The following is a 57671-nucleotide window of genomic DNA, read 5'->3' as shown; positions in this document are numbered from 1 at the left end:
AACGGGCGGCGGCGCCTCGGATGCGGCCGCGCCCGCGGGCGGCGGCGGCGCGCAGGCGATGCCGATCAAGTAGCCCGCAATGGTGAAGCGTTGGAGCAAGGCGTGATGCGTTCCGTAACGGGGCGCGAAGGGACGGTGCCGAAATGAAGAAGCTCGTTGTCGCAGTCATGGTCGCGGTGGTCGCGGGTATCGCCGGCTGGTTCGTCTGGCGTCCCGTGCAGGCCGCGCCGGATGTCACCTTTGCCTCGATCGACGGCCGGAAGGTCTCGCTGCAGGATCTGCGCGGCAAGGTGGTGCTGGTCAAGTTCTGGGCCACCGACTGCGTGACCTGCGTCAAACAGATGCCCGACACCATCGCCGACTACAACCGCTATTCCGCGCAGGGCTTCCAGACGGTGGCCGTGGCCATGCAGTACGATCCGCCGAACTACGTCCTGAACTACGCCCAGACCCGCAAGCTTCCTTTTACGGTGGCGCTGGACACGCAGGGCAAGGCGGCACAGGCTTTCGGCGACGTCCGCCTGACCCCCACCGCTTTCCTGATCGACAAGCAGGGCAGGATCATCAAGCGCTACCTGGGCGAGTACGATCCCAAGGAATTCCACGCGCAGATCGAAAAAGCGCTGGCCGCGGGCTAAGCCGCGCCACACCCCACCGCCCCGCCGCCGCGCGGGGCTGGCTATATATAAAAAGCCGTTCCCGCACATGGCAGACCCGACCGCATCCCCCACCTCGCCCGAGATCGCCGGCAGCCCGGCCGGACGGGTTTTCGTGTTCCGCGGCAGCGAACTGCTGGTGCGGGACGACCTGTCGCTGCCGGGCGAAGAGGTGCGCAGCCATGAATGGGCCGTGAAGGTCGAATGGCAGGCCGTCGGCCACCATCTGGGACAAGCCTGTATCAGCGCGGCGCTGGCGCGCGACGCGGCGCCGCCGCCGGGATACACCTTCAAGCGGCTGCGCGAGATGTTCCCCCTGCTGGGCGAAGAGGCCTCGGCGGTGGCCGGCCGCGCCTTCCAGATCGCGGAATGGGCGCGCACGCACCGCTATTGCGGCCACTGCGGCACGCCCACGGTCCGCGTGTCGCACGAATTCTGCATGAGATGCCCGAACTGCGGCCTGTCGGCGTATCCGCGCATTTCCCCCGCCATGATGGTGTTGATCCGCAAGGGCGACAGCATCCTGCTGGCGCGCAACGCCAATTTCGTGGCCGGCCGCTACAGTGCCCTGGCCGGCTTCGTCGAAGCCGGCGAATCGCTGGAAGCCACCGTGCACCGCGAAGTCGAGGAAGAAGTCGGCCTGCGCGTGCGCGACCTGAAATACTTCAAGAGCCAGTCCTGGCCCTTTCCGCATTCCCTGATGCTGGCTTTCACCGCGGAATACGACGGCGGCGACATCCGGGTGGACGGCCATGAAATCGTCGATGCCCAGTGGTACGGGCCGGGCGATCGCCTGCCCGATATCCCGCCGCTGGATTCCGTCGCGGGCTCGCTGATCCGGGCTCATCTGCCCCCTGGCGCGATACCTTATAAGCGCTAGAAATATATAAAACAAAATATATTCGTTTGAGTTACTAGGCCGCCCCGGCATGATGCCTGCGCCGTTCGCGTCGAACGGTCCATCGTTTTCCGTGGAGCCGTACCTTGATCAAGCGCCTGCTCGCAACGTCGATCGCCGCCACCCTGCTGCTGGGGCCGGGCGCCGCATCGGCCCAGCAAACCCTGCTGAATTCCTCGTATGACATTGCCCGTGAGCTGTTCACGGCGATCAATCCCAAGTTCATCGCCCACTGGAAGCAAACGACCGGCGAAACCGTGACGGTGGAACAGTCCTTCGGCGGCACCTCGCGCCAGGCACAGGCGATCCTGCAGGGCCTGAAGGCGGACACGGTGACGTTCAACCAGGTGCCCGACGTGGACATCCTGGCCAAGCGGGGGCTGGTCGCGAAGGACTGGCAGAAGAAATTCCCGGGCAACAGCTCGCCCTACTACAGCACCATCGCCTTCCTGGTGCGCAAGGGCAACCCCAAGAACATCAAGACCTGGGATGACCTGGTGCGCGACGACGTCAAGGTCGTCTTCCCCAACCCCAAGACGTCCGGCAACGCGCGCTATACCTACCTGGCGGCCTGGCTGTACGCGCAGCAGAAATTCAATGGCGACCAGGCCAAGACCCGTGCCTTCGTCGGCAAGCTGCTGCACAACGTGGAGAGCTTCCCGACCGGCGGCCGCGGCGCCACGGTGGCCTTCGCGCAGAACAACCAGGGCGATGCCGTGCTGACCTTCGAGTCCGAAGTGCGCAACATCGCCGCCAGCGATGAGTTCAAGCCCTTGGGACTGGAAGTGGTGGTGCCCCCGGTCAGCGTGCTGGCGGAATTCCCGGTGGCCGTGGTCGACAAGGTGGTGGACGCCAAGGGCACGCGCAAGCTGGCCGAGGCCTATCTGCAGTACCAGTATTCGCCCGAGATCCAGAATCTGCTGGCCAGCTTCAACTATCGCGTGCGCGACCCCGAAGTGGTCAAGGCCAACGCCAGCCGGTTCCCCAAGGTGGAACTGCTGGATCCGCAGACGCTGGGCACCTGGGATCAGATCCAGGATACCCACTTCAAGAGCGGCGGCATCCTGGACCAGCTGCTCGCCGGCAAGTCCTGAGCGCGACGAGTTGGCGTAGACTGGCGCCTTTGCGCGCGGCGGGCCGGTTTTCCAGTGACAGGTATGGCGAGCTTCTTCAAACAACACCCGACCCTGCCCGGCTTCGGACTGAGCTTCGGCGTCAGCAGCCTGTTCATCTCGCTGGTGATCCTGTTCCCCATCGCCGCGCTGCTGGCGTATGCCAGCGACATGAGCGCCTCGCAGTACTGGCAGGCCATCACGGATCCCCGCGTGCTGGCCAGCTACCGCGTCACGCTGCTGGGCGCGCTGCTGTCGACCATCGTCGTGGTGCTGTTCGGTTTGCTCCTGGCCTGGATCCTTGTCCGCTACCGCTTTCCGGGCCGCCTGTTCCTGGATTCCCTGGTCGACCTGCCCTTTGCGCTGCCCACCGCGGTGGCGGGGCTGACCCTGTCGGTGCTGCTGGGACCGAACGGCTGGGTGGGCCAGTGGTTCGACGCGGCCGGCATCAAGATCTCGTATGCCTTTCCGGGACTGGTGTCGGCGATGATCTTCACCAGCCTGCCTTTCGTGGTGCGCTCCGTGCAGCCGGTACTGGAAGAGATCGGCCCGGAATACGAGGAAGCGGCGCATACGCTGGGAGCGAACGACAGTCAGACGCTGTGGCGCGTGCTGCTGCCGGCCCTGACGCCGGCACTGTTCACCGGCGCCTCGCAGGCCTTCATCCGCAGCCTGGGCGAGTTCGGCGCGGTGGTGATGATCGCCGGCAACATCCCGTTCAAGACCGAGATCACATCGCTGATGATTTTCGTGCGCGTGTCCGAATTCGATTATCCGGCCGCTTCGGCCATCGCGACGGTCGTACTGGCCGCTTCGCTCATGCTGCTGTTCGGCCTGCATGTCCTGCAAGGCCGCCTGCTGCCGTGGCAGCGGCCGGGACGCTAGCGTGCGCGGCGGGTGCGGCCATCCAAACGTGTCTATAGGCTGGGAATGCGCAAACGACCCAAGAACTGGCGCCAGTGGGTGCTGATCGCCATCGGTATCGCCGGTGCTTTCCTTCTGCTGGTATTGCCGCTGGCCCTGATCTTCCAGCAGGCCCTATCGGCCGGCTGGCACGCGCTGGTGGACAACCTGCGCGACGAGGAAATGCGCCATGCGATCTGGCTAACGCTGCTGGCGGCCGTGCTGACCGTACCGATCAACGTGGTGTTCGGCATCCTGCTGGCCTGGTGCGTCACCCGCTACGACTTCCGCGGCAAGCAGGTCCTGACCACGCTGGTCGATATCCCGTATGCCACATCGCCCGTGGTGGCGGGGCTGTGCTACCTGGTGGTCTACGGCATGGAAAGCACGGTGGGCGGCTGGCTGGGCCAGCACGACATACAGCTGATGTTCGCCTGGCCGGGCATCGTGATGGTGACGATATTCGTGACCTCGCCTTTCGTGGCGCGCATTCTGATCCCGCTGATGCAGGCCCAGGGTTCGGACGAGGAATACGCCGCGCTGACGCTGGGCGCGAGCGGCTGGCAGATTTTCCGGCGCATTACGCTGCCCAATATCAAATGGGCCCTGCTGTACGGCACCATCATCACCAACGCCCGCGCGGTGGGCGAATTCGGCGCGGTGTCCGTGGTATCCGGCGCGATCCGCGGCAAGACCGTGACCCTGCCCCTGCTGATCGAACAACTGAACGACGACTACAAGACGGTGGCCGCGTTTACGGCGGCGGGCTTGCTTGCCTGCCTGGCGCTGCTGACCATGGTCGTGAAGACCGCCATGGAGTGGGGACAGCGCGTCACGGTGCGCGGGCCGGCGCATTGAAACGCATTGAAAACAAGGCCATGCGGGACCAGGCCCGCCGCCACGAACCGTAGCGCCATCGAGCGGTTGCGCGCCGGTTCCCGGCCCACGATCGCGCGGTGACGGCGCGGCATCGATGCCCGGGGCGATCGGTCAGCGCCGGACGAGCGCGGCGGGCTGGCGCCGGTGCCACAGTTGCCACGCCAGGAAAGCCACGATGGCCACATTGAACAGCACCACCGCCACGGCCAGCGCGCCCGGCCGATGTATCAGGTGGTGGACTTCGAAGGGCACATAGATGGCGCCTGACAGCGCGCCCAGCCATTCCCCCCAGATGCGGTCGCGCCACAGGCCGTAGGCCTCGGCCAGGCGCAGGATCACATAGCAGGAGGCCAGCGCGACCAGCGTGCGGAGGCTGGTGTCCTGCAGCACCGTCGCGAAATGCAGGAGTTCCTCCGGATAATGGCCGCCGGGATCGAGGCCGAAATGGCCGATCAGCACCGCCACGATACGCCGCAGGTCATGGTGCAGCAGGCTGAGCAGGCCGATACTGGCGGCCAGCGCGCCCACGCCCTTGGCGGCCTCGACCAGCGCGATCAGGCGCTGCGCGCGCTGGCGCGCCGACAGCCTGCCGGCCGGCGCGGAATCGAGGACGGGGTCGCGGTCGCTCATGGCCCGGTCCGGGCGGGCGGTTCAGCCACGACGCCAGGACTCGACGCCCTCGTCATGCGGCACCCGCCTGCATGCGGGCCAGTTGCGGGAACATCTGCCGGCGCGCATCTTCGTCCATTTCCTTCTTGAAGGTGAAGCGCGCCTTCAACGCTTCGGCCGCCACGCCCGCCGGTCGCGCGCTGATCTCGTTCAACAGCCGCTGCACCGCCGGAAAACGCGACCATGGATCCTCGCCACCGAAGATGTTGGGCATCATGCGCGCCCAGCCCCACATCGCCATATCGGCGATCGTGTAGGTGTCCCCCAGCAGGTACGGGCGGCCGGCCAGGCGTTCGTCCAGGACCCGCCAGTGGCGCTCGGCCTCGAAGTCGTAGCGGTTGAGCGCGGCGGGATTCGGCTCCGGGGTGAAATTGCGGAAGTACACGGCCTGGCCGGAGTAGGGTCCCACGCCGGTGGCGATGAACATCAGCCAGGACAGCAGCTGGGCCCGGTCGCCGGGCGTGTCCGCGGGCAGGAAGCGGCCGGTCTTTTCAGCCAGGTACAGCAGGATGGCGTTACTGTCGAAAACGGTGGCATCGCCGTCGACCAGGGCCGGCACCTTGGCGTTGGGATTGATCGCCACGTACTCGGGACGATGCTGTTCCCCCTTGCGCATATCGACCGGCACGGTTTCATAAGGCAGGCCCAGCTCTTCCAGCAGCAGGGCGACCTTCATGGGATTGGGGCCGGGATTGAAGTAGAACTTGATCATTTTGCCTGGGGCTCCTCGATGGCGGAACGGGATGAACGTCCGGCGCGTCAGGCGAACGGGCCGGACCGTCCGGTAGCATAGCGGCTTTCCGCCCGGCCGTCGGCCGTGGGAAAATCGCGCCAGGTATTCAGCAGAGAGAGGATTCCACCATGCCTTCCTTCGACGTCGTATCGGAAGTGGACAAGCACGAGTTGAGCAATGCCGTCGACCAGGCCAACCGCGAACTGGCGACGCGCTTCGACTTCAAGGGCACCGATGCCAAATTCGAACTCGAGGAATTCGTCGTAACGCAGATCGCGCCATCGGCCTTCCAGCTCAAGCAGATGATCGATATCCTGCGCGGGCGCCTGACCTCGCGCGGCATCGATCCGCGCAGCATGGACCCGGCCGACCCGCTGGTGAACCTGGGCGGCGCGCGCCAGAAGGTCACGATCAAGCAAGGCATCGAGCAGCCCATCGCCAAGAAACTGATCGCAGCCATCAAGGACGCCAAGCTCAAGGTGGAAACCCAGATCAACGGCGACAAGCTGCGCGTCACGGGCAAGAAGCGCGACGATTTGCAGGCGGTCATCGCCCTGCTGCGCAAGACCGACGTGGACCTGCCGCTGCAATTCCAGAATTTCCGCGACTAGGTTTCTTTTTCCAGTACAAGCCCGGACGGCCCGCCTGCGCGCGGGCCGTTGTCATTCCTGGCGCCCCCGCCATCGTGGCAGTCGTCTTTATTGCGCCGATCGCGCCCATCGCGGTCGTCCGATCCGATCGCGCCGACCTCTCGCGGCAATGTCACTTGCAAATTGCAAGTTATCCGCATTAGAATCACTTTCAAATTGAAAGTGACTACGCCATGACGCCCACCGATTTCGCCGAAATGCCCTGCCCTATCGCGCGCAGCCTTGCCCGGGTGGGCGAGCGCTGGACGATGCTGATCCTGCGCGACGCCTTCCAGGGCATGACACGCTTCGACGAGTTCCGTAAAAGCCTGGATATCGCGCCGAACATCCTGACGCGCAGGCTGGCGGAGCTGGTGCGGCTGGGCCTGCTGGAAAAGCGCGTCTATACGCGCCGCCCCACCCGCCATGAATACGTTCCGACGCAGATGGCGCACGATTTCCGCCCCGTCATGATGGCCATGATGGCCTGGGGCAATCGCTATTTCGCGCCGGAAGGCCCGGCCATGATGCTGGTCGCGCGCGACACCGGCGCGCCGGTCGAACAACGCTGGGTGGACACGTCCACGGGCCGCACCCTGGCGCCCGGCGAATACGCCGTGGTTGCCGGCCCCGCCGCGACGCCGCGTGCCCGTTACCGCATGGAATTCGCCGCGCGCAAACGCGAGGGACTGGCGCCGGACGAGCGCTTCGATCCGGAGGGGTATGACGACGCCGCGCCGGCCGCGTCCGCCGCTGCCGCCGCCGTCGGCGACTGAAGCGTTCCGCGCCCGAGCACACCCAATAACGTCCGCCCGCCTCTATCCGGAGCTGTCCGCAGGCGCCTGCCCGGAAACCCCGCCTGGACCTACCCGGAAACGTCGGCCGCCTTCACTACCCGCCCCCCAGAGAACATCGTCATGCCTCCCCCCACCGCTGGCGCGGCCGCGCCCACGCTTACCCCGGGTTCCGCCACCGTCCCCGCCGCGCGCGGCCGGGGACGCCGGCTGGCCTATCTTGCCGCCATCCTGATCGCCGTCGCGGGCGCGACCACGTATGGATACCGCTGGTGGACCGAAGGACGCTTCATCCAAGAGACGGACGACGCCTATGTCGGCGGCGACATCACCGTGCTGGGCACGAAAGTGCCCGGTTATATCGCGCAGGTGGCCGCGGGCGACAACCAAGCGGTGCGCGCGGGCGATTTGCTCGTCAAGCTGGACGACCGCGACTACCGCGCCGCCCTCGACAAAGCGGATGGCACCGTGGCCGCGCAGCAGGCATTGCTGGCCAACCTGGACGCCAACCGGCGCCTGCAGGAAGCCATGATCCTGCAGGCCCGCGCGGGCGTGGCGGCGGCCGAAGCGGAGGCCGTGCGCACACGCCAGGACCAGGCGCGCTACAAGTCGCTGTCGACGAGCGCGGCGGTATCCATCCAAAGCTGGCAGAAGGCCGACTCCGACTACAAGCAGGCGGTGGCCAACCAGCAGAAGGCCGAAGCGGCCCTGGTGGCCGCGCAGCGCGAGCTGGACGTCATCGATACGCAGAAAGGCCAGGCACGCGCCGCGCTGGCGCAAGCCACGGCCGACCGCGAGCAGGCGCGCTTGAATCTTTCCTATACCGAAGTGCGTGCCCCCATGGACGGCACCGTGGGCAACCGCCGCGCGCGCCAGGGCGCCTATGTGCCGGCCGGGACGCAGATGCTGTCGCTGGTGCCCGCCGCCGGGCTTTGGGTCGATGCCAACTTCAAGGAAAGCCAGCTGGCGGGCATGGCGCCGGGCCAGCGCGCCATCATCGTCGCCGACATCATGCCGGATCGCGTCTTCCATGGCCGCGTCGCCAGCCTGGCGCCCGCCACCGGCGCGCAGTTCAGCGTATTGCCGCCCGAAAATGCCACCGGCAATTTCACGAAGATCGTGCAGCGCGTGCCGGTGCGCATCGTCCTGGACGACGCCGATGCGCGGCTGGGCCTGCTGCGTCCGGGCCTGTCCGTGCAGGCGGAGATCGACACGCGGCGGCGGCCATGAGCCCAACGGCCGCCGCCGGGCGGGACGACCGATTGCTGCCGGACGGCGGGGCCGCCACGGCGGCGCGCGCGCCCACCGCCGGCCGTGGCGGCGCGGGACCGCGCTCTCCGGCCGATATGTCCACCGGCGAAAAGATCTTCGCGTTCTCGACCATGTGCGCGGGCATGTTCATCGCGCTGCTGGACATCCAGATCGTCTCGGCATCATTGAAGGACATCGGCGGCGGACTGTCGGCCGGCGTCGATGAAACCGTCTGGGTGCAGACCGCCTACCTGATCGCCGAAATCATCGTCATCCCCTTGTCCGGCTGGCTGGCGCGCGTGATGTCGACCCGCTGGCTGTTCGCCGCATCGGCGGCCGGATTCACGGTGGCCAGCCTGCTGTGCGGATGGGCCTGGAACATCCAGAGCATGATCGCGTTCCGCGCATTGCAGGGTTTCCTGGGCGGCTCGATGATCCCGCTGGTCTTCACCACCGCCTTCGCCTTTTTCGCCGGCCCGCAACGCGTGCTGGCGGCCGCCACCGTGGGCGGGCTGGCATCGCTGGCGCCCACGCTCGGGCCGACGGTGGGCGGATGGATCACGGATCATTACTCCTGGCACTGGCTGTTCTTCGTGAACCTGGTACCGGGCCTGTTCGTGACCGTCATGGTGCCCATGTTCGTGCGCGTCGACAGGCCCGACCCGTCGCTGCTGCGCGGCGCGGACTATCCGGGCATCGCCCTGATGGCGCTGTTCCTGGGTTGCCTGGAATACACGCTGGAAGAAGGCCCACGCTGGGACTGGCTGAACGATCCCACCATCCTGACCACCGCCTGGATATCGGGGCTGGCGGGCGTGGGTTTCGTCTGGCGCAGCCTGACCTACGGCCAGCCCATCGTGGACTTGCGCGCGCTGAAGGACCGCAATTTCGCGCTGGGCTGCCTGTTCTCCTTCGTCAGCGGGGTCGGCATCTTCGCCACCATTTATCTCACGCCGCTGTTCCTGGGCCATGTGCGCGGCTACAGCGCCCTGCAGATCGGCACCGCCATCTTCTCGACCGGCCTGTTCCAGATCATGTCGATCCCGCTGTACACCATGCTGGCCAACCGCGTGGACCTGCGCTGGCTGTTGATGGCGGGGCTGGCCTGCTTCGCTTTTTCGATGTGGAAATTCGTGCCCATCACGCATGACTGGGGCGGTGCCGAATTGCTGCTGCCGCAGGCTTTCCGTGGCATAGCGCAGCAATTCGCCGTGGCGCCTACCGTCACGCTGACGCTGGGCAGCCTGCCGCCGGCCCGGCTGAAGCTGGCGTCGGGCCTGTTCAACCTGATGCGCAACCTGGGAGGCGCCATCGGCATCGCGGTCTGCGCGACGATACTGAACGACCGCACAAACCTGCATTTCTTTCGCATGGCCGAACACTTGAACATACGCAACGAAGCGATGGACGACGCGCTGGCCCGCATGACGGCGCAGGCAGCGGGCTGGTCGAGCGACCCGGTCACGGCGGGACTGGCCCGGCTGTGGTCGCTGGCGTATCGCGAAGCGCAAACGCTGGCCTACTCGGATGCATTCCTGGCGGTCATGGCGTGTTTCGTCATGGCGACCGCGCTGGTGCCGCTCATGCGCAAGGTGCAAGCGCCGAAAGCGCCCTCGGCCGACGCACACTGACCGCGGCCGACGTCGCGCCGGCGACGCAGACTTCCCCGGGGAAGGGAGAGGGACGCGGACCCGACAGGCAGGAACACCGGATGGTGCCCTGACACCTACGCACGTCGTAACGCGGTACGCAGTGCTTTCCTCTTCCTCCCTGCCGGTTCCCGCCCAGGATGCCGGTTCCCCTTCGGAGCAGGCACACCATGCCCATCGATGGCTACAGCGACGCGCTGTCCGCTATGCTTTCCGCCAACGCGCGCGAGGCAACCGATGCCCATGCCGCCACGCTGCCGGCCCGGGCCCAAGCCGGTCCGGCCCGCCGCGCGTCGGATACGGGCCATCGGCCGGCCGCCACTGGCGGACTGGCCTATGCGATACGCTATATCGTGGCCGGCACGCAGCGGCGGGCCGCCATGCGGCAGGAAAAGGCCGAAACCCGCCTGGCCGACTCCATGCATCGCTTCATCGATCAATGGAGCCGGCGCCAGATCGACGGGCTGTCCCAGCGCGATGGCGCAGGACTGCTCCAGGCCGTCTGCCAGGATGCGATGTCCGGCGGCATCGAACTGGAACAACCGGCGATGGTCGCCGTCCTGCAGCGCTGCCTGGATGCCATCAAGGACCCGGAACCGCTTTCGCAGCTGTACAACGACCTGGCGGGAAGCACGCCGCGGACGCGCGCGCTCGCCGATCTTCAAACGGACAAACTGCGCCACACGGCCAACCGCTTCCTGGACACGCTGGAACAGGTCCTGGCGCACACCCTCGCGGCGCGCATAGGAACGCCGTTGTTCGGACGGCTGTTCAAAACCAACGACTGCACGCCGGAAGCGGCGCGCCAGGTGCGCGATACGCTGGAACAACTGCACGGCATCGGGCTATGGCTGTCTTCGCCCGCGCGTTCGGCCGCGCAGGTGCTCGGCGGCATGCTGGATATCCTGACCGACAAGGAATTGGGCAAGCTGGCGGCCCAGGCCTGGCCGGAGCTTTCCGTTCACGACGAGTTCTACGGCGCGTATCCGGACGAGGTGGACGCGGCCCTTGCGTTCAGCGCCGTCTGCAGCGGCGACGCGTTGATGACGTGGCGCGAGGCCCTGCGCCTGCAGCTGGACAACCGCAAACGCGTGGCCGCCGTGCAAGCCGCGCGCACGATCGAGTGGCGTGCCGGCGGCCAACGGGTGGGCGAGGCCATGCAGGCGCTATACCATCGGCTGGACAGCGCGGCGTCCGAGTTGACCGGTTTTTTGCCAAACTCCAGCCTGTTGCGCGCCCGCATACGGACCGAAGCGCTGACCCTGGTCATGAATCGCTTGCCGGACAGCTGGCGATCCGCCGGATTGCGGGTGCTGCTGCCCCGCCAGTTGTCCTCCTTCAGGACATCGCTGGATGCACGGCCCGATATGCCCGCGCTGAAGGAAGCGTCGATCACCGCGGCGGTGGCGGCGGTACAGGCCGATATGCTGGGAAGGGACCGGCGGGCAGTGGAAGAGGCGCTGGCCCGCCTGCACGAATCGATCGCCACGCAAGACAGGCCAGTGGCCTTGACCCATCTGGCGGCGCTTGGCCATGCGCTATGGGAACTGCGCAGGACGCTGGCCGCGTTCAACACCGCCATGCCCGACGAATTGGAAACATCCGTTCGACACGCCGCACGTGCCATGCGCACCCTGCTGCACGGCGACGGCCGAGATCCCGATGCACGTATCCTGCGCGGCATGTCCGATGCCGAACTGGGCAGGCTGCGCGCCGCCAGCCGGACGCTATCGTCCTTCGGAACCCTGGTGGACAAAGCGGCTTTGACATCGGCGATCGACGCGCGGCGCGAAATCCCGCCCAGGGCACGCGATTCCATGCATCGATTGATCCGGACGCTGATGCGCGCCGACGCCGACATCCAGCAAGTCTGCTCGCAGCTGCGCGACGTGGCGGATGTCCTGTTCCGGCTCAGCCAGCGCCTCGCCGCCATGGGCGAAGATGTATCCGCGGATACCAACTCCGCGCTCGCCCAGGATATGGTCTGGCCCGCGATCGAAAGCCTTGCGCGAGGCGACGACGCGACAGCGAGCAATCGCATGGGCGCGGCGCTTGCGCGGGTCGGCCTGACGGCCCCTCCCCTGCGCGAGCCCATCGAGGCACTGGCCGACTGGTCCACCGCGCAGCCCGAAGAACAACGCAAACGCCAGGACGCATGCACATCCACGCTGATGCTGGCGTGGTACGTGGAACGCAACCTGCGAGCCGCCATCCCCACGGTTTTCCCCGGCGCGCAGGCGGAGGGCAGGGGCGATATCCGCCGCCCGGACACCCCGGCCATTCCCGAGGAAACCCATGCCGCGGCGTTGCGCGCCGCCATCGCGGGCCAATTCGGCGTGGACTGGGATGCCGCGAACCAGCTGGCGAAACCATGCATCGGATACGCCTTGCATTGCACGCTCGAACGGTATCTGACTGCCCCGCCCACCGGCGACGTTCTGCTCTCGCGACCTGTGCAACTGCATGCGTCGGACGGCGAGCCTTCCTGGTTCGTCGTCTGCGAAAGATTCGCGCGCGGCATGCTGGACCAACCCGGCATGGCCCTGGGCGTGGAGGGCATCGGGCCGCATGGGCATGCGATATACAGCCCCGGCTTCCCGGCGACCCTGGACAAGGACGCCCGGCTTGCCGCCATGGGCAGGACCATGCATGCCCTGCGTGAATTGGCGGGTGCGGCGATGCCCGCCCTGACGCGATGGATGCATCGCGGAATACCGGAAGGTTTCGTCGCCGCGCTCGCGTCGTCGACGGACACCTACGTGCTGCGCCTGCCGGACGGCTTGCAGGCGCGAGGCCCGACGTCGGCGCCCAACGCCACTGAATTCCTGGTGCGGCGGGAGGCAGACGGGCAATACAGCATCGCCGCATCGCTGACATGGAGCGAAGTCAGAAACCTACCCTTGATCGCGGCGGATTCGGCGATGCCGTCCGGCACGATCGCACTGGATCCGTCGCGCAGCCGCATCACGGCGGCGTTCGACATGGGCGCGGATGCCCAGGGCGTTGTTTTCGGACTGCGAAGGGCGGTCGACATCCGCTATACGCTGACGCCTCTACAATAGCGATCCATCGTATCGTTTCCCGCCCACGCGCACCTGCCCCCGCTACCCCACGATGAAACTCTCCGACATTCCCTTTGGCACGACCGACTGGTCGACCGTAGAAACCACCGAACATGCCGGAACGACGGGCAAGGCGCTGTGGCGCACGCGCCAGTTCGGCGACATACGCGTGCGCATGGTGGAATACACGCCGGGGTATCTGGCGGACCATTGGTGCAGCAAGGGGCATATCCTGCTTTGCCTGTCGGGCTCGCTGGATACCGAACTGGAAGACGGGCGGCGATTCACCTTGCAGCCGGGGATGAGCTATCAGGTCGCGGACGGGGCCGAGGCGCACCGGTCTTCCACATCCACCGGGGCGACGTTGTTCATCGTCGATTAAGGGATCGGCCGTCCACGGGCAGCCGGACGAGAAGGATCGACCCCGTCGACGCGAACATCGCGCCTGCCCGCCGCTGTTTCATACGGCGCCAAAGTATTACTCCAGTCCATTCGTTGTGCACCCCTAGACTGTTCCGCGTTGCACGGCCAACCTGGAGACATCATGCGCATCGCTTACGGACTTGGTTCCATCGGTTGTTGTATTGCTCTGGCGGGAGTATTTTTGGTTTCAGACGGCTGGGCGGAAGACAAGCCATCGCCAGCCAGAGAAAAAATACAAAACGCCGTAAAGTGCGACCTCGATGTCACCTCGGTGACGTGCAAGGCCACCGACAACTCGTTCACCTTCCAGGCCCACATGGAACAGCCGGTATCCGCCGGCTCGAACGGCAACGGCACGATGACCTTTGAAAGCGCCGTCAGTAACTATAAGAACGTTAACTGTTCGATAGATGTCGACCCCGACATCGGTGCCGTGGACGGCGATATCTGGTGCAACAGCCACCATGCCACGCTCGTTCAGCCCACATCCAGCCAGCTGTTTGCGAACCGGGTCCACGGCAACGGCGGTTTCTGGTAAGCCGCGGTCAGACCCCTGTCACCGATCCGCCATATACGTCGTGGGCCCGCCCGGCAAACTTACGCCGGGAAATCGGCCGCCAGGCCGACATCCCGCCACGCCTCGATCTGATCGAGGCGTTCCTTCAGTTTGTCGGTCACGGCCTTCATCCCGAAGGCACCTAGAACCAGATGCCGCGGCGCCGTTTCGACTTCGGTGATATGGATCATCGCCTGCGCGGCGCGATCCGGGTCGCCGATCTGCTTGCCGCTGTTTTCGCGCGTGGCCTGCATGCGTTTGGCCGAGCTTTCGGCATAGTCGGCGATCTGCGTGGGCGTCTGCCGCAGGGAGCGCCCCGCCCAATCGGTACGGAAAGGACCGGGCTCGACGCAGGTTACCTGGATGCCGAGCGAACCCGCTTCCGCCGCGAGCGCGTCGGAAAACCCTTCGACGGCATGCTTGGAGGCCGCGTAATACGCGGAGCCCTGGAAGCCCACCAGGCCGGCCACCGATGTGATGTTGATGATGTGCCCCCGCCGCCGTTCCCGCATGCCGGGAAGCACCGCGCGGGTCATGGCGAACAAGCCGAACACGTTGGCGTCGAACTGCGCGCGGATCTCCGCTTCGACGCCCTCTTCGACCGTGGACTGGTAGCCGTATCCCGCGTTATTGACCAGCACGTCGATACGGCCGAAACGTTCCTGCGCCGCGCGCACCGCCGCACTGATGGCGGCCGTGTCTGTCACGTCCAGGGATAATGCCAGTACGCGGTCCGGCGCCTGTTCCGCCAGGTCCGCGATGCGGGCCTGGTCGCGCGCGGTTGCCACGACCGGCCAGCCGCGGGCGATCACCGCCAGCGCCAGCGCGCGGCCGAAGCCGGTGGAGCAACCGGTGATGAACCATACGGGAGGGGACTGCGGGGCGGTCGGCATGGCGGGATCTCCTGACGGGGCCGCGCGGGGCGGCGAACCCATCAAGGCTAGCGCACGCCCCTCCCCCACCGCAACCGCGCGTACGCGCATGCCGAGCCATCGCGGCCGCATCGGATCACATGTTGGACGCTCGTGGCCGAAGTCCCCTGCGCACGCAAGGAACTTGTCAGCAAACCGTCACGAAGACCGCACCGAGTCCACCACCACACCATAGACGTCCCGCGCCGCCCCTTCGCTGATCTTGCCATCCAGCAGGTCGCGCCGCAGACGCTCCGGCGCGCGCTGCGCTGGCCTGCCGTAGCCGCCGCCCCCAGGCGTTTCGATGCGCACGCTTTCATCCGCGTCCAACACAATGTTCGCGGTTTTGGAGAAGAGCTCTTCTTCGTTCGGCGTGCGAGGGTTGCGGACCAGGCGCGCGCGGCGCCCGTCCAGGCCGCCGTCCACGCCCGTCGCGACACCCACCGTATGGCTGTCCGAACGCGCGGAGAAGACGATGCCCGGCACCAGCGCGCGGATCTGCTTGGCGATGGCCAGGCCGCCGCGCGTGCGGCCCGCGCCGCCGGAATCCGCGATCATCGCGTACTCGTCCATCAACAGCGGATATTCGTTTTCCAGCGCTTCCACGGGCAGGTTCGACGTATTGGTCATGTGCACGTGGATCGCATCCATGCCATCGCTGTCGTACCGCGCGCCCGCGCCGCCGCCCAGCGTTTCCAGGTACACGAACTGGCCCGGGCGCGTGGCCCATTTGCCGGAAAACACGATGGCCGGGCAGCAGTCGTTGCCCGAGGCCATGATTTTTTCAGGCGGCAGCAGGCCGCGAAACGCGCCGAAGATGGCGCCCGCCACTTTCTGCGCGGTGATCGAGCGCGCGCCGACGGCCGCCGGATGTTCCGGATTGGTGATGGTGCCCAGCGGGGCGTAAATGTCGATGGGTTCGAACAGGCCCGCGTTGGGTGCGATGTCCGGGTCGAGCAGCGCCTTGACCGCGTAGTAGACGGAGGCGCGCAGCGCGTTCACCGGCAGATTCATCGCGCCGCGTGCCTGCCGCCCCGAACCGGTGAAGTCGAAATGCAGCCGCTCGGGGTGCACGGTCAGGGTGACCTGGAGGCGCACCGGGTCGCCGCCCAGGCCGTCGTCGTCCAGGTCGGAATGGAAGGTGTAGCTGCCCTGTTTCAGGTCGGCGATGCGATTGAGCAGCCGCCGGCGGGTATAGCGGATAACGTCGTCCACCGATCGCAGCACGGCATCCAGGCCCATCTGGCGGATCAGGCCCTGCATGGCCGCCGCGCCGCGCCGGTTGGTCGCCATCTGCACGCGCAGGTCCAGCAGGCGCTCTTCGGGATCGCGCGTGTTGGCGCAGATCAGGTTGAGCAGGTCGTCGTCCACCTTGCCGGCGCGCGCCAGGCGCGTGACCGGAATGCGGATGCCTTCGGCGAAGATGGAGTTCAACCCGCCGGCGATGGAGCCCGGCACCGGGCCGCCGACGTCGGCGTGATGCGCGATGTTGGCGGCGAAAAACCGCAGGCGGCCTTCCCAGAATACCGGCGTGACGATGTTGATGTCGGGCAGGTGGCTGCCGTTGGCCAGGTAGGGATCGTTGCAGATGAAAATGTCGCCGTCTTCGATCGTTTCCACCGCGTGGCGCTCGAGGATGGCTTGCATGGCGCCATTGAGCGAGCCCAGGTGCAGGGGGATCTGCGTGCCCTGCGCGACCAGGCGCCCGGCGGCGTCGAACAGCGCCACCGAACAATCCTTGCGTTCCTTGATGTTGGTGGAAAACGACGCGCGCACCAGCGTGTTGTTCATGTCTTCCGTAATCGACAGCAGCCGGTTGCAGAAGACCTCCATGCCGATGGGATCGGCCAAAGTGTCGTCGTTGCGGGAAGCTTCAGCCATTTGCGTTGCCTTGCAGGGTAATGATCAGGTTGCCGTAGTCGTCCACCACGGCATGGTGGCCGACGCCGACCACGGTGGAAGAACTCATTTCCTCGACCAGGGCCGGGCCATGGAAGGGAACGCCGGTGGGCAGGCGGCCGCGGTCGTAGACGGGCGTTTCCAGCCAGCCGTGCGCCGCGCCGAAATACGTGTTGCGCGTGCCGACCCGGGCTTCGTCCATCGTGCCGCGCACGGTGCGCGGCGACAGGGGCGCCTTGATGACCTGGCCGGTGGCCTGCACGCGGCAGTTGATGATCTGGATGGCGCGGTCGTCGACGTCGTAGCCGTACTCGCGCAGATGCGCCTGGTTGAACCGCGACAGGAATTCCTGGAAGCCGCTGGCGGCGGTGTCGTCCAGCGGTACCTGTACCTCGAAATTCTGCCCCTCGTAGCGGGCGTCGATGGCGCAATGGGCCGCGCGCAGGCTGGGCGCCACGCCTTCGGCCGCCAGCCAGTCGTCCGCCTGCTGGCGCAGCGCGTCGAAGATGCCCGCCACGCGGGTCCAGTTGTCCGCCGTGGCCAGCGCGATCTCGCTGCGCACGAAATCGAAAGAGATGTCGCTGAGCAGGATGCCGCGCGCGCACATGGTGCCCGGCTCCTGCGGCACGATGACGCGCGGGATGCCGCATTCGGTCGCGACCTCCACGGCATGCAGGGGACCCGCGCCGCCGAAGGCGAACAGCGCGAAGCGCGAGAGATCATGGCCGCGTTCGGTGGAGACGGCCCGGATGGCGCGGCTCATATTGGCGGTGGCGATACGCAGGATGCCTTCGGCGGCGTCCTCGATCCCCAGGCCCAGCGGACGCGCGACCTTGTCCTGGATGACCTGGCGCGCGGCTTCGGCGTGAACCGGCATTCGTCCGTTCAGCAGCGCGACGGGGTTCAGCCGCTGCAGCACGATTTCGGCATCGGTGATGGTGGGTTCCTCGCCGCCGCGGCCGTAGCCCACGGGACCGGGAACGGCGCCCGCGCTGTGCGGGCCCACTTTCAAGGCGCCGGCGTCGTCCATCCATGCGATGCTGCCGCCGCCCGCGCCGATGACGTGGATGTCCACCATGGGCGTCTTCACCGGATAGCCGGCGACGTGGCGGTGCGAGGTGAACAGCGGCTTGCCGTCGACGATCAGCGACACATCGGTACTGGTGCCGCCGACGTCGAAGGTGATCAGGTTGGGACTGCCGATCACGCGGCCCACGGCGGCGGCGCCCACCACGCCGGCCGCGGGGCCGGACAGGCAGGTGCGTACCGGGAACTGGCGCACGCTCGCGATGGACATCAGGCCGCCGTTCGAATGCACGGTGTGCGGCTCGTGCGCGATGCCCAGTTCGCGCACGCGCAGCAAAAAGCGTTCGAGATAGCCGGCCATGCGCGGCCCGACCGCGGCATTCAGCACGGTCGTGGACAGGCGTTCGTATTCGCGGAATTCCGGCAGCACCTCGCTGGACAGGCTGATGTACGCATCCGGGATTTCCTCGGCGACGATCTCGCGGGCGCGTCGTTCATGCACGGGATTGCGATAGGAATGCAGGAAGCAGATGGTGATGGCGCCGATGCCATGTTCCCTGAAATACCGCGCGGCCTGGCGCACGGCGTCCTCGTCCAGCGGCTCGCGCACCTGTCCCGTGGCCTGCACGCGCTCGGCCACTTCGATGCGGAACTGGCGCGGCACCGCGACGGGCGGCTTGCCCACGCCGTAGTCGTACAGGTGCGGACGGGTCTGGCGGCCGATCTCCAGCACATCGCGAAAACCCTTCGTGGTGATAAGGCCGACCGGCGCGCCCTTGCGCTCGATGATCAGGTTGGTCGCCACCGTCGTGCCGTGGCCCACGTGCGATACCTGCGCGGGTTCGACACCGTGCATCTCGAGCAGCCCCGCGATACCGGTCGCGATGGCGCGCGAGGGGTCGTCCGGCGTGGAAGGCACTTTGTGGAAATGCACCACGCCGGCGCTTTCGTCGATCATGGTGAAGTCGGTAAACGTCCCGCCGACGTCTATGCCGATCCGGTACATATCGTTGTCTTCCTGAAAGAGTGAATCTGGGCGCGGCGCGCAACGCGCCGCGCATGCGGGCGCAGGCCTAGTCGAGCTTGATCCCGGCCTGCTTGACGACCTTGCACCATTTGGCGTTGTCGTCCTTGATCATGGCGGCGAAGGCATCGCCGGTCACGGAAGACACCTGCGATCCGGTGCTTTCCAGGTATTGCTTCATATCGGGGCCGTTCTGCACGGCGACGATGGCCTTGCTCAGGCGCGTGGCGATGTCGGCTGGCAGATGGGCCGGCGCGAACATGCCGAACCACACGATGGCCTCGAAACCGGGGTAGCCGGATTCGGCGACGGTAGGCACGTCGGGCAGCATGGGACTGCGCTGCGCGGACGTTACCGCCAGCGCGTGCAGCTTGCCTTCCTTGATGTAGGGATAAGAGGTCATGATGACGTCCATCATCATGTCGACCTGTCCGCCCAGCAGATCGATCAGCGCCGGGCCCGATCCGCGATAGGGAACGTGGGTCATCGAGATGCCGGCCGCATTGGTGAAGAAAGCCGAAGCCAGGTGGTTCGAGGTTCCCGGCCCGTTGGAAGCATAGGTGTAGCGGTCGGGGTCCTTGCGGACCAGCGCGACGAAGGACTTCAGATCCGACGCCTGCACCTTGTTGTTATTGACCACGATGACATTGGGTATCGTCGCCACGACCGCCAGCGGCGTGAAGTCCTTGGACGCGTTGTAGGGCAGGTTCGAATAGATGCAGGGGGCGCTGCCGTGCGTGCTGACCGAACCCATCAGGATGGTGTAGCCGTCGGCGGGCTGGCGCGCGACGTAGTCGGTGCCGACGGTGCCGCCGGCGCCGGGACGGTTTTCGACGATCACGTTGGCGCCCAGGTTCTTGCCTAGCCCTTCGGCCAGCTTGCGGGCGATCAGGTCGGTGGAGCCGCCCGCCGCGAACGGCACGACCAGGCGGACGATCTTGTCGTTCGGCCAGGCCGCCATGGCGGTCGCGCCGGATAGCGCCATGATCGTGCCCGCCAGGAGCGCCCGGCACCTGCTTGGCGTAAGTAGTTTCATGTATCTATTCCCCTTGTCCGTGGTTGCCCGGGCGCGGATCGTGGTCCGCCGGAATCCGGGCGCTGTGTCCTGCAGGGGAAATCCTAGGCCGGGCCGGACGCGGACGGCAGTCATTTCCATTTATAGTGATATCAATCGCATTGATGCCGCAGTGCGGTGCCCCGGGGCCCGGCCCCATCGATCCGACGACGCGCCCATGAAATCCCCGGACCTGAACCTGCTCATCCATTTCGACGCGCTGATGACATGGCGGACGATCTCGCGGGCGGCGGAACACGTCGGCGTCAGCCAGCCGGCCATGAGCGCGGCGCTGAGCCGCCTGCGCAAGCTATTCAACGATCCCCTGCTGGAGCGCGACGGCAGCCAGTGGCAACCGACGCCGCAGGCGCTGGCGCTGCACCAGGAGTTCCAGCCGCTGCTGGCGCGCTGGCAGCGTGCCACCGGCCCGCGCGAGGCATTCGACCCCCGTGTCACGGCGCGCACGTTTTCGCTGTACGCGACCGACTACATGCAGTTCACGCTGATGCCGCGCGTGCTGCCCGGGCTGGCGCGGGAGGCGCCGCACCTGCAGCTGCGCGTGATGCCGGCCCGCCTGCAGCACGGCCTGAGCATGCTGGAGACGAACCACGTCGAGTTGCTGGCGGGCTATTTTCCCGATCCGTCGCAGAACCTGCGCGCCCGCTTCCTGTACGACGAACCCGCGGTCTGCATCGTGCGCGAACAGCATCCCTGCCTGCGCCGGCGCTGGAACCTCGATGCCTACCTGCGCTATCCGCACGTCGACCTGGCCGCGCATACCGGCCACTTCAGCAGCGCCATCGATCGCATGCTGCGCGCGATGGGCCGCGAACGCACCGTGGCCGCCACGCTGTCCAGCTACCTCGTGGGCCCCTACGTGGTGGCGGCCTCGGACCTGATATGCACCGTGCCCATGAGCGTGGCCAAGGCGGCGCCGCGCGCGGTGGGCCTGGCCGTGCTGGACGTTCCCCTGAAGCTGCCGAAGCTGTCGGTGTCGCTGTATTGGCACGAACGCCACCAGGAGGACCCCGGGCACGGGTGGCTGCGGCAATACATCGCCGAACATGCCGCGCCGCTGCTCTACCATGCGCCAGATTTTTCCCCGCTTTGAGGATAGACTACGCCCCTATATCCTTGTGGTATCCCGCCGTCGCCACGGCCCCAGGCAAAGCCGGATGCGGCCGTGCAGTCCCAAGCCACGAAGGCCCCAGAGAGCGCCATGAACGATCCCAACTCACTGAATCCGCCGGGCTCGCCCCTGCAGGCCCTTAGCCTTCAGCGCCGCACAGAATTGATGCTGCGCGCCATCCGTGACTATGCGATCTACCTGCTCGATACGGATGGATACATCGTCAGCTGGAATACCGGCGCCCAACGCTTCAAGGGCTATACCGCGGACGAGATCATCGGCCAGCATTTTTCGCGCTTCTATACCGAAGAAGACCGGCGCGACGGCCTGCCGCAGCGCGCCTTGCGCATCGCCGCGGAAAACGGCATCTACGAAGCCGAGGGCTGGCGAGTGCGCAAGGATGGCACGCGCTTCTGGACCAGCGTGGTGATCGACCCCGTGCTCGACGACCATGGCGTGTTGATCGGCTACGCCAAGGTCACGCGCGATATCAGCGACAAGAAGCGCGCCCACGAAGAACTGTTCGCCGCCGAGCAGCGCTTCCGGCTGCTGGTGCAGGGCGTGCGCGACTACGCCATCTACATGCTGGACCAGGACGGCCGGATCACCAATTGGAACGCGGGCGCGCAGGCGATCAAGGGCTATATGGCGCACGAGGTCATCGGCAAGCACTTTTCGCACTTCTATACGCCGGAAGACCGCGACCGCGGCGAGCCGCAGCGCGCGCTGGCGACCGCCCTGCGCGACGGCCGTTTCCTGGGTGAAGGCTGGCGCATACGCAAGGATGGCACGCGCTTCTGGGCCAGCGTGGTGCTCGATCCCATCCGCGACGAACAGGGCACCTTCATCGGTTTCGCCAAGATCACCCGCGATATGACCGAACGGCGGGAAGCCCAGCTGGCCCTGGACCGCAGCCGCGACGCCCTGAACCAGGCACAGAAAATGGAAGCGATCGGCCGCATCACGGGCGGCGTGGCGCACGATTTCAACAACCTGCTGACCATCATCCGTTCTTCCGCGGAACTGCTGCGGCGATCCGCGCTGTCCGAAGAAAAGCGGACGCGCTATATCAACGCCATCGTCGATACCGCGGGCAAGGCGGCGCAACTGACCCGGCAACTCCTGGCCTTCGCGCGCAAGCAGCCCCTGATGCCGGAAGTCTTCGACGTGCCGGTGCGGCTGCGCGGGATGGAGCAGATCATCCATACCTCGATAGGATCGCCGATCAAGCTGAAACTGGATCTGCCGGAAGGCATGCGGCCGATCGAAGCGGATCCGAACCAGTTCGAGACCGCCATCCTGAACATCGTCATCAACGCCCGCGACGCGATGCCGCGCGGCGGGCGGCTGACCATCGCGGCGCGCCAGGTCGACCACATCCCGCCCGTGCGCGGCCATTCCGGCGCCAGCGGCGATTTTGTCGCGGTGTCGGTGACCGACACGGGCACGGGCATCGAGCCCGGCGCCTTGCGGCGGATATTCGAGCCTTTCTTCACCACCAAGGCCGTGAACAAGGGCACCGGGCTGGGACTGAGCCAGGCCTACGGCTTCGCCAAGCAATCGGGCGGCGAAATCGCCGTGGAGACCCAACCCGGCAAGGGTTCCACCTTCACGCTGTACCTGCCTTGCGCGCGCGCCGGCGCGGCGGCCGACAGCGGCGGCGACGGCGAGCCCATCGCCCTGCCCTCCACCGGCAAGCCCATATCGGTCCTGCTGGTCGAAGACAACGAAACCGTCGGGCGCTTCACCCTTGGACTGCTGCACGAACTGGGGTTGACGGCGCACTGGGCCACCGACGGGGAATCGGCGCTATCGCTGCTCAATGCCCGCAACGGCCGTTTCGACGTGGTGTTCTCCGACGTCGTCATGCCCGGGATGAACGGCATCGAACTCGCATCGAGGGCACGCCGGCGCTGGCCCGACCTGCGCATCGTACTGACCAGCGGCTACAGCCACGTGCTTGCCGAGCAGGGCACCCACGGCTTCGAGTTCCTGGAAAAGCCGTATTCGGCCGAGGCGCTGGTCAAGACGCTGGGCCTGGAAAACCGCGTGCCGATGCTGCCCGCCAGGCCGTTCCCCGCGCCCTGAGGCGGGCATCCCGGGGCCTGTCGACGCGCAAGGGACAGGCGCACGAACTGCCGCGCAAGGGCGAAGGTCCGGGCCGCCGCCCGTGGGCGCGCGCCCCGCTTATGCCAGCAGGCCGCTGGCGCGCCGCACCTGGCGCGCGATACCTTGCTCCAGCACGTGGTCTCCACCCGGGCTGAGCAATGTCAGGAAGGCGCGTGCCCGCGTAATGCCGGTGTAAAGCAGTTCGCGGGTCAGGATGGGGCTGATGCGCTCGGGCAGCACCACGGCGGCATGGTCGAACTCCGACCCCTGCGACTTGTGCACGGTCAGCGCGAACACGGTTTCGACGGCCTGCAACCGGCTGGGCAGCACCCATTTGACCCGGCCGCTGCCGTCCGTCATGGGGAAGGCCACGCGCAGGACCGGCGCCTGCCCGGCCCCCACCGGCAACGCCAGCGTGATGCCGATGTCGCCGTTCATCAGCCCCAGCGCGTAATCGTTGCGCGTCACCAGCACCGGCCGGCCGGCGTACCAGCCGTCCGTGGCGTCGATCAACCCATGCTCGTGCAACAGCCGCGCCACGCGGCGATTCAAGCCATCCACGCCCCAGGGGCCCTGGCGCAGCGTGGTCAGCAACTGGAAGGCACCGTGGGATCGCAGGACCTGCCGGGCCCAATCGTCCAGGTCTTCCTGTCCGGCACCCGGCGCGGGGCGGCGCGCCTGCATCACGCGCAGATAACGCGCGTAGCCGTGCGGGCCGGGCGCCGACGCGGAATCGCCGCGCCCGTCCAGGCCGCCATCGGGCGCGCCGGTGCGGCCCTCGTCCGGGCCGGAAGCGGCCAGGCCATGGCCGGCGGGGTCGCCCATCATCGCCAGCTCGAGTTCCGTGCGGGCCTGGCCATCCAGGACCAGCGCGGCGAAGTCGCGTTCGCATTCGCGGCCGGCCAGCCGCGTCACGCCGGCGTGTGGCTGGCGCCAGAATCGCGCCACGGCCTGCCGGTTGCCGGCGTTGATGGCGGACGCCAGGCGCCCGATGCCGCTGTCGGCGGCGAAACGGTGGCTATGGCGCAGCATGACGATGGCCTGGTCCAGAGGCGTGCCGGCGGCATCGTCGAGCAGGTCCGCGTCGATGCGCTCGCCGCTGACCTGCTCCAGCCAGTCGCGCGTGTCGGACGTGTAGCGTCCGGCGTGCGCCTCGCGGCACAGATCGGCCAGCACGGCGCCGGCCTCCACCGAGGCCAGCTGGTCCTTGTCGCCCAGCAGGATCAGCCGTCCCCGCGCCGGCAGCGCCTGCAGCAGGGCCGCCATGGTTTCCAGGTCGATCATCGACGCCTCGTCGACGACCAGCACGTCGAGCGCGAGAGGATGCTCGGCGTCGTGCCGAAACTTGCGCGAGCCTGGGCGGCTGCCCAACAGGCGATGCAGCGTCGATACGCTCGTGGGGATCGCCTGCCGCACGGCCGCGCCATCCGGCAGATCGCCGATCGGCAGGCGCGACACCGCGCCCGCGATGGATTCGCTCAGGCGCGCCGCCGCCTTGCCGGTAGGCGCGGCCAACCGGATGCGCAAGGGCCGCGGCTCGCCGGCCGCCGGGGCATCGTCCGGCGCGTCGGCGGCCGTGCCGGCGGGCGCCATCCCGCGCAGTGCCAGCGCCTGCAACACGGCGAGCACCTTGACCACCGTGGTCGTCTTGCCGGTGCCCGGGCCGCCGGTAATGATGGTGAACGCGCTGCGGGCAGCGGTGGCGCAGGCGATCTTCTGCCAATCGGTGCCCGGCGCCAGGCCGCCGGCCGTGTCGCGCGGAAACAAGGCGTCCAGCATGGCGCGCAGGCGCGACGGCGGCAACGCCGCCTGCAGACCGGAGTTGCGCGCCAGCCGCGCCGCGATGCCGGCGTTGATGTCCTGCTCGTATTGCCAGCAGCGCCGCAAATAGAGGCGGCGCTCGACCAGCACCAGCGGCGTGCCGCCCGGCCCGCGCCCGACCAGTTGCGGCACGTCCAGCGCCGCCAGCCAGCGCGCGAGCGAGACGTGGGCCAGCAGACTCGCGGGCGAACGCAGCGGCGCATCGGAGGCGGACAGGTCGGCGCCTTCCGGCGGCAGCGCCAGCGTCATTTCGGGGTCTTCCAGCGCCGCGCCCAGGTCCAGGCAGGCATGGCCGTGCGCCAGCTGGTGGCTGGCGAGCAGCGCGCCCAGGATGGCCAGCGGCGGCGCATCGGGCACCTCTTCCCACAGGAAGCGGGCGAAGACGACATCGATGGGGCGTATCCACGCATGCGCCGCCCACGCGTCCATCAGGCCGAGCAGGTCGCGGCGCGCGTCGTCCGCCATGGCCGGGGTATCCGCGATCGTCGACAGGAACATCAGGCAGCCTCCTCGCGCGCGCGCGCCGTGGCGAACAGGCGATCGAGGGCGTGCATCATCGCGGCGGGCGGCCGTTCGGCGAACACGCCGCCATCGGGGGCCCGCATGCCGCGCAGGAACACATACGCCGCGCCGCCGACATGGCGGTCGTAATCGTAATCGGGCAGGCGCGAGCGCAGCAGGCGATGCAGGGCGAACAGATACAACGCGTACTGCAGCTCGTAGCGATGGCCGATGATGGCCCCGCGCATTGCCGTTCGCGTGTAGGCGGCATCGTCTTCGCCGAGCCGGTTGGATTTGTAGTCCAGCACGTAATAGCGGCCCTGGTGTTCGAAAACCAGATCGATGAAGCCCTTCAGCATCCCGTTGATGCGGGTGGGCTCCAGGACCGGCCGGGGCGCGCCGTCCAGCGTATACGCGCGCACGATGCGATCGAGCTCGGCCACGTCGACATTGTCGGCGCCCAGCCAGAATTCCATTTCGGAGATGTAGTCCGCCAGTTCGGCCAGCGCCACGCCAACGACCTGGCCGTCGGGCAGGCCGGGCAGCATCATGGGCCGCTCGACCGCATCCAGCAGCCACGCGGTAAGCGGTTCGGTCCAGGCGGACCAATTGCGCACCTGGCAGCGGCGCGCCACGGCATCGCGGACGATGTCCGGCTTGCCGGCGATCGTGCCGAAGCCCTGCGCGGCGGCCCATTCGAGCAGCTCGTGAAAGAAGGTCCCCGCCTGGGCCCCCGATGGAAAGGCGTGCAGCGGGCCCGCGCCGCCGCCCGGCCCGGAGGTCCGCGAAGCGGATGGGGCCGGCTGCGCCGGCGCGTCGCCCGCATCGTCCACGGCCTCGGGCGCGGTGTCGGTGCCGGCGGTTTCGAGGAAGACATCCTCGCGGGCGGTCTCGGGCTCGGTTTCCGGCGCGCCGGCGCCGCGCGCGGTACGCAGCGAGGAATAACTGGCGATCCACCAGGGATCGCGCACCCCGCGCCGCATCGTGCGCGCGTGGCCGGAGGGCGCTGTCGCGACATCGGGCAGATAGCGGATCCCGGACGGCGACGGCGCCTGCGCGACGTCGATGTCGGCGTGGCCGTCGCGCCAGGCTTCCAGTGTGCCGGGCAGCGACGATGGCTCGGGGGCCAGGCCATGCCCGATCAGATAACCCAGGGCGCTGGCTTGCAGGTTGGCGACGGGCGCCACGCCGATCCAGGTGGCATAGCGCGCCCGTGTCAGCGCGACATAGAGCTTGCGCAGGTCCTCGCCCAGGCGCTCGCGGTCCGCGCGCGCATGGCCCGCGGCATCGGGCACCAGCGATACCCGGAGCGCGCCGTCTTCATCGTGCCAGGACAGCGGCACCGCATCCGGCCGCACGGGCCGGAAGGCGGCGGCGTAGGGCAGGAATACCAGCGGATATTCGAGACCCTTGGACTTATGGACGGTGATGACGCGCACCAGGTCGGCGTCGCTTTCCAGGCGGATGGTCAGCGCGTCGTTCTCGTCGCCCTGCCCGGCGGCGTGGCGCATTTCGGCCAGATGGCGCAACAGCGCGTGCTCTCCATCCAGCCGCGTGCTGGCCTGTTGCAGCAGTTCCGCGATATGCAGGATGTCGGTCATCACGCGTTCGCCGTCGCCGCCATCCGGGCCGGCGTCCGGGGCCAATTGGCGGCCGGGTACGCCGAAGTCGTCGAGCAGACGACGCAGCATGGGCAGCACGCCCTTGTCGCGCCACAGCCGGGCATAGCCGCGGAATTGCTGGACGCGCGCCTCCCATTCCAGTTCGTCCTGGCCGATGCGGTCCAGGTCCTGCCACGGCACGCCCAGCGTGGGCGTGGCCAGGGCCGCGCGCAGGGCGCGGGCATCGTCGGGTTCCGCGCAGGCGCGCAGCCAGAATTCGATTTCGCCGGCCTGCGCGCTGGCGAAGACGGACTGCCGCTCCGACAGATACACGCTGCGCACGCCGTGTCGCGACAAGGCGCGCCGCACGGCGCGCGCCTGCCGCCCGGTATCGACCAGCACGGCGATGTCGGCCGGCCGCAGCGGCGTCATGTCCGCTGGCGGCGCCGGCAGCGCGCCGCGCGGCGCGAAACCGGCGCGGCCTTGCTGGCCCAGCGTCAACAGCCGCGCGACTTCGCAGGCGCAGACGTCGGCCATGGCCTCTACATAGGCGCCCGTGCCCATGGCTTTGCCGTCCTCGGGCTGGGGCAGCCACCACATCGTCAGCGCCGGCATGGCGGCATCCGCCACGACCAGGCGATCGGGGCGATCGTTGGCGTGCACGGGGATGAACGGCACGGGATTGCCGTCGCCGCGGCGGAACAGGAAGGCGCCTTCGCCCTCGTGCCGCTGCTCGGCCGCCAGGAAGCAATGGTTCACGGCATCGACCATCGGCAGGGTGGAACGGAAGTTCCTGCCCAGCACGTAGAGCCGTCCGTCCACCGCCGCGCGCGCGCGCAGATAGGTGTAGATGTCCGCGCCGCGAAAGCCGTAGATCGCCTGCTTGGGATCGCCGATCAGGATCAAGGCGCTACCGGCGTCGTTGTCCGCGACGCGGTACACGGCGTCGAAGATGCGGTATTGGACGGGGTCGGTATCCTGGAATTCGTCGATCAGCGCCACGGGGAACTGCTTGCGCAGCGTATCGGCCAGGCCTTCGCCGCCGGGGCCGGCCAGCGCGGCGTCCAACTGGTCCAGCAAGGCATCGAAGCTCATTTGCGCCCGTTGCGCCTGCTCGCCGGCAAAGCGGCGGCTGACCCAATCGGCGGCGTGGCGCAGCACGTCGTGGCGCGCTTCCGGCAGCGCGCGGGTCCGTTCGCGCAGTTCGGCCAGGGCCGCGAAGGCCGGATGGTCGGGCGGGTCGCCCTTCCAGGCTTCGTCCAGGCCGGGACCCAGGCGCAGCCAGGCCGTTTCGCTCAGTTGCGGGATGCGGGCGTCCGCGTCCTCGCACCAGGCGCGCAGGTTCTCCAGCCAACCCAGGTAATAACGCGCCTGTATCTGGCGGCCGTTGACCCGCTTGGCCGCGACGCCGTCGTCGAACAACTGGCGCAATTCCGGCAGCCACGCCTGCCACGGCTGCTTCAGCTCGCCCAGCACGGTCTGGCGATGCCGGCGCGCCATGTGCAGCAGATCGCACGGGGCGCGCACGCCGCTTGCATCGGCGACGGCGGCGGCGCCGTCATGCATCTCGTCGCCGGGTTCGCCGCGCGTGCCATCGCCGGCGCCGCCGGCATCGTCCAGCCGCCGCGCCAATCCGTCATCGCGCGGCGCCTTCAGTTCGGGCGCGAAGCGCAGCACCGGCATCAATTGCGCCTGCAGCTCGTCCGGCCCGGGCCACCAGGCGCGCACCTCCGCCGCGGATATCGCATCCAGCGGCGCGATATGCGCACGCCAGTAGTCGCGCACCACTTCCGCCATCAGCGGCGCGGCGTTCTCCTCCAGGGTTTGCTGGAACAGGCTGTTGCTGTCGAATGCATGTTCGCGCAGCATGCGATTGCACCAGCCGTGGATGGTGGAGACGGCTGCCTCGTCCATCCACTCGCCGGCGAGCTGGAGCTTGCGGGCGCAGGCCGTCCAGCTGTCCACGGGATAGTCGGCGCGCAGGTCGTGCAACGGATCCTCGCCGGGCGCGCGCGGCGCCACGCGATCGGGATCGGCCAGGAAGTACGCGGCCGCTTCCGCCAGCCGCGCGCGTATGCGGTCGCGCAGTTCCTGCGTGGCGGCCTCGGTGAATGTCACGACCAGGATCTGCGGCGGCATCAGGGGGCGTTCGAAACCCGCGTCGCCGCCATGCCCCAGCACCAGCCGCACGTACAAGGTCGCGATGGTGAAGGTCTTGCCGGTCCCGGCGCTGGCTTCGATCAGCCGGCTGCCATGCAGCGGAAAGCGCAGCACATCCAGTGGCGTCGCCGGCACATCCTTGCCCTGCGTCGCCTTGCCCGCGCGGCGGCCGGATTCAGGCATGGTCGGTCTCCTGGCCGGCGGCGGTGGTCTTGCCCTTGTTGCGGTCGGCATATAGCGAGGCGCGCATCAGCCGCAGCCAGCCTTGCGCCAGCGCGAAGAACTCGCCGCTGCGCGCCAGTGACGCGAAGTCGGGGTACACGGCGCGCAGATACGGGCTGCCATCCACCTCGCCGCGCTGTTCCGCCGCCCCTTCGTACACTTTGCGCGCGGCCTGCCCGGCGGGCGCAGCCAGCAGGGCCGGAATACCGTCGCCGTCCGGACCGTCCCAGGCCTGCGGCACGGTGTCGTCCTCGCCGCCGTCATCGCCAGGTCCGGCGAGCGATGCCTCCTGCGCGGCAGCGTCCGGCGCATCGAGCTCCGGCGGCGTCGGATGGCGTGTCAGCCATTCGAAGGCGGTGGCCGTCGCCAGCGGCAGCGGACGCGACATCCCGGCCTGCCAGCCGCGCAGCCAGGCCCGCAGGCAGCGCATCGCCTGGCGCCGCGCCAAGGGAGGGAAGACCACGTCGCCGGCCTTGCTGACGACCACGGTGGTGACAGGGTCTCCCGCCAGCTGCGCCGCCACATGCGCCACCCAATGAGGCACGATGCGCGCGGCACGGTATTTTCCCTTGGGGATCAGGCTGCTGCTGTCGACCAGCAGGCGGCAATACTGCCCGTCGTCGTCGCGGCGGAACGCCCCCAGGGTATCCTCCAGCGCCGGCGCGCCCCCGGCGCCGGAGACCGTCACGGGGAATTCCCGCTGTACCGCATGCGGCCAGCGCGCCAGCGCTTTGCCGTAGCGTTCCGCCATATCGTCCAGCGGCGCGATCAGGTCCTGCGCCGTCAGCGCGCCGAAAGCCCCATCGGCAAGCATGCCGGCGCGAGCGATGCGCGCGGCTTCGGCCTCGCGGCTGGCAAGGAAATCGCCGCCGGTTTCGAGCGCGCGCGACTGCGCGCGGATCAAGGCATCCTGCAATTGCCATTGTTCGAGCGCGTCCGGGACGAAGGGCTCGACGTCCTCGGTGGCGGCGTCCTCCAGCATGAAGCTGACCTGCAGCCGCTGCTTGAAGAAGGCATCCACCGGGGCGCGGACGAAATCGGCCAGCTCGCGCAATGTCAGCGGTTCCTCTCGCGCCATCGGCGGCAGCGCCCGCATGGGCGGGGCATGATCGCCGCCACCGCGCCATTCGCGCGCATAAGTGAAGAAAGCGGACGACGGATCGGAGAAATACGCGGGGCTGAAAGGCTGCAGGCGATGTTCGGTGGTCAGGGCGGCCAGCAGCGCCTCGTCGGGCTGCGGCATCGCCGGTGGGAAAATACCGGCGTCGCTGTCCGCATCGGCGTCGATCGCGCCGTCGGCATCGGCATCGGCATCGAGGCCGGCGCGCGCGAGCCGCCACCCCGCGGCCAGGTGATCGCGCAGCTGGCCGACCAGTACCGAAGGCGGCCGCGGCGTGTTGTCCCGCACGCTGCGGCCCACCCAGGAAATCAGCAGGCGGTCGCGTGCCGAAAGCAGCGCTTCGAGGAACAGATAGCGGTCGTCCTCGCGCCTGGAACGGTCGCCCGGCCGATAGTCGTAGGCCATCAGGTCGAAGTCCATGGGCATGCGGATGCGCGGGTACTCGCCGTCGTTCATGCCCAGCAGGCAGACGATGCGAAACGGGATCGCCCGCATCGGCATCAGCGTGGCGAAGGTGACCGCGCCGCCGAAAAAGCGTTGCGACAGGCCGCCTTCGTCCAGCCGCGCCAGCCAGTGTTCCGCCACCACGGACAGCGGCAGGTCTTCTTCCAGGCCCGCTTCCGCGCACACGTCCAGCCATTCGCGCAATGCCGCGTTCAACTGCTGCACGGTATATGCATCGGTGCTTTCGCCGGGCTGGAAGAAGCGCTCCAGCAGCGCGGCCAGGCGTTCCCCCCATACCGCCGGCGGCGCCGGCGACGACATTTCCCGCCAGCTACGTTCCAGGCTGTCGACGATGGCGACCAGCGGCCCCAGCAGGGCCGCGTCCAGGCCGCCGATATCGTCATAGGGTTCGATACCCTGCCAGTTCGCGGCGCGCGCGCCCACCGCATAGCCCAGCAGCATGCGGCGCAGGCCGAACAGCCAGCTGTTCTGCGCGGCCGGCGTACCGCTGGCGGGCAGGCCCAGCGCCTGCCGCTGCGCATCGTGCAGCCCCCAGCGGATGTTGGCGCCGCGTATCCATGCGTGCAGCAGGGGCAGCTGGTCCTGGGCGATGCCGTAGCGTTCGCGCACCGCCGGCACTTCCAGCAGGTCCATGAATTCGCTGACGGAAAAGCGTGCCCGCGACAGCTGCAGCAGTTGCTCCAGCGCGTGCAGCAAGGGATCGGCGTGGCGCTTGACGCGGTCGGCGATGGTGTAGGGAATGGCGCGCGCATCGTCGCGGTCGTGCAGGCCGAAGACCGCCTGGATATGCGGCGCATAGGCTTCGATGTCGGGAACCATCACGATGACATCGCGCGGGCGCAGCGTCGCGTCCTGGTCGAAGGCCGCCAGCAGCTGGTCGTGCAGGATTTCGACCTCGCGCTGACGGCTGTGGGCGACATGGAAACGGATCGACGCATCGCGGCCGGGATCCACGCCGGGCCAGCGCGCCCGCGTCTCCCGCAAGGGCCTGAGGTCGCGGATGTCGTCCTGCAGCTGGCGCAGCAGCGTATCGTCGCCGGCCGATTCGAACAGGTCCAGGCGGCGCGCTTCGCCGCCCAGCGCGGCGGCCAGGCGCTCGCGCGCGTCGGCGCTATCGTGTTCGTCGAGCAGGCCGATGAAATCGCGGCCCTGCTTGCCCCAGGCCGCGAGCAGCGGATGCGCATGCAGGTGCAGTTCGTTATCGTCGATGCGCGCCGGACTGCCGCCGCGGCGCCGTTGCCGCGCCTGCCCCGCGCGCAGCAGGTCCTTGCCTTCGATGATGTCCGCCCAGTAATGCTCGCAAGGGTTGTTCACGCACATCAGCACCTGCGTCCAGCGCGACAGCACCGCCAGTACCTCCAGCGATTGGCGCGGCAGTGTCGAAATACCGAAAACGATGATCCGGCGCGGCAGGCCCGGTACCGGCGTGTCGTCCGGCCAGGCCGCGGCGCGGCGCAGGAAAGCGTCGTGCACGGCGGCACGGCCGTCCGAGGAAGGCGCCGCGCCGATGGGCGCGGCCAGCGCCTTGACGTCGTCCAGGACGGCGCGCCATAGCGCCGCCTGCCAACGCTGCGAAGGCGGCAAGGGCTGATCGGCGCCGCCGTCGCGCGGCAAGGTGTCGCGGCCGGAGGCCCACGCCGCCAGCCAGTCGGCGCGATAGACCTGGTACTGGTCGAATACGTCGGCCAGTCTCTCGGCCAGCTGGTAGCGTTTGCGGCAGTCCGCATCGTCGCGCAGGAAACGCCGCAAGGGCGCGTACACCGGCTGGTCCATGACTTCCGGCAACAGGCGCAACAGGCGCCACATCAAGCGCGGCTTGTCGAAGGGCGACACTTCCGGCACCGCGGCGGCGCCCAGGACCGCCCGGTAGGCGCGCCACAGGAAACGGGACGGCAGCAGGAATTCGAAGGCGGCGGCGATGCCCGCGCCGCCGCCCGCCGCGCCATCCGCGGGATCCGCCGCCAGCGCCAGCTTCAGCCATTGCGCGATGCCGCTGCTTTGCACCAGCACGACCTCGCGCTCCAGCGGACCCAGCGGATGGGCGCGCGTCCAGCCGACCAGCACATCGCGCAGCGACTCGGACAGGTTGCTGTGGATGACGATCAGGCCGGGCGGGAGGGAGGGCGGGGACGGTCGGGACACCGGGTTTGCTGGCTCAGTGATTCAACCCGAGACGATAACTCGGATCCGCCGGCGGCGGAGCGGCCCGCGCGGAAACGCGGCACAATGCGCCAACGCTCATACAAGCACGGAAACATGATCCGCCTGGACGACCTTACGCTGTTCGTGCGCGCCGCGGCGCTGGGCAGTTTCTCGCATGCCGCCCGCGAAGTCGACCTGCTGCCCGGCCAGGTCAGCGCGGCGATCAAGCGGCTGGAAGCGGAGCTGGGCATCCGCCTGTTCGCCCGCTCCACGCGCAGCCTGCGCCTGACCGCCGAAGGCGAACAGTATCTGCCCTATGCGGTCGGCGCGCTGGACACGCTGCGCGAAGGCGGCGAGCGCCTGCAGCCTTGCGATGCGGCGCTGCAGGGCACGCTGCAGATCGCCGCCCCCTCGGACATCGGTCGCAATCTGATCCTGCCCTGGCTGACGGGCTTTCGACGGCAGCATCCCGGGTTGGTGCTGCGGCTATACCTGTCCGATCAGATCACCGATGTCTTTCGCGATCCCGTGGACGTCGCACTGCGCTATGGCCGCGTCGGCGACGCCAGCTTCGTCGCCTTGCCGCTGGCGCCCGCCAACCGGCGCGTGCTGGTCGCGGCGCCGGACTACCTGGCCCGCCATGGCCGGCCGCACAGTGTGGACGACCTGGCCGCCCACGCCTGCCTGGTCTACATGATGCACGGCCGCCCCTACGACAAATGGCGTTTCGGCGAAGGCGACGGCCGCCGCACCGTGGCGGTGTCGGGGCCGATGCAATGCGACGACGGCGACGCCGTGCACCGTTGGGCCCTGGCCGGCCAGGGCATCGCGTACAAGTCCTGGCTGGATGTCGGTGCCGACGTCCGCGCCGGGCGGCTGGAAGTGATCCTGCCGCATGTTGCCGGCGAGCCCGCGCCCCTTAACCTGATCTGCCCGCATCGCAAGCAGTTTTCGCCGGCCGTGCGCCTGCTGCACGCCGGGCTGCGCGAGGTCTGCGAGCCGCTCGCCGAAGGCATGCCGGCGATCGCCGGCGAATGACCTTCCGACGCCGGCCTGTCCGCCGGCGTCGAGCGGGCCTAGGCCAGGCCCAGCATGTCCGCCAGGCTGGCCGACACGGTTTCCGTGACGATGTTGATATGCGCCTCCAGGTCGCGCAGGTGCTGGTCCATCGCGCGCACGGCGGCGGCCGTCTCGCCGCGTTCGATCAGATCGACCACGTGCGCATGCTCGTCATGCTCGCACGTCGCATTGCCAGGGGGCTGGTAGATCGCCACCACCAGCGCGCAGCGCGATACCGTTTCCATCAAATACCGCTGCAGCAGGGGATTGCGCGACAGCTCCGCCAGCTTGGTGTGGAACGCGCTGGCCAGCAAAGCCCATTGCGCCTGCCCGCTACGCCGCATGGCCTGGTGCTCCTGGCGCAGATGCCGGCGCAGCATGGCGTAGTCCGCCCGCGTGGCATGCAGCACCACCAAAGGCACGATGGCGGCCTCCAGCGCGCGCCGGGCCTCGAACAGCTTGCCGACTTCCTCCGGCGTGGGCACCGCCACGACGGCGCCGCGGTTGGGCCGCAGCTCGACGACGTGATCGCGCGCCAGCCGCTGCAGCACCCGCTGCACCAGGGAGCGGCCGACGCCGAACAGTTCGCACAGCGCGGCCTCCGGCAGCTTGGTGCCCGGCTTCAGCCGCTGTCCCAGCACGCTTTGCAGGACGGCCTGGTAGACCCGTTCCTCGCCGTCGTTGGCCTGTTCGTCGCCCCTGGCCGCCGCCCTGGCCGATACCAGCCGGGCGGGACGCACCTTGGGCCGCCCGCGGGGCCGCGGCGCGGCGGATTTCCTTGTCGCGGCCGTCATGGCAGCGCGTCGACGTGGCGGCAGATGGCGCCCGGCGTCGTGATCCAGATATCGCCGTCGTCGCGCGCCCGCGCGATGTGCTCCAGCGCCCGGCGCAAATGCAGCAGCCGATACGGCTGGCCGACCAGATAGGGATGCAGCGCGATGCCCATCACCAGCGGCTGCCGCCGCGACTGCCGCCGCATCTCGTCGAAGTTGTCGACGATCATGCCGGCGAAGTCCTTGGCGTCCATCTGGCGCGCGACGATCATCGGGATGTCGTTCAGTTCCTGCGGATAGGGAATCGACCAGAAGCGCTGGCCGCCGCGCGTACGCATGCGCACCGGCTGGTCGTCGTGGGCCCAGTTCAAGGTGTAGCGGTAACCGGTTTCCGCCAGCAGGTCGGTGGTGACGCGCGATTCGGCGATCCAGGGCGACAGCCATCCGTCGGCGCGGCCGCCCAGCGCGGCGATGCGATCGCGGCAATGCTCCAGGAGCGCGCGCTCCTGGTCTTCGGACAGCGTGCTCTGGTGATCCGAATTGGTGTGGCCGTGGCCGATCAATTCGTCGCCGCGCCGCATGCACGCTTCGATAAGCCCTTCGCAATGGTCGAACACGGACGTATTGGCGATGATGCCGGCGGGAAAGCCCAGCGCATCGAACAGCTCCAGGCAGCGCCACGCGCCCACGCGGTTGCCGTACTCGCGCCACGAATAATTCAGCACGTCCGGTTCCGCCAGCGCGGCGCCGAGTTTCGCGCCCAGTCCTTCGCCGAAGGCGAAATGCTCGATGTTGAACCCCAGGTAGACCGCCAGCCGCGCGCCGCCGGGCCAATGGTAGTCGGGACGCTGATGGATGGGCGAATAGTCGAACCTGTCGTGCGTGGCCGGTTTGTCGAAGCGGGAAACCATCGTCATCGGAAAGACCTCTAGCTTGGCTCGGAAGGGCGTGGCGCGCGCCGCGACGGCGGCACGTCCATGGCCGCGGCGCCGCATCGTCCCCGATGCGACAAAGCGGTGCGTCATGCACGTATCGCGCCATGCGCCGCACCGTATTGGCGCATCGATGCGCCCGGCACGCGTCCGCGCGCGCCACGCGATGCAGCGACATTATCTCCAACCGGCTATTTTTTGCCGACAAAAATTAATGCCGATCGACGACAAAAATTTCGGCGTGTGGCGAATGGCATACGCAGCCGATGTTGGCATGGATGTTGCATTTACACCCTGGCGCCACGCACGGCGATACGCCAACCGCATCCCGACCAGCACAGGGGAAACCATGATCCGTCCATCCCGCCGCACATTCACCGCAGCCACCGCCGCCATCATGTTCGGCCTGGGCTGGCTGCCCGCCGTCCAGGGCGCCGAACCCATCAAGATCGGTCTCGTCGCCGCGCTCTCTGGCCAGTCCGCGCTGTCGGGCGAGGCGATCACGCGCGGCCTGCAGACGGCCATCGACGAGATCAATGCGCAAGGCGGCCTGCTCGGCGGGCGGCAGCTGGTGCTGGTGCGGCGCGACGATGAATCCAATCCCGCCAAGGGCGTGACCGCCGCTCGCGAGCTGATCTACCGCGAGAAGGTCGCCGTGTTCTTCGGCGGCATCGATACGCCGGTGGCGCTGGCGATCGCGCCGCTCGCGAACCAGGCCAAGGTGCCCTTCATGAATCCCTGGGCCGCGGGCACCGCCATCACGCGCAACGGCGCGGATCCCAACTACGTCTTCCGTGTGTCGGCCGTCGACGAACTGGTCGACAAGGGCATGCTCGCCTACGCCCAAAAGACCTTCCACACGTCGAAGTTCGGGCTGCTGATGATCAACAACCCATGGGGCGAATCGAACCAGAAGGGCCTGGTCGCCGCGCTCAAGGAAAAAGGCATGGCCCCCGTGGCCAGCGAGAAGTTCGAAGCCACCGACGTCGACATCGTGCCCCAGCTCACCCGCCTGAAGGCGGCCGGCGCCGATACGATTTTCCTGGTGGCCAACGTCGGCCCCGCCGCACAGGTGGTGAAGTCCATGGACCGCATGGGCTGGAAGGTACCGGTCGTCTCGCACTGGGGCGTGGCCGGCGGCCGCTTCACCGAGCTGGGCGGCCCCAACGCCAGCAACGTGCATTTCGTCCAGACCTATAGCTTCTACGGCAAACTCTCGCCCGTGGGCGAGCAGGTCGTGAAGGAACTGAAGGCCAAGTACCCGGACATCAAGCAGCCCAGCGATATCACGCCCGCGGTGGGCGTGGCCAATGCCTACGACGGCATGCGCCTGACCGCGCTGGCCATCGCAAAGGCCGGATCGACCGACGGCGATGCCATCCGCAAGGGCTATTACGCCATCGATCAATACCAGGGCCTGATCAAGACCTACTCCCATCCCTTCAGCCCCACCCAGCACGATGCCCTTACGGAAAACGACTATGTCTGGGCGCAATTCATCGACAACCGCATCGTGCCCGTCGGCATGAAGCCCTGACCGGCCCGCGCGCGCCGGACCGACGATGCAGCTACTTTCCGCGCTCATTACCGGGATCAGCCTGGGCAGCATGTACGGCGTGGTCGCGCTGGGCTTCACCATGACCTACGCGGTGTCGGGCACGGTCAACTTCGCCCAGGGCAGTTCGGTGATGCTGGGCGCGGTGCTGTGCTTCGCTTTCTCGCAGTCCGTGGGCGCGCCCATGTGGCTGGCCGTGCCGCTGGCCCTTGCCGTCTGCGCGGTCTACGGCATGGCGGTGGAGGCGCTGGCCGTCCGGCCCTTCGCCAGCCGCGGCTCCAATGCCTGGCTGATGTCCACGGTCGCGCTGGGCATCGTGCTCGACAACGTGGTCATGCACACCTTCGGCAAGGAGCCGCGCAGCCTGCCCTCGCCGCTGGTGGGCGAACAGATTTCGCTGGGCGGCGTCGGCCTGGGCGTGTATGCGCTGCATCTGGTGATCCCCGCCGTCGGCCTGGCCATGGCGGCCGCGCTGCATGTGGTGTCGCGCCGCACGCGATGGGGCAAGGCCCTGCTGGCCGTGGCGCAGAACCGCGACGCCGCGCGCTTGATGGGTATCCCGATACGGCGCGCCATTACCGCGTCGTTCGCCCTTTCCACCTGCTTCGCCGGCATCGCCGGCATCCTGATCGCGCCGCTGTTCAACGTCAGCGCGGAGATGGGCACGCTGTTCGGCATCAAGGCGTTCGCCGTCGCCATCCTGGGCGGTATCGGCAGCGCCTGGGGCGTGATGGCCGCCGGCCTGCTGTTCGGCATCGCCGAAGCGCTGATCGTCACCTACATCGGTTCCGGCTACACCCAGATCATCACCTTCGGCCTGGTAATCGTGCTGCTGGCGATGCGGCCGGACGGCCTGCTGGGCCAGGCGGGAGTACGCAAGGTATGAGCATCGCATTCCACCCGGCATTCCACCCCTGTCGGGCGCGCCGCCGCGCCGGGAGCCTCGCCCCATGAAGCGCGCGGGTATCCCCATCGCCGTACTGGCCGCGGTACTGTGCCTGGTGCTGGCCGCGACGCTGAACAGCTACTACGTGTTCGTGCTGGCCAACGTGGCGCTGGTCGCGATCGTGGGCATCGGCCTGAACGTGCTGCTGGGGCTGACCGGCCAGGTCTCTTTCGGCCACGTCGGTTTCTACGCGCTGGGCGCCTACACGGTCGCCGTCCTGACGACGCAGGCCGGCTGGAGCTTCTGGCCCGCCTGGGGCGTGGGCGCGCTGCTGTCGGCCGCCGCCGGTGCGCTGCTGGCGCTGCCCGCGCTGCGCGTCAAAGGCCCCTACCTGGCGATGATCACCATCGCCTTCAGCTTCATCGTGCAGCACGCCATCGTCGAAATGCCCGCGCTGACCGGCGGCCAGAACGGCATCATGGGCATCCCGCCGCTGGCGCTGGCCGGTTTCGCGCCGGAACAGGCCGTGGCGATGGTGGCCATCGCCACGGCGCTGGCGCTGCTGGGTGCCTACGCCGCGCTGGCGCACGGCATTTGGGGCGCCGCCATGCGCGCCACCATGGATAGCGAAACCGCCGCGGAATCCATCGGCCTGAACCCGCTGGTCATCAAGACCGTGGCCTTCGCCGTTTCCGCCGCGCTGGCGGGGCTGGCGGGCGGATTGTTCGCGCCGCTATCCGGCTTCGTCACGCCGGATACTTTCAGCTTCATGCAGTCCATCCTGTTCGTGCTGGTCGTCGTCATCGGCGGGGCCGGCACGGTGAGCGGTCCGATCGCCGGCGCCATCGTGGTCGGCGTACTGCCCGAACTGCTGGCGTCGCTGGAGTCGTACCGCCTGCTGTTCTTCGGCGCCTTGCTGTTGATAGTGCTGTGGCTGGCGCCCGAAGGCATCGCCGGCCTGGCGCATCGCTGGCTGGGCGCGCGCGGCCGGGCTGGCCGGCACCCCGCCCGGGACACCGACGCGGCGCTGCCCGCCCTGCCGGCACGCGACCGCCACGCCCTGCGCGTGCGGGCGCTGGGCATGGCCTTCGGCGGCGTGCGCGCCGTCAGCGAACTGGACCTGGACGTGGCGCCGGCGCGTGTCACATCGCTGATCGGCCCCAACGGCGCGGGCAAGACCACGGCGCTGAATATGTTCAGCGGCTTCTACGTCCCCACGAGCGGCCGCATCGCCCTGGCCGAGCGCGAACTGCAAGGCCTGCCCGCCTACCGTATCGCGCGTTGCGGTATCGCCCGCACCTACCAGACCTCGCAGTTGTTCGGCAGCCTGAGCGTCCTGGATAACGTCACGCTGGCGATGGCGCGCGGCCGCCTGGGCGGCCTGCTGTCGGGCGGCGCCCGCACGGCGGCGGCCCAGCGCGGGCACGCGCGCGGCCTGCTGGCCTTTTGCGGCTATCTGGGCGACCCCGACGCGCCGGCCGCCAGCCTGGCCCACGTCGACCGCCGCCTGGTGGAGATCGCCCGCGCGCTGGCCACCGATCCCGATGTGCTGCTGCTGGACGAGCCGGCCGCCGGCCTGAGCCGCGAAGACAAGGAAGGCCTGGCGACGCTGCTGCGGCGCATTGCCGACGCGGGGCCCGGCGTGGTCGTGGTCGAACACGATATGGCCCTGGTCATGGGCATCTCCGATCACATCGTGGTGCTGGATGCCGGCCGCCGCCTCGCCGCCGGCACGCCGGCGCTGATCCAGGCCGACCCGGCCGTCCGCCAGGCCTATCTGGGCGAACAGCACGATACCCGGCCGCCCGCGGCAACGGCGGCCGGACGCATGGCCGGGCACGAGATGCTGGGCATCGGCGAGCTGGTGGCCGGCTACGGCGCCGATCCCGTCCTGCACGGCATCGACCTGCAGGTGCGCGAGGGCGAAATGGTGGCGCTGCTGGGGGCCAACGGCGCGGGCAAGTCGACGCTGATGCGCACGCTCGCCGGCCTGCATCGCGCCACGGATGGCGGCCTGCATTTCGAAGGACGCCCGCTGAACGGACTGGACGCCGAAGCCATCGTCAAGCTGGGCATCGTCCTCGTCCCCGAGGGCCGGCAGGTCTTTCCCGATCTTTCGGTACTGGACAACATCCGCCTGGGCGCCTTCCTGCATCCGCACGGCAGCGAGGCCCGCGCGCAAGCCATGCTGGAGCGCTTCCCGCGGCTGCGCGAGCGGCTGCACCAGCGCGCGGGCCTGCTGTCCGGCGGCGAACAGCAGATGCTCGCCCTGGCGCGCGGCCTGATGGCGCAGCCGCGCCTGCTGCTGCTGGACGAACCGTCGCTCGGACTGGCCCCGCGCATCATCGCCGAATTGTTCGAATCGCTGGATGGATTGCGCCGCGAGCGCATGACGCTGCTGCTGGTCGACCAGATGGCCGGGCTGGCGCTGGCACTGGCCGACCGCGCCTACGTCATGGAAGCCGGGCGCATCGTCGCCCAGGGCACGGCAAAGGATATCGCCGGCAACGAGATGCTGGCCCGCGCGTATCTGGGGGCCGCGCCCGCCAGCCCGCATGGCATGGCAACCCAAGGAAAGGAATCATGAACGATCTCCAAGGCCAGCGCATCGCCGTCCTGGGCGGCAGCAGCGGCATCGGACTGGCCACCGCCGCCCTGGCCAGCCAGGGCGCGCACGTCCTGATCGCGGGCCGCTCGCGCGACAAGCTGGCGGCCGCGCGCGCGGCCTACCCCGCCATCGCGGCCAGCGCCTGCCTGGACATGACCGACGACGCGGCCGTGCGCGATTTCTTCGCCGCCCATGACGCCTGGGACCACGTCGTCGTATCCGGATCGCAGACGCGCACCGGCCCGGTCCGGGCCCTGGACCTGGACGACGCCTACGACGCCATGCGCAGCAAGTTCTGGGGCGCCTACCACGTCGCGCGCGCCTGCCACATCCGTCCGGGCGGATCGCTGACCCTGGTTTCCGGCGTCTTCAGCGTGCGGCCCGACCGCAACGCGGTCCTGCAGGGCGCCATCAATGCCGCCCTGGAAGGACTGGCACGGGGCCTGGCGCTGGAACTGCGCCCGATCCGCGTCAACGCGATATCGCCCAGCGTCACCGACACCCCGCTCTGGAACAAGCTGGACGAGGCCGACCGGCGCCGCAAGTTCCAGTCCTTTGCGGACCACGTGCCCGCCGGCCGGGTGGCCGATCCCGCCGCCATCGCCCACGCCATTCTTGCCGTCGCGCTGAACCCCAGCATCACCGGCTCCACCCTGCTGGTGGACGGCGGCGACGCCATTGCCTAAGCAGCCCTGACACGCCCCCCGGAGACCCACGCCATGAAGCTCCTGCATGTTCCCGTCATCGATATCTCGCGTTTCGCATCCGGCGGCGACGCGGACAAGCAGGCGATCGCGCGCTCGGTCGACCAGGCCTGCCGCGACATCGGCTTCCTGATCATCTCCGGCCACGGCATCGACCCGGCGCTGATCGAGCGCATGCGCGACGTATCGCGCCGTTTCTTCGACCTGCCCCTGGCGCGCAAGATGGAGGTCGCGCGTCCCGGCATGGACGTCGCGCGCGGCTACATCGGCCTGGAAGACGAATCGGTGGGCCGATCGCGCGACGCGGCCGCCACGGCGGGCGACCTTAACGAAAGCCTGATGATCGGCCCCGTGGACATGCCCGAGGCGGCCTACGCCCACGCGCCGGCCGCCGGCCGGCATTTCGCGCCCAATATCTGGCCGGAAGAGCCGGCCGACCTGCGGCCGACGTGGACGGCGTACTACCGCGCCATGGGCGACCTGGCCCGCACGCTGATGCGCATCTTCGCGCTGGCGCTGGGCCTGGACGAGCACTACTTCGACGGCAAGGTCGACCGCCACATCAGCCGCCTGCGGCTGCGCAACTACCCGGCGCAGGACACCCCGCCCCTGCCCGGGCAGATCCGCGCCGGCGCGCATTCCGACTATGGCAGCCTGACCATCCTCGCCACCGAGGACCGCCCCGGCGGCCTGCAGGTGTTCAACGCCGACGGCCAATGGGTGGACGTGCCCATCGTGCCTGACTGCTTCATCATCAATATCGGCGACCTGATGGCGCGCTGGACCAACGACCGCTGGGTATCCACCCTGCACCGCGTGGTCAACCCGCCCCTGGACGCGCGCGCGGAAAGCCGGCGCCAGTCCATCGTGTTCTTCCACAACCCCAACTACGACGCGCGCATCGAATGCCTGCCGACCTGCCGGCAAGCCGGCGCGCCGGACAAGTATCCGCCCACCACCTCCGGCGAACACCTGCGCGCCATGTTCGTGGCCACCCAGAACGCCACCATGTAGCCGCGCGGCGCCGGAATTTGGCATGGGTATTGCTTTATTCGGTATGGCTTGCACGGTGCGCTCCCGCGCCCACCGCAAGCCGCGTCCGGCGGTGCACGCCGCCCGGCGCGTTCCCCAACTTGGAAGATCTCGCATGCACAACCACTACGCTTTCGCCCCGCCTCGCCGCCTCGCCACCCGCCTGCTGGGCATGCTGGCGCTGACGCTCGGACTCGCCGTCTCCCACATCGGCGCGGCGCGTGCCGCCTATCCCGACCATGCCATCCAGGTCGTCATCTCCTTCCCCCCCGCCGGCGCCACGGACGTGCTGGCGCGCGCCATCGGGCAGAAGCTGTCCGCCGAACTCAAGCAATCGGTCATCGTCGAAAACCGGCCCGGCGCGGGTGGCGCCATCGGCCTGCAGGCCGCGGCCAAGGCGCCGGCCGACGGCTACACGATCTACCTTGCCGCGGTCACCAACGTCGCCGTCGCGGCGGCGCTGTACCCGAAGTGGCCGGCGGACCTCGGCAAGGACTTCACGCCCATCGCGGGCGTGGGCATCGTCCCGCATATCCTCGTCGTGCCGGAATCCCTGCCGGTGAACAATGTCGGCGAACTGGTCTCGTACCTGAAAGCCAAACCCGGCCAGTACAATTTCGCATCGCAAGGCACCGGAACCCTGTCGCACCTGGAAGGCGAATTGTTCGCCCTGAAGACCGGCGTGAAAGTCACGCACATTCCGTATAAGGGCAGCGGTCAGGCCCTGCCCGAACTGGCTTCCGGCTCTTCCAGCTTCATGTTCGACAGCATCCCCGGTTCCATGCCGCTGATCCAGGCGAAGAAACTGAAAGTGCTGGCGGTCGCCTCCGGCGCCCGCGTCGGCCAGCTGCCGGACGTCCCGACGATGAAGGAAGCCGGCATTGCCGGCGTGCAGGCGGATAATCTGTTCGGCTTCGTCGCGCCCAAGGGCACGCCGCAGGCAGCCATCAATACGATTGCGCAGGCCCTGCAGAAAGTACTGGCCATGCCGGAGCTGAAGGCCGCCATGGTGGCGCAAGGGGCGGAATTGATGTACACCCCGGCACAGCCTTTCGCCGAAGCGATCGCGAAAGAACACAAGACCTGGGCCGACGTCGTCAAGGAAGCCCATATCTCCATCGAATAAACCACCGAGACACCCAGCGCCATGTCCCCGTCCACGCAGGAATTCTGGTCCTTCCCCTACACGTCGCAGCGCATGCCGGTCCTGGCCGACAACGTGGTCAGCACATCGCAGCCGCTGGCGGCCAGCGCCGGGCTGGGCATGCTGATGCGCGGCGGCAATGCGATGGACGCGGCGCTGGCCACGGCCATCGCGCTGACGGTGGTGGAGCCCTGCATGAACGGCATCGGCGGCGACGCCTTCGCGCTGGTCTGGGACGGCAAGGATCTGCACGGCCTGAACGCCAGCGGCCGCGCGCCGGCCGCCTGGACGCCGGACCGCTTCGCCCACCTGGACAGCATGCCTTTCCGGGGCTGGGACGCGGTGACGGTGCCGGGCACCGTATCGGCATGGCGCGCCGCCAGCGAACGCTTCGGCTCGCTGCCCTTCGAAGACCTCTTCGAGCCCGCCATCCGCCTGGCGCGCGACGGCTACCTGGTGTCCCCGACGGTGCAGCGGCAATGGCAGGCGCAGGTGCCCGGCCTGATCTCGCAACCGGGCTACGCCGAAGCCTTCGCCCCGAACGGCCGCGCGCCGCTGCCGGGCGAGCGCTTCGTCTGCCCCGGGCAGGCGCAGACCCTGGAAAAGATCGCCCGCAGCAAGGGCGACGCCTTCTATCACGGCGAGCTGGCGGCGGCCATCGCGGCCCACGCCCGCGCCACCGGCGGCAGCATCACCGAGGCGGACCTGGCGGCCCACCGTGCCGACTGGGTCGAGCCCATCCGCATGAAGTACCGCGACGTGGAGCTGGCCGAAATCGGGCCCAACGGCCAGGGCATCGGCGCGCTGATGGCGCTGGGCATGCTCGACACGCTGGACCTGGGCGCGCTGCCGGTGGATTCCGCCGCCAGCGTGCACCTGCAACTGGAAGCCATGAAGCTGGCCTTCGCGGACATGTACGCCTACGTCGGCGATCCGGCCGCGATGACGGAAGTTACCGCCGGGCATTTACTGGACCGCGACTACCTGGCCCGCCGCGCCCGCGCCATCGATCCGCGCCGCGCCGCCTATCCCGGCCCGGGCAATCCGCACGGCGGCGGCACGGTCTACCTGACCGCCGCCGATCGCAACGGCATGATGGTGTCCTTCATCCAATCGAATTTCAAAGGCTTCGGCTCGGGCGTCGTGGTGCCCGGCACCGGCATCGCGCTGCACAACCGCGGCTGGGGCTTCAGCACGCGCGCCGGCCATCCGAACCAGGTCGGACCGGGCAAGCGACCCTTCCACACCATCATTCCCGGCTTCGTGATGCGCGGCGGCCAACCGCTGATGACCCTGGGCCTGATGGGCGGCTCGATGCAGGCGCAGGGCCACGCGCAGGTGCTCTGCCGCCTGGCCGACTACGGCCAGAACCCCCAGGCCGCCAGCGACGCGCCGCGCTGGCGCGTCAAGGACGACAACCGCGGCGTCGCCATGGAATGGAATACGCCGGCGCAGACCCTGCAAGGCCTGAAGGACCTGGGCCACGACATCACGCAATCGCCGCGCTTCGACACGGAATTCGGCTGCGCGCAGATGGCGCTGCGCCTGGACGCCGGCGGCTACCTGGCGGCGTCGGACCATCGCAAGGATGGCTACGCGATGGGCTGCTGACGCAGCCGCGGCGCCCGCCATCCGTCCAAGGCCGCGCAACGCGCGGCGCGGGCCCGCGCCAAAACGCCCGGGCCCGCGCAAAACCCGATTGACGCCCGCCACCCCGGCGGGTAAACCTGGGCCGTCCGGTTTCGCTCGCATCGGCCGGATCGACAAACAACCACGCCACGCGATCCGCGCCGGATGTCCCCCATGGCCACGCCTTGGGGCCGCATCCGCCCACGGCCGGCGGCGCCGGAAATACAAAAAAGGCATCCCCGCGCCAACGGGACGATCATGCCTACCCAGGAGACAGACAATGAGAACCCCGTTCGTGCGGTTTGCCTTGCTGCTGTGCCTAGTTGTCATCGGTTCGCTGGTCCTCGCGCCCACCCATGCCCAGAACATTTCCATCGCCACCGGCGGCACGGGCGGGGTGTACTACCCCATCGGCGGCGGCATCGCGGCCCTGCTCTCCAAGAAAGTCCCCGGCATGGAGGCCACCGCGGAAGTGACCGGCGGCTCGGTCGACAACCTGAAGCTGATCGACGGCGATGCCTCCTACATCGGCATGAGCATGTCCGACGCCGCGCAGGACGCCTATCGCGGCCAGGACAAATTCAAAAGCGGCAAGGTGCCCCTGCGCACGCTGATGATCATGTATCCCAACCGCATGCACGTCGTCACGGTACAGGGCAAGGGCATCGAGACCATGGCCGACCTGAAGGGCAAGCGCGTGTCCACCGGCGCGCCCGGCAGCGCCACCGAAGTCATGGCCTTCCGCCTGCTGGAAGCGGCCGGGCTGGACAAGGACAAGGACGTGAAGCGCGAACGCCTCAGCGTGGCCGAATCGGTCAACGCGATCAAGGACAACAAGATCGATGCTTTCTTCTGGGTCGGCGGCCTGCCCACCGCCGCGGTCACCGACCTGGCCAATACACCCGGCACGACGCTGAAGATGATAGACAACGCCGACCTGGTGCCGGCGATGAACAAGAAGTACGGCAACCTCTACGTCGCGGACACCATCCCCAAGGCTACCTATCGCGGCATGGACCGGGACAATCAGCAGGCCACGGTGATGAACATCCTGGTCGCCAATGAAAAAATGCCCGACCAGGCCGCCTACAACATCGTCAAGACCATCTTCGAAAGCCGCGAGGAGCTGATCGCCGTCCACAAGGACACGGCCGACTTCAAGCTGGAAAACCAGAAGTCCGCCGCCACGCCGGTGCCTTTCCACCCGGGCGCCGTCAAGTACTACAAGGAACGCGGCTTCAGCGTCGACTGAACCGCCGCCGGCGGCCGGCCCGCGTGCCGGCCGCCCTTAACGTACGCCCACCCGTCCAGGGAGCCGCCGCATGAGCGATGCAGCACGAACGGACGCGCCCGCCGCCGTCGATGACGAGGCGCTGCGCAAGGCCGAGGAATATATCGAACAGGAAGAAGGCGCCGCCAACCGCTTGACCGGCCGGCTGGGCGCCTTCCTGACCATCGCCGCGGTGGCGATGTCGCTGTTTCACCTGTATGCCGCCTATGCCATCGTGCCGACGCAGATACTGCGCCCCGTGCACGTGGCCTTTGTGCTGTTCCTGAGTTTCCTGGTGTTTCCGGTATCGCGGCGCTTCCGTCATCGCATCATGGCGTGGGACTGGATACTGGCATCGCTGGCGATCGCCATCGTCGTATACCTGATCCTGGGCGGCGACGATTTCACCGACCGCAATACGCGGCCGCAGCCCTGGGATATCTTCTTCGGCGCCGCCCTGATCCTGCTGGTCATGGAGGCCATGCGCCGCACCATAGGCTGGATTCTTCCCGTCATCTGCATCTGCTTCCTGCTGTATGCCTTCCTGGGCCCCTACCTGCCCCATCCCTGGACGCATCGCGGCTACAGCATCGCGCGGCTGGTGGGCTTCATGTACATGACGCTGGAAGGCATCTTCGGCGTGGCGGTGGACGTATCCTCGTCGCTTATCATCCTGTTCACCATCTTCGGGGCCTTCCTGCAATTGTCGGGCGCGGGACGCTTCTACATCGACTTTTCGTTCGCCGCCATGGGCGGCAAGCCGGCCGGCGCCGGGCGCACGGTGGTGCTGGCCTCGTTCCTGCTGGGCGGGCCGTCCGGGTCGGGGGTGGCGACCACCGTCACGCTGGGAACGGTGGCCTGGCCCATGCTGGCCAAGGTCGGCTATGCGCGCGATGCCGCGGGCGGCCTGCTGGCGGCCGGCGGGCTGGGCGCCATCATCTCCCCGCCGGTCATGGGTGCCGCGGCCTTCATCATCGCCGAGTTCCTGAAGATCTCGTACCTGGACGTGCTGCTGATGGCGGTGATCCCGACCCTGTTGTTCTACCTGGCGTTGTTCCTGATGGTGGAGATCGACGTGCGCAAGTACGGCATGGGCCGAACCGTTTTCGCCAAGGTCGACACGGTATGGAACCTGACCCGCCGATACTGGTTTCACTTCCTGTCGCTGGTGTCCATCGTCGTCTTCATGTTGATGGGCTTTTCGCCGGTGCTCTCGGTGTTCTGGGCCATCGTCGTGTCCTTCCTGACCAGCTTCCTGCGCGCGGACACGGCGATGATTTCCTATGACCTGTTCCGCGGGCGCGGCCCGGCGGCGCCGCTGCTGCTGCGATCGCCGCTGGTCGAAGCGCTGCGCACCGGCTCGATCGGCATGCTGGGCGTGGGCGCCACCTGCGCGGGCGCGGGCATCATCGTCGGCGTGGTCACGCTGACCGGGCTGGGACTGAAGTTCAGCGGCATCGTCATCGACTACGCGGCCGGTTCGCTGCTGCTGACGGCGATCTACACCGCGCTGGTGGTGTGGATCATCGGGCTGGCCGTGCCGGTCACCGCGTCGTACATCATCTGCGCCGTCATCGCCGCGCCGGCGCTGATCAAGCTGGGCGTGCCGGACTATGCGGCGCACATGTTCATCTTCTACTACGCCGTGCTGTCGGAGGTCTCGCCGCCGACCGCGCTATCGCCCTTCGCGGCGGCGGCCATCACGGGGGCCGATCCCTACCGCACGACGATGCAATGCTGGAAGTACACCATCCCGGCCTTCCTGGTGCCGTTCATTTTCGTGCTGGCGCCCAGCGGGCAGAGCCTGCTGCTGATGGGATCGGCCCAGGCCCTGGCGACGGCAAGCATCTGGCAGATCGCCGAAGTCGCCCTCACGGCCGCGGCGGGGATCTTCGCGCTGGCGGCGGGATTCCAGGGCTGGCTGCTGGTGCAGGCATCGGCCCTGCAACGGGTCATGTTCATCGTGGCGGGCTTCGCGCTGGTGTATCCGGGGGCGGTATCGGACGGCATCGGTTACGCGCTGGTGCTGGTCGCGCTGGCCATGCAATGGCGGGCGTACCGCCGCTCAGGACGCGCGAGCGGGATGGGGCACAAACGGGATGGGGCGGCAGCCGGATAGCCTGCGTACAGGATCCATTGCCTACTGGCTTGCAGCCTGGCACTGCCGCCCGCGCGCCGGTCAGGCGTAGCGCTGTCTCACCAGAGGCGGGGAAGGTTCGATCCTGGCGGGATGTTCGGCTTTGTCCAGATACCGGGACAGGTGCCGTGGGTCGCCGACCCGCATCAGCTGGCCGCTGAACGTCAAGTTGGCCTTCTCCCAACTCATCAGCTGCGGGCGTTCGGGCAGGAGCTTTTCGATACTCGCATCGTCCATCCCCCGGCCCTTGAAGAACACGGCCCACTCCTTGCATACTTGCGCCAGGCGCTGGACCCGATATACCTGGTAATGCGCGATTCCGGCCGCATAGGCACCGCTGTCTTTCAGCACCTTCATGACGCGCTGCCAGCGATAGGCGTTGGCCGCATCGGACCTGCCGGGGGCGTGGTCGCTCCCATTCGCCGGCGATAGGAAACGCCCGGGAAGGGGATCGACCACGGCGCGGACCAGGCCGATGGCGAACAATTTCTCGGCCTGCCTGCGCGTGGCCTGCGGATGGATGGCTGTGTAGTTGTCGATGGCGGTGTTGTACGCGCCGTGTTCCTTCAGAACGTCCGTCATGCCCTCAAGCCAGCGATACACCGCTTCACGGGCGGTGGGAGCATTCTCCACCAACACATGCTGTGGCACCGCCTCTTGCTGGGCAGGCTCGGGATCGACGGCACGCGCGCCGACGGACGCGATCAGCGTGGCGATGGATCCATCCGCCGGCAGAGCCATCGGCGCCTGGTCGGGGATAAGCGGCCACGCGGGAACGTGCGATGGGAGGCTGGAACCGATTTGCATAGTCTATCCCTCTATGTGAGCGCCGAGCTGGCACGGAAAGGCTATGTGCCGGGGTCCATAGGCGGATTCCGGCACACGCAAAGAATCGGACAAACATCGGACGAAGTCAGCGGCCAGCAAACGGGGCCGGTCAGCGATGGTTACGCAGCGCTTGGGTGATTGCCTCGTAGATTTCGCCGCTTTGCTCGTCTTGCGACGAGACTTTCGCGTAGGGCGCCAGTATTTCCTTCAGGCCTCCCGCCATGAGCCTTGCCTGCCGTGCCGAGGCTTGCGTACCCTGCAGCCAGCGTTCGTCGAGTGAGGACGCAGGCTTTGCCGGAGACCGAAACGCGTCCAGGATCGGCCACGGATCCATCGCCACCGCGACCTCATACTCGCAAAAGTCTTTGACGGGCTTGGCATAAAGGCTGCAAAAGCCCGTCGGCGGCGCCGACATGTCCGGCTCCCCGAAACGGTCGATATTCCACAGAACTGCATCGATGATCTGAACGGATTCGACCACCTGCGCTTCTTCGTGGATGCCGCACTGCGTGAAAATGCGCTTGGCCTCTTCGAGCAATTTCGCCATTTGCTCCCGGCTGCGTTTTCCCTGTTCCTTGATGTCTCGCAAGGCATCAAGCTCGTGCACAAGCTTGTCCCCTGCTTCTTTCGCCAAGGCTTCGTTCGCGAGCATGCCGGTGAGCGCGCGCGTTTCCGTCTCTAGCCCCAACCTGGCGGTGTAATAAGCCGCCGCCTTTGCCGGGCTCTGTCCTGGAGAGCCCCCATAGAGACATTCCACCAAGCCATCGAAGCAGTACTCCGCCAGATGGGGTTTGCCTCGGCTTCCCCGGGCATGGATGAATGCGATGTCCTGGGGCGATAGTTTTTCGCCCAGATAAGACAAGATTTCATGGCCCATACGGGCCGTGACACGATCGATACGGGAAACATCCAGGACGCCGTCGCCGGCCGCCGGGGAATATGAGGCGTTGGAAGTGCCGTTGTGGAAAGTACCGCTGTTGACCGGACCGGGGTTGGAAAACATGGCCTCAGCTCCTTTGGACAAGAAGCCGTCTGTGCCACGGGGCAGGGGCCCGTTCCGCCGGCGCCACGCTTGCAATGCCGCGGTGCCGGTGCCCGCAAGCGATGGCGGATCCATCCGGCGTTGCCCTACCCGCACCCCCCGCCGTTCAAGCCGTGACGACCAGCGCCTCCACCCCGCGCACGGTATTGCGCTTGCGCCATTGCAAGGCATCCAGGTCCACCAGTCTCATGCCGGGCAGGCGCGCCAGCAAGGTACCCAACCCGATCTGCAATTCCATCGCCGCCAGCCGCGCCCCCAGGCAGTAATGGATCCCGCCGCCGAAGGCAATCAGCCGGTTGCCGCCTTCGTTGCGTTCGATCAGCAGCCGGTCCGCGTCGGCGAAGCGCCCGGGATCGCGGTTGGCGGCGCCCAGGCTCATGAAGACGATGGACCCCTTGGGCAGCGCGATACCGCCGGCTTCGGTGTCCTCCAGCGCCATGCGCGTGATGAACTGGACCGAACTGTCGTAGCGCATGCATTCGTTGATGGCCCTGGGCAGCAGCTCCGGCTGCCCGGCGAGCAGACGCAACTGGTCCGGATGCCGGTGCAGGGCGATCAGCGCGTTGCCGATCATGTTGGCCGTAGTCTCGTGGCCCGCCACGAACAGCAGGATCACGTTCGAGACGATTTCGTCTTCCGTCAATCCCTGGCCATCCTCTTCGACCGACAGCAGCACGGAGACCAGGTCGCCCCCCGGCTGCCGGCGACGCGCCTCCACCACTCGGCGGAAATAATCCTCGACGTTGTGCATGGCAGCATTGACTTTCTCCAGGGCCGGCGCGTCCAGCGGCGCGGCTTCCAGCGCCTGCACCAGCTGGCTGACGTCGCGCTCCAGCATGTCCGCGTCCGCCACCGGGATGTCCAGCAGGCGGCAGATGATGCGCACCGGCAGGGGCTGGCTGTAGGCCGGCACAAGGTCGAAGGCCTGGCCACGGGGGAAAGCGTCGATCAGCCCGTCGGCGACTTCCTGGCAGACCTGGCGCAGGCCGTCCACCCGCCGCGCGTCGAAGGCTTTCATCAGCAGCGCCCGCAGGCGCGTATGCGTCGGCGGGTTCATCATCAGGAACATGCGCGCCAGGCCCTGGAAGATCGGCTGGGCCGGGCCGTCCTCGCCGTAGCGGGCGCGGATGCTTTCCATATAACCCTTGCCCATGCGGCGATCCAGCAGGATGGCGTCGATCATGTCGTAATGACCGGTCATCAGGATATGCGGCGCGACATTGAACAGCTTGCCGCGCGCGCGCATTTTCTCGTAAAGCGGGTAGGGATCGCGATAGAACTCGGGGGTAGACAGGTCCTGCAGCTTCATGACAACTCCAACATCGAATCACGGCGCGCCGCGGCTTGCGGCCTTGCGTCGACCACCAGGAATAACACGCCGGCGGTGACATTTATTCCATTCCCAGCCTCACGCGCAGCTGAAAGGCGGGCACCGCGCGGCCAGGGCGGGGCGCCCCCGGGGCCCGGGGGCGCCGGTGCTAAACTCTGTAACGACCCCCGCCCGTACGCGACCACGGCGCATTCGCCGCAGCCCCCGGCGCGCCGCAGGCCCTCCCGCGCGCGACCGCCGGAGACGTCGCAGGGACCGGACACATCCAGACTTTCCGCTATTCCACCGTTGAGTGAGGTTCACGAGCAAATGTCTACCACGTCGAAGATCATCTACACGCTGACCGACGAAGCCCCGGCCCTGGCCACGTATTCGCTGCTGCCCATCGTCCAGGCCTACACCCGCTCGTCGGGCGTCGCCGTCGAAACCCGCGATATCTCGCTGTCCGGCCGCATCATCGCCACCTTCCCCGAATTCCTGACCGACGCCCAGAAGATCTCCGACGACCTGGCGGAACTGGGCCGGCTGGCGACCACGCCGGAAGCCAACATCATCAAGCTGCCCAACATCAGCGCATCCATCCCGCAGCTGAAGGCCGCCATCAAGGAATTGCAGCAGCAAGGCTACAAGCTGCCCGACTATCCGGACGAGCCCGCCAGCGACAAGGAAAAGGACATCAAGGCGCGCTACGACAAGATCAAGGGCAGCGCCGTGAACCCGGTGCTGCGCGAAGGCAATTCCGATCGCCGCGCGCCGCTGTCGGTGAAGAACTACGCGCGCAAGCATCCGCACAAGATGGGTGCCTGGTCCGCCGACTCGAAGACCCACGTCGCCCACATGGACGGCGGCGACTTCTACGGCAGCGAGAAATCCGCGCTGATCGCCAACCCGGGCGCCGTCCGCATCGAACTAGCCGCCGCCGACGGCAGCACCAAGGTCCTGAAGGAAAAGACCAACGTCAAGGCCGGTGAAATCATCGACGCCGCCGTGCTGAGCAAGGACAAGCTGCGCAGCTTCCTGCAGGCGCAGATCGACGATGCGCGCCAGAAGGACGTACTGTTCTCGGTGCACCTGAAGGCGACGATGATGAAGGTCTCCGACCCGATCATCTTCGGCCATGTCGTCTCCGTCTTCTACAAGGACGTCCTGGCCAAGCACGCCGACACGCTCAAGCAGATCGGCTTCGATCCCAACAACGGCATCGGCGACCTGTACGCCAAGATCGCCACGCTGCCGGCCGACAAGCGCGCCGCCATCGAAGCCGACCTGCAGGCGGAATACGCCCAGCGTCCGCGCCTGGCCATGGTGAACTCCGACAAGGGCATCACCAACCTGCACGTTCCCAGCGACGTCATCGTCGACGCCTCCATGCCGGCCATGATCCGCGAAGGCGGCAAGATGTGGGGCCCGGACGGCAAGGCATACGACGCCAAGGCCGTGATCCCGGACCGCAGCTACGCCGACATCTACCAGGCCGTCATCGACGACTGCAAGAAGAACGGCCCCTTCGACCCGGTCACCATGGGCAGCGTGCCCAACGTCGGCCTGATGGCGCAAGCCGCCGAAGAGTACGGCTCGCACGACAAGACCTTCCAGATCCCCGCCAACGGCACGGTGCGCGTCGTCGACGAAGCCGGCAAGGTGCTGCTGGAACAGCCGGTGCAGGCCGGCGACATCTGGCGCATGTGCCAGACCAAGGACGCACCGGTGCAGGACTGGGTCAAGCTGGCGGTCAACCGCGCCCGCGCCAGCGGCACCCCGGCCGTCTTCTGGCTCGACAAGGGGCGCGCCCATGACGCCCAGATCATCGCCAAGGTCGAGCGCTACCTGAAAGACCACGACACCAAGGGCCTGGACATCCGCATCATGACGCCCACCGAGGCGTGCAAGTTCTCGCTGGAGCGCATCCGCCAGGGCAAGGACACCATCTCGGTCACCGGCAATGTGCTGCGCGACTACCTGACCGACCTCTTCCCCATCATGGAACTGGGCACCAGCGCCAAGATGCTGTCCATCGTCCCGCTGATGGCCGGCGGCGGCCTGTTCGAAACCGGCGCGGGCGGTTCGGCGCCCAAGCACGTGCAGCAGTTCGTGGAAGAAGGCTTCCTGCGCTGGGACTCGCTGGGCGAATTCCTGGCCCTGGCCGCCTCGCTGGAACACCTGGCGGACGTCCACGGCAACGCCGGCGCCCGCGTGCTCGCCAAGACCCTGGACGAAGCCACCGGCAAATTCCTGGACACCGACAAATCGCCCGCCCGCAAGGTCGGCGGCCTGGACAACCGCGGCAGCCATTTCTACCTGGCGCTGTACTGGGCCCAGGCACTGGCCGCCCAAACGGAAGACAAGTCCCTGCAGGCCAAGTTCGCCGGCATCGCCAAGACCCTGACGGACAACGAAGCCAAGATCGTGCAGGAACTCGGCGCGTCGCAAGGCAAGCCGCAGGACATCGGCGGCTACTACCGTCCGAACGCCGATAAGACCAGCAAGGCCATGCGGCCCAGCGCGACGTTCAACGATGCGTTGAAGCAGCTGGGCGCCTGATCGCCCGATCGGTTCCCGCGCGGAATAACCGGCCCTGGGTAGTACCAGGGCCGGTTTTTTATTTGCCGTCCGCCAGATACCCTCAAGCGCATTCAATAAACATTCAGCTTTTAACAGCAAAGTCATAATCGTCACGTAGCGTGACAGCCCTTTGACCGTACCCGCAAAGAGGGGCTGTAAAGCATGCCGACGATGAAGAACCCCAGGGCGCCCGCCACCCTGGCCGCCGCCCTGGCATCCGTGATGACCTCGCTGGCCGCGCAAGCCGCCGGCCCTGTCGTGATAGGAAGCGGCGTCACCGACACGACCCGCCGCACGATATCCGGTAGCGACAGCGTCACCATCGAAAGCGGCGGAACGATCGATACGTCGGGCACGTCCCTGACCATGGACTCGTCCGTGCCGGCCCCCGGCATTTCCATCACGAACTCCGGCACGCTGAAGTCCGGCAACCGCGGCATCGACACCAACGGCAGCACCGCCGGCTCGCCGTTCAACTTTACGTTGACCAACAATGCCGGCGCGATCATCTTCACCAGCGACGACAGCGTCCGCATCAACAACGATGTCCCGACCGGCCGCATCGTGATCGAGAACGCCGGCACCATCACCTCGCAAAGCGGCCAGGCCATCGACTTCGACAAGATCGGCACCGCCGGCAATGTCGTTATCAATAACCGCGCCGGCGGCCTGATCCAGGCCATGGATGCCGACGCCGTCCGTCCAGGGGAAGGGGGCCAGGTCAACAACTGGGGCGCTATCGTCTCGTCGGCCCCGGCCAACACATCGGGCGACCCCGAGGACGATCCCTCCAACGACGGCGTCGACATGCAGGGCCACGCCGCCGCCGTCCACAACTATGCGGGCGGCCTGATCTCCGGCGCCCGCCACGGTATTACCAGCGACGTCAACGTCGACGTCGTCAACGAAGCCGGCGGCGTCATCGTCGGCCGCAACGGCTCCGGCGTCGGTTCCGACGGCGACGGTACCGTGGTGAACCACGGCATCATCACCGGTGCCATCGACGCCACGTCGGTGAACGGCGACGGCGACGGGGTCGACATCGACGGCAAGGCGGACATTACCAATACCGGGACCATCCAGGGCATCGGCGCCAAAGGCGAGAAAGACGGTTCGCCCAATAACAGCGAAGGCATCGCCGCGGGCGGCGGCATCATCCGCAATCTGACGGCGCAATCCCTGATCAGCGGCCAGGCCAACGGTATCCTCATCGACGACAGCGCCGAAGGCGCCGCGCCGCATGCGACCACGCTGGTCAACGAAGGCACGATACGCGGCGTCACGGGCTTTGGCGTCAAGATCATCGGCAACCAGGCCGACACGGTGACGAACTCGGGTTTGATCGAAGGCGGCAAAGGCCTGGCGCTGGACCTGGGCGGTGGCGACGATACGCTGAACATCCTGACCGGCTCGCGCATCGTCGGCCTGGTCGACGGCGGCGCCGGCAACGATACGGTCAACCTGCTGGGCAGCGGCACCTTCGCCGGCGCCGTCAACGTCGAGAACCTTACCGTCAGCGGCAGTTGGGTGCTGACAGGCAAGCAGCAGTATGCGAATGGCGTCACCATCGCGCAGGGCGGCAACCTGGACGTGCAAGGCACGCTCGGCGGCACGCTAACGATTGCGCAAGGCGCCCTGCTGGACGGCAACGGCACGCTGGGCAGCGCCAACGTGGCCGGCACCATCGCGCCCGGGCATTCGATCGGCACGCTGACTTTCACGGGCAACTACGCGCAGCTGGCCGGATCGACCTACCGGGTCGAAGTCGCCAACGGCGGGCAATCCGACCTGATCCAGGTGGCGGGGACGGCATCCCTGGCGGGCAATGTGATGGTGACCCCGATGCCCGGCACGCGGATCGCTCCGGGCCTGCGCTACACCATCCTGTCCGCGGGACAGGGCATCAGCGGCGCCTACGGTTCCGTCGCCGGCGCGACGCAGATGCTGTTCCTGCAACCCGTGCTGTCCTACGACCCCAGCCACGTGTACCTGGCCTTCGACCGCAATGCCACGCGCTATGCGGATGTCGCGCAAACCCGCAACCAGCGCGCCGCGGCCCAGGGCGCCGACAGCCAGCCCGACGGCCAACCGGTGCACGACACGATCGCGTCGATGAACGACCCGGCCGATGCGCGCGCCGCCTTCGACAGCCTGTCCGGCGAAATCCAGGCCAGCCTGAAGACCTCGCTGCTGGAAGACAGCCACTTCGCCCGCGACGCGATCAACGATCGCCTGCGCATGGCGTTCATGGACAACGCGGCCGCGCCGGCACGGCTGGCCAGCGCGAATGGCGCCGCCACGCCGGTTCCCGCGCCCGGCCGCGCGGCAATGTGGGGCCAGGTCTACGGCGCCTGGGGCGACATCGACGGCAACGGCAATGCCGCCAAGCTGGAACGCAGCATCGGCGGCTTCATGGTAGGCGCGGACTTCCCGGTGGCCGCCAACTGGCGGGCCGGCGTGGCGGCAGGCTACGACCGCACGGACCTGAACGTGGACGGGCGCTCCAGCAGCGCGGATATCGACAGCTATACCCTGGCCGCTTATGCGGGCACGCAGCTGGGCGCGCTGGGGCTGCGCTTCGGCGCCGCCAACACCTGGCATCGCATAGACACGCAGCGCGACGTGGCTTTCGCCGGTTTCGCGGGCACCACCGACAAGGCCTCTTATGACGGCAATACCGCCCAGGTGTTCGGCGAGGCCGGCTATGCCTTGAACTACGGCACCACGACGTTCGAGCCCTTCGCCGGCCTCGCCTATGCGAATCTGCACACCCAGGGTTTCG

At 67.8% G+C, this 57671-nt stretch carries 41 protein-coding genes (2 of these 41 cut by a window edge); 27 read left to right on the top strand and 14 right to left on the bottom strand.

Annotation, left to right across the window (positions count from 1 at the left end; genetic code table 11):
• From CAL28_RS01525 to cysW, 6 genes are all read left to right on the top strand, one after another.
• Positions 1-73, top strand: the final stretch of a protein-coding gene (locus CAL28_RS01525; RefSeq protein ID WP_094839660.1) for a BON domain-containing protein. The gene continues 674 nt to the left of window position 1, outside the view; only the last 73 of its 747 coding nucleotides appear in the window; its start codon lies off the left edge, out of view; its stop codon occupies positions 71-73.
• Positions 74-143: 70 nt separating this feature from the next.
• Positions 144-638 carry a peroxiredoxin family protein gene (locus CAL28_RS01520; RefSeq protein WP_094839659.1) on the top strand — a complete coding sequence of 165 codons (495 nt, stop codon included), beginning with the start codon at positions 144-146 and terminating at the stop codon, positions 636-638.
• Positions 639-705: 67 nt separating this feature from the next.
• The gene (nudC, locus tag CAL28_RS01515) at positions 706-1536 is read left to right on the top strand and encodes an NAD(+) diphosphatase (protein ID WP_094839658.1); all 831 of its coding nucleotides are present in this window, start codon (positions 706-708) and stop codon (positions 1534-1536) included.
• Positions 1537-1640: 104 nt separating this feature from the next.
• On the top strand, positions 1641-2648 hold the full coding sequence (gene cysP / locus CAL28_RS01510) for a thiosulfate ABC transporter substrate-binding protein CysP (protein ID WP_094839657.1): 1008 nt from the start codon (positions 1641-1643) through the stop codon (positions 2646-2648).
• Positions 2649-2711: 63 nt separating this feature from the next.
• Positions 2712-3551: a sulfate ABC transporter permease subunit CysT gene (cysT, locus tag CAL28_RS01505; RefSeq protein WP_094839656.1), complete on the top strand. Its 840-nt coding sequence runs from the start codon at positions 2712-2714 to the stop codon at positions 3549-3551.
• 45 nt (positions 3552-3596) lie between these two features.
• On the top strand, positions 3597-4427 hold the full coding sequence (cysW, locus tag CAL28_RS01500; RefSeq protein ID WP_094839655.1) for a sulfate ABC transporter permease subunit CysW: 831 nt from the start codon (positions 3597-3599) through the stop codon (positions 4425-4427).
• A gap of 132 nt (positions 4428-4559) precedes the next feature.
• On the opposite strand, the gene CAL28_RS01495 is transcribed toward cysW, so the two are convergent.
• Both CAL28_RS01495 and CAL28_RS01490 read right to left on the bottom strand, forming a co-directional pair.
• Positions 4560-5078 (bottom strand): DUF2127 domain-containing protein, encoded by a 519-nt coding sequence (locus CAL28_RS01495; protein ID WP_094839654.1) that lies wholly within the window; start codon positions 5076-5078, stop codon positions 4560-4562.
• Between the two features lie 52 nt (positions 5079-5130).
• Complete coding sequence (locus CAL28_RS01490; RefSeq protein WP_094839653.1) at positions 5131-5829, bottom strand: glutathione S-transferase family protein; 699 nt, start codon at positions 5827-5829, stop codon at positions 5131-5133.
• 149 nt (positions 5830-5978) lie between these two features.
• Here CAL28_RS01490 and CAL28_RS01485 point away from each other — a divergent pair, with 149 nt between their 5' ends.
• The 7 genes from CAL28_RS01485 (at position 5979) to CAL28_RS01455 (ending at position 14196) form a co-directional block, all read left to right on the top strand.
• A complete protein-coding gene (locus CAL28_RS01485; protein ID WP_094839652.1) occupies positions 5979-6461 on the top strand; it encodes a YajQ family cyclic di-GMP-binding protein in 483 nt (160 codons plus the stop codon).
• A gap of 212 nt (positions 6462-6673) precedes the next feature.
• The gene (locus tag CAL28_RS01480; protein WP_094839651.1) at positions 6674-7255 is read left to right on the top strand and encodes a winged helix-turn-helix transcriptional regulator; all 582 of its coding nucleotides are present in this window, start codon (positions 6674-6676) and stop codon (positions 7253-7255) included.
• A gap of 141 nt (positions 7256-7396) precedes the next feature.
• Positions 7397-8503, top strand: coding sequence for an HlyD family secretion protein (locus tag CAL28_RS01475; RefSeq protein ID WP_094839650.1), 1107 nt, complete (start codon positions 7397-7399; stop codon positions 8501-8503).
• Between the two features lie 116 nt (positions 8504-8619).
• Positions 8620-10155, top strand: coding sequence for a DHA2 family efflux MFS transporter permease subunit (locus CAL28_RS01470; protein ID WP_094840560.1), 1536 nt, complete (start codon positions 8620-8622; stop codon positions 10153-10155).
• Positions 10156-10343: 188 nt separating this feature from the next.
• Positions 10344-13235: a hypothetical protein gene (locus tag CAL28_RS01465; protein WP_094839649.1), complete on the top strand. Its 2892-nt coding sequence runs from the start codon at positions 10344-10346 to the stop codon at positions 13233-13235.
• A 52-nt stretch (positions 13236-13287) separates the two neighbouring features.
• A complete protein-coding gene (locus CAL28_RS01460) occupies positions 13288-13617 on the top strand; it encodes a DHCW motif cupin fold protein (protein WP_094839648.1) in 330 nt (109 codons plus the stop codon).
• A 162-nt stretch (positions 13618-13779) separates the two neighbouring features.
• Entirely contained in the window at positions 13780-14196 is a 417-nt protein-coding gene (locus CAL28_RS01455; RefSeq protein WP_094839647.1) for a hypothetical protein, read from the top strand.
• 59 nt (positions 14197-14255) lie between these two features.
• Here the strand turns inward: CAL28_RS01455 and CAL28_RS01450 are convergent, their stop codons facing one another.
• The 4 genes from CAL28_RS01450 to CAL28_RS01435 all read right to left on the bottom strand — a co-directional run bounded on the left by CAL28_RS01450 (position 14256) and on the right by CAL28_RS01435 (position 20110).
• Positions 14256-15107: an oxidoreductase gene (locus tag CAL28_RS01450; protein WP_094839646.1), complete on the bottom strand. Its 852-nt coding sequence runs from the start codon at positions 15105-15107 to the stop codon at positions 14256-14258.
• A 177-nt stretch (positions 15108-15284) separates the two neighbouring features.
• Complete coding sequence (locus tag CAL28_RS01445; RefSeq protein WP_094839645.1) at positions 15285-17006, bottom strand: hydantoinase B/oxoprolinase family protein; 1722 nt, start codon at positions 17004-17006, stop codon at positions 15285-15287.
• Positions 16999-19056 (bottom strand): hydantoinase/oxoprolinase family protein, encoded by a 2058-nt coding sequence (locus CAL28_RS01440; RefSeq protein ID WP_094839644.1) that lies wholly within the window; start codon positions 19054-19056, stop codon positions 16999-17001. Before CAL28_RS01440 ends, CAL28_RS01445 begins: the two co-directional genes overlap by 8 nt.
• Positions 19057-19123: 67 nt before the next feature.
• Positions 19124-20110: a Bug family tripartite tricarboxylate transporter substrate binding protein gene (locus CAL28_RS01435; protein ID WP_094839643.1), complete on the bottom strand. Its 987-nt coding sequence runs from the start codon at positions 20108-20110 to the stop codon at positions 19124-19126.
• Between the two features lie 196 nt (positions 20111-20306).
• On the opposite strand from CAL28_RS01435, the gene CAL28_RS01430 reads away from it, so the two are divergent.
• Positions 20307-21239, top strand: a complete 933-nt coding sequence (locus CAL28_RS01430) for a LysR family transcriptional regulator (RefSeq protein WP_176463833.1) — start codon at positions 20307-20309, stop codon at positions 21237-21239.
• A gap of 108 nt (positions 21240-21347) precedes the next feature.
• A complete protein-coding gene (locus CAL28_RS01425; RefSeq protein ID WP_094839642.1) occupies positions 21348-23345 on the top strand; it encodes a hybrid sensor histidine kinase/response regulator in 1998 nt (665 codons plus the stop codon).
• Between the two features lie 99 nt (positions 23346-23444).
• Here the strand turns inward: CAL28_RS01425 and recD are convergent, their stop codons facing one another.
• From recD to recC, 3 genes are read right to left on the bottom strand one after another with little or no spacing between them, the layout of a single operon-like run.
• Positions 23445-25685, bottom strand: coding sequence for an exodeoxyribonuclease V subunit alpha (gene recD, locus CAL28_RS01420; RefSeq protein WP_094839641.1), 2241 nt, complete (start codon positions 25683-25685; stop codon positions 23445-23447).
• Positions 25685-29632: an exodeoxyribonuclease V subunit beta gene (recB, locus tag CAL28_RS01415; protein ID WP_094839640.1), complete on the bottom strand. Its 3948-nt coding sequence runs from the start codon at positions 29630-29632 to the stop codon at positions 25685-25687. The genes recD and recB overlap by 1 nt, the downstream gene beginning before the upstream one ends.
• The gene (gene recC, locus CAL28_RS01410) at positions 29625-33398 is read right to left on the bottom strand and encodes an exodeoxyribonuclease V subunit gamma (protein ID WP_217906519.1); all 3774 of its coding nucleotides are present in this window, start codon (positions 33396-33398) and stop codon (positions 29625-29627) included. The genes recB and recC overlap by 8 nt, the downstream gene beginning before the upstream one ends.
• 114 nt (positions 33399-33512) lie before the next feature.
• Here recC and CAL28_RS01405 point away from each other — a divergent pair, with 114 nt between their 5' ends.
• Positions 33513-34436, top strand: a complete 924-nt coding sequence (locus CAL28_RS01405) for a LysR family transcriptional regulator (protein ID WP_094840557.1) — start codon at positions 33513-33515, stop codon at positions 34434-34436.
• Between the two features lie 38 nt (positions 34437-34474).
• Here the strand turns inward: CAL28_RS01405 and CAL28_RS01400 are convergent, their stop codons facing one another.
• Together CAL28_RS01400 and CAL28_RS01395 are read right to left on the bottom strand one after the other, a co-directional pair.
• Positions 34475-35251 carry a GntR family transcriptional regulator gene (locus CAL28_RS01400; RefSeq protein WP_094839639.1) on the bottom strand — a complete coding sequence of 259 codons (777 nt, stop codon included), beginning with the start codon at positions 35249-35251 and terminating at the stop codon, positions 34475-34477.
• Positions 35248-36141 carry a polysaccharide deacetylase family protein gene (locus tag CAL28_RS01395; protein ID WP_094840556.1) on the bottom strand — a complete coding sequence of 298 codons (894 nt, stop codon included), beginning with the start codon at positions 36139-36141 and terminating at the stop codon, positions 35248-35250. The genes CAL28_RS01400 and CAL28_RS01395 overlap by 4 nt, the downstream gene beginning before the upstream one ends.
• 370 nt (positions 36142-36511) lie before the next feature.
• On the opposite strand from CAL28_RS01395, the gene CAL28_RS01390 reads away from it, so the two are divergent.
• The 9 genes from CAL28_RS01390 to CAL28_RS01350 all read left to right on the top strand — a co-directional run bounded on the left by CAL28_RS01390 (position 36512) and on the right by CAL28_RS01350 (position 49109).
• Entirely contained in the window at positions 36512-37699 is a 1188-nt protein-coding gene (locus CAL28_RS01390) for an ABC transporter substrate-binding protein (RefSeq protein ID WP_094840555.1), read from the top strand.
• 25 nt (positions 37700-37724) lie between these two features.
• Complete coding sequence (locus CAL28_RS01385; RefSeq protein WP_094839638.1) at positions 37725-38603, top strand: branched-chain amino acid ABC transporter permease; 879 nt, start codon at positions 37725-37727, stop codon at positions 38601-38603.
• A gap of 64 nt (positions 38604-38667) precedes the next feature.
• On the top strand, positions 38668-41190 hold the full coding sequence (locus CAL28_RS01380) for a branched-chain amino acid ABC transporter ATP-binding protein/permease (RefSeq protein WP_094839637.1): 2523 nt from the start codon (positions 38668-38670) through the stop codon (positions 41188-41190).
• The gene (locus CAL28_RS01375; RefSeq protein WP_440588360.1) at positions 41184-41897 is read left to right on the top strand and encodes an SDR family oxidoreductase; all 714 of its coding nucleotides are present in this window, start codon (positions 41184-41186) and stop codon (positions 41895-41897) included. Before CAL28_RS01380 ends, CAL28_RS01375 begins: the two co-directional genes overlap by 7 nt.
• A gap of 33 nt (positions 41898-41930) precedes the next feature.
• On the top strand, positions 41931-42929 hold the full coding sequence (locus tag CAL28_RS01370; RefSeq protein ID WP_094839635.1) for an isopenicillin N synthase family dioxygenase: 999 nt from the start codon (positions 41931-41933) through the stop codon (positions 42927-42929).
• A 133-nt stretch (positions 42930-43062) separates the two neighbouring features.
• Entirely contained in the window at positions 43063-44073 is a 1011-nt protein-coding gene (locus tag CAL28_RS01365) for a Bug family tripartite tricarboxylate transporter substrate binding protein (RefSeq protein ID WP_254925952.1), read from the top strand.
• A gap of 21 nt (positions 44074-44094) precedes the next feature.
• Entirely contained in the window at positions 44095-45702 is a 1608-nt protein-coding gene (locus CAL28_RS01360) for a gamma-glutamyltransferase family protein (protein ID WP_094839634.1), read from the top strand.
• Positions 45703-46000: 298 nt separating this feature from the next.
• On the top strand, positions 46001-46972 hold the full coding sequence (locus CAL28_RS01355; protein ID WP_094839633.1) for a TAXI family TRAP transporter solute-binding subunit: 972 nt from the start codon (positions 46001-46003) through the stop codon (positions 46970-46972).
• Between the two features lie 70 nt (positions 46973-47042).
• Entirely contained in the window at positions 47043-49109 is a 2067-nt protein-coding gene (locus tag CAL28_RS01350) for a TRAP transporter permease (RefSeq protein WP_094839632.1), read from the top strand.
• A 60-nt stretch (positions 49110-49169) separates the two neighbouring features.
• Here the strand turns inward: CAL28_RS01350 and CAL28_RS01345 are convergent, their stop codons facing one another.
• The 3 genes from CAL28_RS01345 to CAL28_RS01335 form a co-directional block, all read right to left on the bottom strand.
• A complete protein-coding gene (locus CAL28_RS01345; RefSeq protein WP_094839631.1) occupies positions 49170-49934 on the bottom strand; it encodes a hypothetical protein in 765 nt (254 codons plus the stop codon).
• 130 nt (positions 49935-50064) lie between these two features.
• Positions 50065-50958, bottom strand: coding sequence for a hypothetical protein (locus CAL28_RS01340; RefSeq protein ID WP_094839630.1), 894 nt, complete (start codon positions 50956-50958; stop codon positions 50065-50067).
• Positions 50959-51103: 145 nt separating this feature from the next.
• Complete coding sequence (locus tag CAL28_RS01335) at positions 51104-52306, bottom strand: cytochrome P450 (protein WP_094839629.1); 1203 nt, start codon at positions 52304-52306, stop codon at positions 51104-51106.
• A 330-nt stretch (positions 52307-52636) separates the two neighbouring features.
• On the opposite strand from CAL28_RS01335, the gene CAL28_RS01330 reads away from it, so the two are divergent.
• Positions 52637-54868 carry an NADP-dependent isocitrate dehydrogenase gene (locus CAL28_RS01330; protein WP_094839628.1) on the top strand — a complete coding sequence of 744 codons (2232 nt, stop codon included), beginning with the start codon at positions 52637-52639 and terminating at the stop codon, positions 54866-54868.
• A 192-nt stretch (positions 54869-55060) separates the two neighbouring features.
• On the top strand, positions 55061-57671 hold the 5' portion of the coding sequence (locus CAL28_RS01325) for an autotransporter outer membrane beta-barrel domain-containing protein (RefSeq protein ID WP_176463832.1). Its footprint extends 359 nt past the window's final position; the window shows 2611 of its 2970 coding nt (coding positions 1-2611); it begins with the start codon at positions 55061-55063; the stop codon falls past the right edge of the window.

It is taken from the genome of Bordetella genomosp. 11 (assembly GCF_002261215.1).
Taxonomy (GTDB): Bacteria; Pseudomonadota; Gammaproteobacteria; order Burkholderiales; family Burkholderiaceae_B; genus Bordetella_C.
This window is presented reverse-complemented; position numbering and strand designations above follow the sequence as displayed.

Excerpts from the sequence above, each read along its gene's own strand:
- CAL28_RS01520 (WP_094839659.1), top strand. The coding sequence starts at position 144 with ATGAAGAAGCTCGTTGTCGCAGTCATGGTCGCGGTGGTCGCGGGTATC.
- nudC (WP_094839658.1), top strand. The coding sequence starts at position 706 with ATGGCAGACCCGACCGCATCCCCCACCTCGCCCGAGATCGCCGGCAGC.
- cysT (WP_094839656.1), top strand. The coding sequence starts at position 2,712 with ATGGCGAGCTTCTTCAAACAACACCCGACCCTGCCCGGCTTCGGACTG.
- cysW (WP_094839655.1), top strand. The coding sequence starts at position 3,597 with ATGCGCAAACGACCCAAGAACTGGCGCCAGTGGGTGCTGATCGCCATC.
- CAL28_RS01495 (WP_094839654.1), bottom strand. The coding sequence starts at position 5,078 with ATGAGCGACCGCGACCCCGTCCTCGATTCCGCGCCGGCCGGCAGGCTG.
- CAL28_RS01490 (WP_094839653.1), bottom strand. The coding sequence starts at position 5,829 with ATGATCAAGTTCTACTTCAATCCCGGCCCCAATCCCATGAAGGTCGCC.
- CAL28_RS01485 (WP_094839652.1), top strand. The coding sequence starts at position 5,979 with ATGCCTTCCTTCGACGTCGTATCGGAAGTGGACAAGCACGAGTTGAGC.
- CAL28_RS01480 (WP_094839651.1), top strand. The coding sequence starts at position 6,674 with ATGACGCCCACCGATTTCGCCGAAATGCCCTGCCCTATCGCGCGCAGC.
- CAL28_RS01475 (WP_094839650.1), top strand. The coding sequence starts at position 7,397 with ATGCCTCCCCCCACCGCTGGCGCGGCCGCGCCCACGCTTACCCCGGGT.
- CAL28_RS01470 (WP_094840560.1), top strand. The coding sequence starts at position 8,620 with ATGTCCACCGGCGAAAAGATCTTCGCGTTCTCGACCATGTGCGCGGGC.
- CAL28_RS01465 (WP_094839649.1), top strand. The coding sequence starts at position 10,344 with ATGCCCATCGATGGCTACAGCGACGCGCTGTCCGCTATGCTTTCCGCC.
- CAL28_RS01460 (WP_094839648.1), top strand. The coding sequence starts at position 13,288 with ATGAAACTCTCCGACATTCCCTTTGGCACGACCGACTGGTCGACCGTA.
- CAL28_RS01455 (WP_094839647.1), top strand. The coding sequence starts at position 13,780 with ATGCGCATCGCTTACGGACTTGGTTCCATCGGTTGTTGTATTGCTCTG.
- CAL28_RS01450 (WP_094839646.1), bottom strand. The coding sequence starts at position 15,107 with ATGCCGACCGCCCCGCAGTCCCCTCCCGTATGGTTCATCACCGGTTGC.
- CAL28_RS01445 (WP_094839645.1), bottom strand. The coding sequence starts at position 17,006 with ATGGCTGAAGCTTCCCGCAACGACGACACTTTGGCCGATCCCATCGGC.
- CAL28_RS01440 (WP_094839644.1), bottom strand. The coding sequence starts at position 19,056 with ATGTACCGGATCGGCATAGACGTCGGCGGGACGTTTACCGACTTCACC.
- CAL28_RS01435 (WP_094839643.1), bottom strand. The coding sequence starts at position 20,110 with ATGAAACTACTTACGCCAAGCAGGTGCCGGGCGCTCCTGGCGGGCACG.
- CAL28_RS01430 (WP_176463833.1), top strand. The coding sequence starts at position 20,307 with ATGAAATCCCCGGACCTGAACCTGCTCATCCATTTCGACGCGCTGATG.
- CAL28_RS01425 (WP_094839642.1), top strand. The coding sequence starts at position 21,348 with ATGAACGATCCCAACTCACTGAATCCGCCGGGCTCGCCCCTGCAGGCC.
- recD (WP_094839641.1), bottom strand. The coding sequence starts at position 25,685 with ATGTTCCTGTCGACGATCGCGGATACCCCGGCCATGGCGGACGACGCG.
- recB (WP_094839640.1), bottom strand. The coding sequence starts at position 29,632 with ATGCCTGAATCCGGCCGCCGCGCGGGCAAGGCGACGCAGGGCAAGGAT.
- CAL28_RS01405 (WP_094840557.1), top strand. The coding sequence starts at position 33,513 with ATGATCCGCCTGGACGACCTTACGCTGTTCGTGCGCGCCGCGGCGCTG.
- CAL28_RS01400 (WP_094839639.1), bottom strand. The coding sequence starts at position 35,251 with ATGACGGCCGCGACAAGGAAATCCGCCGCGCCGCGGCCCCGCGGGCGG.
- CAL28_RS01395 (WP_094840556.1), bottom strand. The coding sequence starts at position 36,141 with ATGGTTTCCCGCTTCGACAAACCGGCCACGCACGACAGGTTCGACTAT.
- CAL28_RS01390 (WP_094840555.1), top strand. The coding sequence starts at position 36,512 with ATGATCCGTCCATCCCGCCGCACATTCACCGCAGCCACCGCCGCCATC.
- CAL28_RS01385 (WP_094839638.1), top strand. The coding sequence starts at position 37,725 with ATGCAGCTACTTTCCGCGCTCATTACCGGGATCAGCCTGGGCAGCATG.
- CAL28_RS01380 (WP_094839637.1), top strand. The coding sequence starts at position 38,668 with ATGAAGCGCGCGGGTATCCCCATCGCCGTACTGGCCGCGGTACTGTGC.
- CAL28_RS01370 (WP_094839635.1), top strand. The coding sequence starts at position 41,931 with ATGAAGCTCCTGCATGTTCCCGTCATCGATATCTCGCGTTTCGCATCC.
- CAL28_RS01365 (WP_254925952.1), top strand. The coding sequence starts at position 43,063 with ATGCACAACCACTACGCTTTCGCCCCGCCTCGCCGCCTCGCCACCCGC.
- CAL28_RS01360 (WP_094839634.1), top strand. The coding sequence starts at position 44,095 with ATGTCCCCGTCCACGCAGGAATTCTGGTCCTTCCCCTACACGTCGCAG.
- CAL28_RS01355 (WP_094839633.1), top strand. The coding sequence starts at position 46,001 with ATGAGAACCCCGTTCGTGCGGTTTGCCTTGCTGCTGTGCCTAGTTGTC.
- CAL28_RS01350 (WP_094839632.1), top strand. The coding sequence starts at position 47,043 with ATGAGCGATGCAGCACGAACGGACGCGCCCGCCGCCGTCGATGACGAG.
- CAL28_RS01345 (WP_094839631.1), bottom strand. The coding sequence starts at position 49,934 with ATGCAAATCGGTTCCAGCCTCCCATCGCACGTTCCCGCGTGGCCGCTT.
- CAL28_RS01340 (WP_094839630.1), bottom strand. The coding sequence starts at position 50,958 with ATGTTTTCCAACCCCGGTCCGGTCAACAGCGGTACTTTCCACAACGGC.
- CAL28_RS01335 (WP_094839629.1), bottom strand. The coding sequence starts at position 52,306 with ATGAAGCTGCAGGACCTGTCTACCCCCGAGTTCTATCGCGATCCCTAC.
- CAL28_RS01330 (WP_094839628.1), top strand. The coding sequence starts at position 52,637 with ATGTCTACCACGTCGAAGATCATCTACACGCTGACCGACGAAGCCCCG.